Genomic DNA, 45,598 nt, shown 5'->3' on the forward strand with positions numbered 1-45,598 from the left:
ACACATTGAATACATGACCCAGTATTCAGATGTCGATGGCCAAAAGGCTTACCCGGCAGGTTGATTACTGCATTCTTGAGGCTGACTATCTCGATGCCGATGGGATCGTCTTTGACGACTGTCGCCAGCAAGTGGCAGTAAAACGGTACTTTCTGGCGAACAGTCAGCGGCAGTACGTGGTTTGCCACCACGCCAGCATGCCATCCTACCCGCTGGTGAAGCTAGGCACGGCCAGCCACCTTCGACAAAAGTTTATCCTTACCGAAAACCAGATTAATGGAGCGCGCGTATGAAAACGTCTAAGGAACAGGATGATTATATTTACCTGGCGGTAAACTACTGGATCGTTACCGTCTTGTGCGGCCTTTTCCTGGGGCTGTTTTTACTCGCCATGCTAAATAACTGGGGCGGAGCTTACCGATTATCCTACGGTAGCCTGTTGGTTACCGCAGCTTTTTACGCCATCGAACTCTCTGGCAAAAAAAGAAACGCCAAATTGAGCGTCAAGAATATACGCCAATAGCGGCTATTTGTTGCGGCTAATTTTTAACAAGGTTAAAGCCGTAATGTGTGTCTGGTAAATCATTTAATTGAAAATGGGGCAGGGTAACGGTGAATAATCCGGGTGGTTCAAATTTTACTGATTATTGCCGGTAAGTTGTTCCACAATGAAACACAAAAGGCGCTGGCAATGTTTCATTTTGAACGTCAGACGCACGAGTTGCCGCCAGCCAAAATTATCGAATAATCACGGTTAAATCAAACGTCAATTATAGTAATACCGCGCATTGTCCCGGACTGGCTCAGGACTATGGTGGGTATTAATACCTGGAGACAGCAAATGGCACGAATGAGAGCAATTGAAGCAGCAGTCGAGATTTTGAAAAAAGAAGGCATCAGTGTTGCCTTTGGGGTGCCGGGTGCCGCCATTAACCCCCTGTATGCCGCATTAAAAAAACTGGGCGGGATCGAACACATCCTGGCGCGCCATGTTGAAGGGGCGTCCCATATGGCGGAAGGCTATACGCGGGCCGCGCAGGACAACATCGGCGTGTGCATCGGGACTTCCGGGCCGGCAGGAACCGATATGATCACCGGGCTGTATGCCGCCTGGGCCGATTCGATCCCTATTTTGTGCCTGACCGGTCAGGCGCCGGTTGCCAAACTGCATAAGGAAGACTTCCAATCGGTGGATATTGAGTCCATCGCCAAGCCGGTCACCAAAATGGCCGTGACCATTCTGGAAGCGGGCCAGCTACCCGGAACCTTCCAGAAAGCGTTCTTCGAAATGCGTTCGGGTCGCCCTGGACCGGTATTGATCGATCTGCCGTTTGACGTGCAGATGGCGGAAATCGAGTTTGATATTGAACTCTACCAGCCGATGGTGCCACACCGCCCGCAAGCTACTCGTGCTCAGGCAGTACGTGCGTTGGAAATGTTGAATGCGGCCGAAAAGCCGGTGCTGATTGCCGGTGGTGGCATCATCAACGCCGAAGCCTCCGACCTGCTGGTACAGCTAGCCGAAATTACCGGCGTACCGGTTATTCAGACCTTACGTGGCTGGGGCGCGATTGCCGATGATCATCCGCTGATGGCTGGCCGCATGGGCTGTCAGGCTAACCACCGTTACGGGAATGCCAACTTCCTGGAGTCGGATTTCGTCTTCGGTATCGGTAACCGTTGGGCCAACCGCAACACCGGTGCGCTGGAGACTTACACCAAGGGTCGCAAGTTTATCCACGTCGATATCGAGCCGACGCAAATTGGCCGCGTGTTCAGCCCGGATCTGGGGATTGTTTCCGACGCCAAAGTCGCGTTGGCGTGCTTTGTTGCCGTGGCCAAAGAAATGCAGGCGGCGGGCATGCTGAAAGACCGCAGCGACTGGGCGCGAAGCTGCCTGGCACGTAAGCAGAGCATGCTGCGCCGCGATGACTTCGATTGCACCCCGATCAAACCGCAACGCATCTATCACGAGATGAATAAAGCCTTTGGTAAGGATACCCGTTATATCTCTACCATCGGTCTGGCGCAGATTGCCGCCAACCAGTTCCTGCACGTCTACAAACCACGGCATTGGATCAACGCCTGTCAGGCTGGGCCATTGGGCTGGACGCTGCCTGCCGCATTAGGGGTGGTGAAAGCCGACCCTAAAACTCAGGTAGTGGCGATCTCTGGTGACTACGACTTCCAGTTCCTGGTGGAAGAGTTGGCGGTAGGTGCGCAGTTTAACCTGCCGTATATCCACGTCCTGATCAACAACGCCTATCTCGGCCTGATCCGTCAGGCGCAGCGCGCCTTCGATATCGATTACTGCGTGCAACTGGCGTTCGAGAATATCAATGCGCCAGAAGTGAACGGCTACGGCGTTGACCACGTGAAAGTGGTTGAGGGGCTGGGTTGTAAGGCACTGCGTGTGTTTGACCCAGAGATGATCGGGCCAGCGTTGGAAGAAGCCAAGCAGTTGCGCGATCGTTACCGCGTGCCGGTGGTGGTGGAAGTGATCACCGAGCGGGTCACCAACATCGCCATGGGGCCGGATATCGATAAGGTCACCGAATTTGAAGACATCATCGACCTGTAAGCGTGGCCAACCGGAGGAAAAAAGATCATGCCAAAATTTGCTGCCAACCTGACCATGATGTTTACCGAATACCCATTTATGGAACGCTTTGCGGCGGCCAGAAAAGCGGGTTTTGATGGGGTCGAATATCTGTTCCCTTATGACTTCGCGGCGCAGGACATTGCCCAGGAGTTAGCCAAACACCAGCTCACTCAGGTGCTATTCAACCTGCCTGCGGGCGACTGGGCGCAGGGCGAGCGCGGAATTGCCTGCCTGCCCGATCGTGTAGACGAGTTCCGTAGCGGCGTGGAGAACGCCATCGTTTATGCCAAGGCGCTGGGATGCCGCAAGGTGAACTGTCTGGCGGGTAAGAAGCCAGCACAGCTGACCGACGAACAGGCTACCACCACGCTGATCAACAACCTGACGTTTGCTGCCAATCGCCTGGCGGAACACGGCATTGAACTGGTGATTGAAGCGATCAATACCCGTGATATCCCAGGTTTCTTTGTTAACAACAGCAAACAGGCGGCGGAACTGGTCAAGCAGGTCGGTAGAACCAATCTGCGTTATCAGTACGACATCTATCATATGCAGATCATGGAAGGGGACCTGGCTAAAACCATGGAGCGGCACTTCCCGAGCATTGGCCACCTGCAATTGGCGGATAACCCAGGCCGTCATGAACCCGGTACTGGGGAGATCAACTACCCGTTCCTGTTCCAGCATATTGATGCACTGGGCTATGACGGTTGGATCGGCTGTGAATATGTGCCAGCCAATGGCACCGAAGCCGGTCTGGGCTGGCTGAAGAACCTCTGAACATGACCACCCGCGCCATGGGTGCATAAATAAGGAATCATCATGAAGAATATTGGTTTTATCGGAACGGGCATCATGGGCAAGCCTATGGCCAAAAACCTGCAAGAAGCCGGTTATACGCTGTATTTCGCTGAGCATTTTGAAAAAGCACCGGCGGAGTTGTTGGGTGCCAAGGGCATCGCCTGCCCAACGCCTGCGGCAGTAGCCCTTGCCTGTGAAGTGATTTTTATCATGGTGCCGGATACGCCGCAGGTCGAAGACGTACTGTTCAACGACGACTACGGGGTAGAGAAAGGGCTGAGTGCAGGCAAGACCGTGGTGGATATGAGCTCCATTTCACCAATGGCCACCAAGCGCTTTGCCACCCGGGTGGAGAAAACCGGTGCGCAATATATGGATGCTCCGGTATCCGGTGGTGAAGTGGGTGCCAAAGCGGGCACGCTTTCCATCATGGTAGGCGGGGCTGAAGAGGTCTTTGAGCGTATTAATCCGCTGTTCCAGATCCTGGGTAAGAATATCACCCTGGTAGGCGGACATGGCGATGGCCAGACCTGCAAAGTCGCCAATCAGATCATCGTCGCGCTGAATATTGAAGCGGTTTCCGAAGCCCTGCTGTTTGCTGCCAAAGCCGGGGCCGATCCGGCCCGCGTTCGTCAGGCGCTGATGGGCGGTTTTGCTTCCTCAAAAATTCTTGAGGTTCACGGTGAACGCATGGTTAAGGGCACCTTCGATCCAGGGTTCCGCATTGCGCTGCACCAGAAGGACCTGAACCTGGCGTTGGAAGGGGCACGCGAGCTGCAACTGAATCTGCCTAATACCGCAATGGCTCAGCAACTGTTCAGCACTTGCGCCGCGTTGGGGGGCAGCCAGTGGGATCACTCTGCGATGATCCGCGCGCTGGAACATATGAGCAATTTCTGCATCCGTGATTAAGATTGGCTAACCGCACTCCAGGGGCAACGCCAAATGTCTCCTGGAGTGTCATTCATTACCAATTAACTGTTTTTTTTACCAGATATAACCAGCAAAATCCTAAAACCTGACTAGGGTATTGAACTGTTAATGTTTTTGGTTTGTAGCCATTCATAACCTGTAATTATGAAGAAACCACTTTCATACGAAATATCAATATTCACAATGTGCAGTCATGTAGTATCAAACCACAAGCCGATAAAAAAAAGAAAAGGAATTTAATATAAGGCGCTCTTATTAATAAGCCAGGCGAGGGGTAGTATGGATATTCAGCTAGAACTTAAGAAACGATGGGACTTTTTCCAAAAGCATCATTGGGTTGCTCCGGAATTTTTGTCCTCACCAGTCCTTAAATCCTGGGAACGTTGCTGCAAGCAATCCAGCCCTTATAAATGGATGAAACCGCACATTGTTTCCGGCTTTACCTTGAATTCACTGTTGCATCGCCACCGTACCACCATTCTGGTGGCCGGTATTGTGATCGAAGACACCTATGCGTTGGGGGAACCCGAAGAGATGTTGTTGGCGGTAACCGACGACAACGGCTGCATGCTATCGCTGGTAGGCCACCCGAATCTGATCAATGAACTCAACCAGTTGGGGTTGAAAAAGGGCTGCTTCTGGAACGAGGGGATTATTGGCACCAATGCGGTCAGCCTGTGCCTGGATCAGAACTCACCGGTAGAGATCCTGACAGCAGAACATTACAACAAACACTTACACCCTTATGCCTGTGCTGCGGCGCCATTCTTCGATTTGAGCGGTAAAAAGTGTGGGGCGATCCTGCTCCTCAAGCGTGCAGAACTGCACAGCAAACAAAGCCTGATGATCGCCAATGCCTGTGCCCGTGAGGTGGAGCTGCGGTTGCACATTACCAGTGAACAACTGAGCACCAACAATGTGCTGTGCCAGCGCAATGCGGTACTGGAATGCATGGACGACGGTCTGCTGGCCTGGGATGAAAATATGATCATCACCATGATCAATCCCCAGGCGGCCAACGCCTTCAACCTGCCGGTCAACGACATCATCGGCAAGAATATTCACCAGGTTATCCGCTTCTCGCCGGTCATCATGGCGGGGATCGAACAACGGGTGAAGCTGGTGCGCAAACCCATCACGGTAGAGGTGCTGGGGGAGTTTATCGAAGCCCTGGTTACGCTGCGTCCGTTAAGCGATAACAGCTTCCTGCTGCTCTCCCATCCACTGGACAAGATCCGCGAGTTGGCCCAGCGGCAGATTGGCCGTAGCGCCAATATTACCTTCGAGAACCTGCCCGCCGTGTCGAAAAAGATGCGGCATGTGATCACGGTGGCGAAGCGGGCAGTGAAATCCCGAGTCCCAATCCTGCTGTACGGTGAAGAAGGCGTCGGTAAGCTGGGGTTGGCCATGGCAATACAGAACGAAAGCGAATTTAAAACCGGGCCGTTTATTACCCTTAACTGCGGCATGCTGCACCCCGACAATATGGATAAAGAAGTGTTGGGTTACGATGAAGATAAAGGCCAATCGTCAAAATTCGAACTGGCACACGGCGGCACGCTTTATCTGGAGAATATCGAGTATTTGCCTCCTACCTTGCAAAGCGCCTTGCTGAAAATGCTGAAAACGGGTTTGGTGATGCGTAGCGATAGCCAGCGGCTTATTCCGGTAAACTTCCAGTTTATCGCCAGTGCGCAATCCGATCTGGGGCTTTACGTGTCGCAGAACCGTTTTAGCCGGCAACTCTATTATGAAATTTCCATTCATGAGATTGATATACCGCCGTTAAGAAGTCGTAAGGAGGATATACGCCATATTATCCAGTCGCTAATTAGTGAGCATGGCAAGGCCAATAAAACCTTTATTTCCATTGACGACAAGGCAATGGAGGCGTTGATGAATTATAGCTGGAAGGGTAATAATTCTGAACTCAAGAATAAAATCGAAAAAATCCTGCTGCATCGCAAGGGGCATGTTATTTACTTCGATGAGTTAGCTGACGAAATAAAGAACAACCTGCATCACAGTGCCGGGGGCACGTTGCCGCCTCTGCTATCGTTGGACGAAGTAGAAAGACAAACGATTGAACAGGCCTGGGAGTTGTACGGCGGAAAAATGAATGAAATGGCCAAAGCGTTGAAAATAGGGCGCACCACCCTGTGGCGCAAGATTAATAAATACGGGTTGCAGGCAGCGGTTTCCTGACCAACCTCTGTTTTCCCCTAATGGGCGCGGCATGCTGCGCCCGATTCGCTTGGTAATAGCGTTCCAAAATGAAGCAATTCTTTTACGCAGTGATTCAATATGAAACGTTCTTGGCCTTTAAAACACTAAAGTGTCTATCGCCTCACAGAGTCATATGAATTAACTCCGAGCAATATGCCAACTTGTGTAAGTTATCAACTTTCCGCCTCCCGCAACGGTGAAGTATTGCCGTAACCCATGCCTGGCCAATTAGTATGGGGTAAGAAAGCGATTACCGTATATTTATTTAGAGAGGGCTTATGGAAAATAAAACTTTCGCCCCTGAGAGTAAGGGTAAGATTGATAAGGCCGTATTCTGGCCGGCCACGATCCTGACGTTATTGATGATAGTCGTCTTTATCTCTGCGCCAGAGTCCAGTGGCCGGATATTGGAGAAAATACATGCCGTTACCACCGGTCAGTTAGGGTGGTTTTTCTTACTGTGCACCTTTGGTGTGGTGCTGTTCTGCATTTTCCTGGCCGGTTCCCGTTACGGTAATCTGGTGCTGGGGGAAAAGGGACAGCCTCCGGCCTTCTCCACCTGGGTTTGGCTGGGGATGATCTTTACGTCTGGCACCGGAGGTAGCGTGCTATACTTGGGCGCCGTTGAGTGGATCTACATTATCCAGTCGCCGCCGTTTGGCTTGGTTCCAGGTTCGGTGGACGCCGCCCGCTGGGCGTCTGCGTATGGCATGTTCCATTGGGGGCCTTCCGCCTGGGCCTGGTACATTGCCAGCGCGGTGCCTATCGGTTATTTCCTGCACGTGCGTAAACATACCTCTCTTAAAATCAGTGAGTTCACCCGTCCGCTGTTAGGCAAGCGTGCCGATGGTCTGGCCGGGCATCTGGTCAACTTCCTGTTTATGTTCGGCCTGTTAGGGGGCGTAATGACCTCGCTGGCCTTGGGCACGCCGCTGATTTCAAACGCCATCGTTTATGTCATGGGCTGGGAAAGTAATAATGCCTATATCGATACCTTCGTTATTTTCCTGTGGACCTTTATTCCGTTGGTTGCCCTTATTTTTGGTTTGAAACGCGGGGTGGCGGTATTAAGTGACTGGAACGTCAAGGCCGATGTGATCATGCTGGCCTGTATTGCCGTCTGCGGGCCGCTAGCCTTTATTCTTAACCAGTCCGTCGATGGCCTGGGCTTAATGTTGCAGAACTTTATCTATATGAGTCTGCAAACCGATGCGATCAGAAACGGTGGCTTCCCCCAAAGCTGGACGATTTTCTATTTCTCCTGGTGGGTGGTTTATTCACTGCCGTTCGGTCTGTTTATCGCCAAAATATCCAAGGGACGTACCATTCGTGAATTGGTGCTTGGGGGACTGGTCTCCGGCTCGCTGGGTTGCATGATGTTTTATATGGTGCTGTCGAGCTTTGGTATCGAATTACAGATGAAAGGTGCCGTTGATCTGATTGCCATCATGGCTGAAAAGGGACGTGGGGCAGTGGTGTATACCATGCTCGAACAGCTCCCGTTGAGTACGGTATTTATCTTTGCCTTCGGTTTGATCACCTTGATTTCTTATATCACCGGCCACTGTGCGGTGGGCTATTCCCTGGCGGCGACTACGCAGAAAACGCTGGCGCCGGATGAGTCCCCGGCCCACTGGAATATTGCGTTCTGGTTAATCTTGGCGGGCGTGGTTTCGCTCTCGCTCTATTTTATTAATCCCGAAAGTCTCAAGCCGCTGCAAACGGTCTCGATTTTGACCGCGTTCCCGCTGTGCTTTGTTATCTATATTGTCGCGCACAGCTTTATCAAGCAAATCAACCAGGATTTCCCACGCGGTTTCCCTGTGCCAAGCGATAACGGCAAAGTCTATTTGGACTATATTCCGCCCGCTATCGCCACCCAGGAAGACCTTTCTGATACCGAGGCCATTGGCACTCGGCCAGAAACTGTTGTTTGACCTGCGAAATTTTGACCTTGCCCTGTCAGGGTCAAGTTTATTACTTCCAGAGAGATTGAAATGATGAAGACACTGATTGAACCTACCAAAGAAATCCCGATCATTGCCGAAACCGAAGTGCTGGTGGTCGGGGGCGGTCCTTCCGGGCTAACGGCAGCCATTGCTTCGGCCCGTGCCGGGGCGAAAACCCTGATCGTAGAGCGTTACGGCTGTTTAGGTGGAGTGCTGACCCAGGTTGGGGTGGAAAGTTTTGCCTGGTATCGTCATGCGGGCACCGTGGATTGCGAAGGCATTGGCCGTGAATATGAGGTGCGTGCTCAGGAATTGGGCTTTACCCGGCCAGAGCCACAGTCAATCAGCCAGGTCATCGATTCCGAAGGCTTCAAGGTGGTGGCGGATAAAATGATTGTCGAGGCCGGGGTCACGCCGCTTTACCATTCTTGGGTGGTTGACGTGATCAAGGAGGGCAACACCTTGACCGGCGTGATCGTGGAATCGAAATCGGGGCGCGGGGCGATCCTGGCCCAACGTATTGTCGACTGTACCGGTGATGCCGACGTCGCGGCGCTGGCGGGCGCGCCTTACCATCAGCGTGCCAAGGATCAGTTGATGGGTGTGACGGTGATGTTCCACTGTGCGGGCGTGGACGTGCCGAAATTCCAGAAGTTCGTCAAAGAAGAGCTGAAGCCAACCTATGCCGACTGGGGTAAGAACTGGACGATCCAGACCGCCGGTAAAGAAGACGATATGTTCAGCCCGTATATGGAAGAGATTTTCACCCGGGCTCAGGCCGAAGGGGTGATCCCGGGTGATGCTTCTGCGATTGCAGGAACCTGGTCCAGCTTTACCGATGCAGGCGAAGCGCTACAGTTGAATATGGTGTATGCCTTTGGCTATGACTGCACCAACGTCTGGGATTTGACCCAGGCCGAAATTGCTGGCCGCCAGCAGGCGCTGTGGGCGATCGATGCGTTGCGCCATTACGTGCCGGGCTTTGAAAATGCCAAGCTGCGCAACTTCGGCATGACCTTGGGCACGCGTGAATCACGCCTGATTGACGGTGTGGTGCATGTGTCGGATGAGCATGTGCTGCAACAGGGGCGTTGTGAAGACAGCATCGGCATTTTCCCGGAGTTTATCGATGGTAGCGGTTATCTGATCCTGCCGACCACCGGGCATTATTTCCAAATCCCTTATGGCTGTCTGTTGCCGAAGGTGGTCGACAATCTGCTGGTGGCCGGGCGCTGCATTTCGGCCGGGGTGATCGCCCATACTTCCATGCGCAATATGATGTGCTGCTCGGTAACCGGGCAGGGCGCAGGCACGGCAGCAGCGGAATCCGTCAAGCAGGGCGTCAAGGTGCGCGATATCGATATCAAGGCGTTGCAGGCAACGCTGGTTAAGCAGGGGGCTCGTATCCACTAACGTTAGCTCTTGCTGCAAGCAGTGACCAACCCCCGCAGACTTCCAGGCCTGCGGGGGTTTTGCTTTGTGGAGGTTGTCGCTGTTGTTCATTGTGCTACAGGTGGGGAGCATGCAGAACGCCGACACGCCGTAAACCCGTCCTTGGGGGCTCGCAATCGCGCATCCCTGCGCTCAACGGTCGGCTAACCTGCATGCTCCCCACCTGCCTCAAGCTTGGGAGGTAGCGGTAGTAGGTGTTGTTCTTCAGGCTTGCTCGGTATCAAACTTCAGCTCAGGGCTGGCTCCCTCTCCCCGAATCCGTGTTCAAGGGGTTACTGGACTGTACCGCGGGAGAGGGTTGGGGGGAGGGGAGCGTAATGCCAGGACGGAAGCACAAATAGAAACGCATCCAGCAGGAGTGGTCCATGCTGGATGCGCGAGGTTTACTGCTTATCGATTACTGAGTCAGCAAAATTCCACGCTCTTCGGCCAGTTCCTGTGCTTCTTCATCATCAATTTTCTTGATTTTAAAGCCGGTGAAACCATAGATGGCGGCAAACACCATCGACGCGTAGAAGAAGATGCAATAAGGCATATAGCTAAAGGTTGGCACACCCAACGTGGTCGCCATATACAACCCGGCGGCTGACCATGGGATGATCGGCGCACTCATGGTGCCAAAGTCTTCCAGCGTACGGGCCAGTACCAACGGGTGCATTCTGAGTTGCAGGAACTTTTTGCCCATCAGTTCGGAAACGATGATCTTGTTCAGGCCATCGGAGCCGGTCAGGATGTTGATCACTATGCAGACAAACCGCTGGACATGATGGCGCTAAAGCCGTTGGTGATCTTGCCGGTGATGCCTCTGAGCGCCACGTCCATCATACCGGTACCGGTCAGGATCCCCGCAAAGCCCATGGCGCAGATAATGAAGGCGATAAATCCGCCCTGATTATTCAGCCCGCCCTGTTCCAGCAGCTCTTTGACCGATGACAGCACCTGAGTAGGATCGGCACCAATCATGTGCATCTTGAAGCCACCCATGGTGGATTTGACGCCTTCAATCAGCGGGAAGCCTTGATACAGCCAACCGACCAACACCGCTACCAATGCGCTGCTCAGCAGAGCCGGCACGGTCGGCAAGCGCAGGAAGGTGAAGGCCAGGATGATCAACATCGGCAGCAGTGGCAGAATGCCAAACTTGAACAGGCTGTGCAGTTGCACCAGCAGTTGCAGGCTGTCGGCAGAGATAGCGCCTTGGCTTGGCTGGCTGAAGCCCAGGAACAGGAAGAATACGATGCTGATCAGCGTTGCCGGAATGGTGGTCCACAGCAGGTATTTGATCAGGTCGTACAGTTTGGTTTGCGTTACCGCCGAGGTCAGGTTGGTGGTGTCAGATAACGGTGAGAGTTTGTCACCGAAATAGGCACCGGTAACGATGGCCGCCGCCAGCATCGGCAGGTTGGCCCCCAGGCCGGTACCGATACCGATCAGCGCCACGCCGATCGAGGCCACGGACCCCCATGAAGCACCGGAAACGTAAGACAGAATGGCGTTCAGGATAAAGGCAATGGCAAACAGATAAGACGGATCGAGCAACTGCATGCCGTAATACACCATCATCGGCAGGGTGCCCGCATAGCTCCAGGTGGCGATCATAAAGCCAACAAAAATAACGATCAGCACCGGCGGCATGACCGCCGCAATTTTATCGACGATAAATTGTTGGATGCTATCCCAGTTATATCCCAATCGTATTACGGCGATGGCCCCGGTAAAGGCAGCGGATAATAACAGGCAGACACTGGCGGGCCAACTGAGCACGCCAATCCCCACGGATAAAACAAAAACCATAAAGAGTATAGGCAGTAGAGATTCAGTAAACGTAGGCTGTTTATATCGACGTTCTTCTTTCATTTTTATATGTCCTATAATGAAACTGCTATCTTCATTCCATGGTGTTGGTTAGAAAACTTTCACCCCATTCCCCTCAAGACTGGCTTGTACTTTTTGAATATTTACAGCGGAAACCAATGCGTTATCTTTAATCGCCACGGCAGCCGCAACGCCAGCGCCTTCGCCGATGACAATGCAGCAGCCCATATTGCGGATGGTGGCATAGGCAAACTTATCGGCATCGATGGCATGGCCACACACCAACAGGTTTTCGACTTCCTGCGGCACCATGGCACCGTAAGGGATTTGGAAATAGTGAGGCTGCAACGGTAATTTCAGTTGGCCATTACCGTCGATAAACTCAGGGAAAATACCAATACTGTCTGCATGACGGCCTTGATGGCAGATATCATCTTCGGTCAGGCGGGTGCGGCCAATGATATGGCGCGATTCGCGGGTACCCACGGTCATGCCAAAGTTCTTGAGCGTGGCATTCTCAAAGCCGGGCTGGAATTGGCGCAGCGTTTCGATGGCATAAACTGCCTGCTTGCGGCCATCGATCTCTGCACGGGTCAAATCGAAAACGTCGGTGCAATCCACCTTGGGAATGCTGACCACGTTCATATAGTTGGCATCACCGAATTCCGTCACGGTGCTCCAACTGCCGCCCAACGTCACTTCTTTCGGTACTAAACCGGCCTTTTTGCCCTTGGCAAACACTTTACCCAGATAAGGGCTGAACATTTCCTTACAGGAGTCGTGCACTTCGTAGGACCAGTTCTTGTTCTCTTCATCGGCACCCCAGTCGCCGTATTTCGGCTTGGTGAGCTCGATGTCCGCCAGGAAGCGGGCCTTATTGACGTTGGAACAGCTAAACACCGTGGTGACGCTCATCACGCTGTCTTTATCCGGTTGAATAAACGGTGCCCCGGCCAATGACGCGATATCCGCATCGCCGGTACAGTCGATCACCACCTTGGCAAAAATCACCTGGCGGCCCGATTTACTCTCGGTGATGATGCCCTTTAAATGGTTGCCTTCTTTGATTACGCCCACCGCGGTGATATGCAAGATGCGTTTCACCCCGGCATCTTCCAGCATCTGGTCGGCGACGATTTTAAACTGCTCGGCGTTAATCGCCTGGCTAATGGATTGTGGCTCCGGGTTAGTCGCGCCCATCGCTTTGGCCGTCTCTTCAATTTCTTTAGCCAGCCCGCCGGACTCCACGGTATTTTCATGACGCCACCAGGCAATAGACTCCACGCCTGCGGTGGTCATCATGCCGCCGAAGCAGCCGAATCTTTCCATTAATACGGTATCGGCCCCTTCGCGGGCTGTGCTTAATGCCGCAGCAATGCCAGACGGGCCACCACCGACCACTAAAACTTCCGTTTCAATCAGTACCGGCAGCTGTTTTGCGGGTTCAGTGTAAAATTTCATAGTCATGCACTCCATAGAATATAAATTGTTATTGAATGATCGAATGAAATAGTTAAGTTTTAATATCTGTAAAGCTGTTGGCTTTAATAAATAACCGTGTCTTTTATGATAAACAGTGAAGCTAATGCCCTGGTGTGGCTAGTGTGATAATGTATTAATCTATTTTTTGGCGCAGGGCATTCCCTTTGGCTTATGTCTTCGCCAAATAAAACACCCCGCTACAGAACGCTATAAATAATCAGTGAAGCTTTATATCTCCTTAATTGCGTGGCTGGTGCGCACTTGGGCTTTTAATGCCGGTAACATTGAGGCACTGGCGCTTAATTTGTTGAGGCCCAAATGCAACAACAGTTCCGTTGCGGCCGTATCGCCCGCCATTTCTCCGCACATGCTGACGGGGATCCCGGCGGCGAGTGCGGCCTGGCAGGTGAGCGCTATCGCCTTGAGCACGGCAGGCTCGAGATAGTTAACCAGTGCGGCCACCGCGCTATTGCCACGATCGACTGCCATCACGTACTGGGTTAAATCGTTGGTGCCGATCGAGAAGAAATCGACTTCCTGAGCCAGCACTTCCGCGTTAAGCACTGCCGCGGGGACTTCCACCATAATGCCCAGTGCCAGCTTCGGCTCCAGCGGTAGTGACAGCGCCTGGCGAGCCTGTTCTACCAGGGCTTTCACCGCCTGGAACTCTTCTACGGTGGCGATCATCGGGATCATCAACTGAATGTTGGGCTGCTCGGCGTGCGCTCGTAATACGGCCCGTAGCTGGGTCAGTAACAATTCAGGGTGAGCCAGGCAGAGTCTGACGCCACGCAATCCCAGGAACGGGTTTTCTTCCTGTGCCATCGGGAAGGCGGCCAGCGGTTTGTCGCCTCCGACATCCAGGCTGCGGATGGTCAGCGGCTTGTCGCCAAATGCCGCTGCGATATCGCGGTAAATCTGATACTGCAACGCTTCATCAGGCAGCGTATCGTGCGCCTGGAACAGGAATTCGGTGCGGAACAACCCAACCCCTTCAGCGCCTGCGGCCAGCGCAGCAGCGACATCTTCTGGCCCACCAATATTCGCCAGGATCTGCACCGGCTGGCCATCCAGGGTGATCGCTGGCTGATTGGCTGCCAACCGTTGAGTCTGGCGTTGCTCCAGCCATTCAAGGCGGCGGGCTTCAAGATCCAGCGCGGTTGAGACATCAGGAGCCAACCACAGCAGGCCGTTGAAACCATCCAGGACAACCTCTTGGCCGTTCTGCACCTGTTCCAGACAGCCCTGGGCCTTCACTATCGCCGGGATGCCCATGGCACGCGCCAGAATGGCACTGTGGGAGGTTTTGGCACCTTCACTCAGGCATAGGGCCACTACGTTGTCTTTATCCAGATTGGCCACGTCCGAAGGCATCAGATCTCTGGCCAACAGGATGCTTGGCCCTGACAGCTGCAACCGTTGTGGGCCACTGCCGGTCAACTGACACATCACCTGACGGGCGATGTCCCAAACGTCCGCTTCCCTTTCTCGCATATATTCGCTACCTGCCTGGGCATACTCTTGCGCCAACTGCTGCATGGTGTTTAACCAGGCCGCAGGTGCGATTTGTCCCTGTGCGATCGCATCTTCCACGCGGGTGAGCAGTTCAGGATCGGCCAGCATCAGGCTGTGGGCCTGGAAGATATCGCCTTGTGGTCCTTTGGCCTGTTGTTGCAGGTGTTGCTGTACTCGGGCGCATGCCTGAGCTAGCTGCTGAGATTCGCTTGCACGGTCAACGTAAGGCCGCTCAGGGATCGCTGGCATGACTGCTGTGAAGATAACTGCGGGGCCGCGGGCGATCCCGCCATTGACGGCAATCCCCGTGATGGCACCGGCTACAGCAGGTTCTGGCTGCTCTTCTGGTACTTGCTCGGTGATGATTTCAGCCAGCAGGTGGGCCTCCCCGAAATGATCCTGCGCCAGCGCAGTAAAGGCGGCTACGGCATCGGTAGCCTGTGGCCCGCTGGTGATAAAGTCAATCAGGTCGCCCAGCTTGACGGCCAGCTTCGCAATGCTGTTCAGGCTGCGGGCGTTCACGCGTTGTCCATTGCGCTCCAGCCACACTTCAGCATCCAGACCGGCCAGGGCGCCCACAATAGCGGCGGCTGGTCTGGTGTGTAAGCCATGGGGGTTAGCGACTCGCCATTCGCAGCGCAGTTGTTCACCCGTTGGGGTGGCCACTGCCATTGGTGTGCCAGGAGCGGCTACGCCCAGGTGATCCTGTTTGGCTTCGAGCGCGGCTTCGGCTTCCTGCAACACCTGTTGGGCAGACAGCCCGGCAGCGGCAGCCACCACCGCCGCCATCGTGCCTTCAACCAACGGTGCGGCCGACATGAATACGCGGCTACGCATCTCATCGTCCAGCAGCTCAAGCGCCATTTCGGTGCTGAGCAGGGCGCTGCCCAGGTCCATCAGCACCACGACACCATCATCATGGTAGACCGACTCGATCGCCGTCATGATAGCGATAGCGTCGGTGCCGATAGGATTTTCCGGGTCATCGACGCCTGCGGCCACGGCCAGGGCTGCCTTGCCCTGAGTCATTTGGGTCGCCAGTTCTGCCACACCGTCGGCCAGTTGCCGGCTATGGGATACGATCACGATTCCAACCATCGGGCTACTTCCTTTTAATCGCTTGTTCCAGCGCCTTGAGCATCAACATGGTCGAGGTGGCACCAGGGTCCTGATGACCAATACTGCGCTCGCCCAGATAGCTGGCCCGGCCTTTTTTCGCCTGCATCATGATGGTGCTGACGACGCACTCATCGGCGGTGGTGCTGATTAATGCCAGCACTTGCTCAGGTTCCATGCCGTTGGCCAAGGCTTGCTTGGCTTTTTCCAGCACCGGGATCCAGACATCGCACATCGTCTTGTCGCCCAGGTTGGCTTTGCCGCGCACGACTACGCCTTCAACCCCGACGCTCATCGCGTCGAGCAGATCTTTCAGGTTTAATGCGGTACGGGAGCCCACCGCCGCAGCGGCACGGATAAAGAATGTGCCGTACAGCGGGCCGCTGGCACCGCCAACGCTAGACAGCAAGGTCATGCCGGTATTTTTGAAAATGGTGCCGATATCGTGACGTTCGATACCCGGCAGCAATTCTGCTACGTGCTTGAAGCCCCGGTTCATGTTTAAACCGTGATCGGCATCGCCAATATCGCGATCCAGTTCGGTCAGAAAGTCCATCTGTTCTGCATAGGTGGCGGCACATTGCGCCAGCCATGCCAGGATGTCGGTTTTTTCAATCAGCATCGTTCTCTCCTCAACAGCCCCAACGTAACGCCGGCGTATTGACTGGCGCGTCCCATAACATCAGCATTTCCTGATCGGCTTTAAGCAGCGTGATCGAAACGCCTTCCATATTCAGCGCCGTGCAATAGTTGCCGACCAAACGGCGGGCGATACGGAATCCCGCCTGCTCACAGTTTTGTGCGACCCGGCGATAAACGCCGTACAGCTCGGATTCCGGCGTCGCACCAAGACCATTCACTAATACAATGTAGTCTTGCTGCGCTTCAAACGGCGTATTGGTGACTTCAACGTCATTCCACTGACCGGTCGCCCGATCCCAATGATGGTGATAGCGGGTATAAGGGGTGTTATCGGCCAATTGGGCGAACATGTTGTCGACCAGTTGGTCGGCATTGGTGAACTTGCACAGTTCGATACCTGGTTCACCATGAATGCCGACGCCGAATTCAACCTCATTCTCCGCCAGCACGAAGGACGGTTTGCCTGCCGCAGGGACCACACAAGCGGCAAGAGCGGCACCAAACGATCGGGTCGCGTTATTGATGCGGCGGGCCAGCGCCTCGCACTCGGACAGGTTGTAACCCTTGTCGGCCGCAGCGCCGACGATCTTTTCGACCAGCACCGTACCGGCAACGCCACGGCGGCCTGCGGTGTACAGACTGTCTTTAACGGCCACGTCATCATCGATCAGTACCGCGCCTACCTCGATGCCATCGAAATGCAGCAATTCCACGGCGGTTTCGAAGTTCAGTACGTCGCCGGTGTAGTTCTTGATAAAGAACAGCACGCCTTCGTTGCTGTTGAGCCTTTGGCCGCATTCGTACATCTGGTCGGGGGTGGGGGAGGTGAAGATCTCGCCGGGGCAGGCACCGGTTAACATGCCACGGCCAATAAAGCCTGCATGCAGCGGTTCATGGCCACTGCCACCGCCGGAAATAAGTGCCACCTGGCCCGAGGACTGTTCGTGCCACATGTAACGTGGCTGATAGCTGATCTTCAGCTCGGGATGGGCCATGGCCAACCCCTCCATTTGCTCTTTGACCAGATCCTCAATTTCATTAATCATTTTTTTCATTAGGCTGCCTTGAATAGATCGCAGGGAGTGAGTTTGATTACAGCGATAATATTTTTGGCAGCGAATAGGTGCAATCGACGGTAGTAACGGCCCGAAATGAAACGGTGTCGCAATGCTCAGGTTTCATAATGGAACTTTTTAAGCTTTGCGCGGCTCAGGATGTGATCTTCCCCATAATATGGCAAAAATAGCGGCCTGAAGTTGAAGGTTCTGTCGCTTAAATCAAGCTTCAAACATTGGGTATTGGCACCGAGGTGGTGAATAACGCCCTCAGGTTTATGCTGTTTCCACGCCAAAATCGTTTCTTTTGATGGCATGGCGGAAACCTAACTTCGTAATTATGGACGGTACCCATGGATAAAATCATTATTAGTCCCAGCAAATATGTTCAGGGCGAGAATTTGCTCGGTAATATTGCTCACTATGTTAAACCGATGGGCGGCCAACCGCTGGTGATAGCCGATGAGTTTGTCACCCGTTTGGTTGGCGAGACGGTAAAACACAGCTTTAAACAACATGACTTGCCGCTGGCGATGACGACATTCCACGGCGAGTGCTCGCGTCCGGAGATTGAGCGCATTATTGACCTCTGCGTTGAGCAACATATCGATGTTATCATCGGTATTGGCGGCGGCAAAACGATGGATACCGCCAAGGCAGTCGGTTTTTATCGCCAAATTCCTGTGGTAGTGGCCCCGACCATCGCCTCTACCGATGCGCCAACCAGCGCACTGTCGGTGATCTACACCCCAGAAGGTGAGTTCAGCGAATACCTGATGTTCCCGAAAAACCCCGATATGGTGATGATGGACACCAAGGTGATTGCCGGTGCTCCGGTGCGTCTGCTGGTTTCCGGCATGGGCGATGCGCTTTCCACCTATTTTGAAGCGCGGGCCAACATGGTCTCGGGCAAAAAAACCATGGCAGGAGGCGCGCCGACACGTGCTGCTCAGGCATTGGCCAAACTCTGCTATGAGACGCTGCTGGAAGATGGTCTGAAAGCCAAGGTCGCGGCAGAAAACGGCTGCTGTTCCAAAGCGGTGGAAAATATTATTGAGGCGAATACCTACCTCAGCGGCATCGGTTTTGAAAGCAGCGGCCTGGCGGGGGCGCATGCCATCCACAACGGCTTGACCAAGCTGGAAGAGTGCCATCACCTGTATCACGGGGGAAAAGTGGCGTTCGGTACGCTGGTGCAGTTGGTGCTGGAAAATGCTGCGATGAGCGAAATCAACACCGTGTTGAGCTTCTGCCGTTCTGTCGGTTTGCCGACCAACCTGCATATGATGGGGGTCAAGGAACTGAACATGGCCAAGCTACAGGAAGTGGCGGAAGCGGCCTGTGCGGAAGGGGAAACCATCCACAATTTGCCGTTCCCGGTCCAGGCCAAGGATGTATTGGCGGCTATCGTGACCGCGCACCACTTGGGGTCGTAAGGTAATCCACATTACCTGCCTACGACGCAGAACTAGCTCCCTCTCCTTTTTGGGGAGAGGGTTGGGGTGAGGGGGAACTGCAATCACCGGACATACGTTAGATGAGCACTCACGCTATGTTCCATGATGAAATGAATTGGTGCGTTAAAGGTTCAAAATGGAACATATTTTTATCCTCTTTGAACGATTTGTGATTGGCTGAAAATTAATGCAGTTTGGTGGACAAAGAGGATAACGGTTTTTAGTTAAGCATCATGTTTCCAACGTTTTTAATTAGCGCTTGATGGTGGTGCACCACTAAGGAAGATAATATCAACTCAATTATTGGATAACGAAAAATTCCTGCTTTGGGAATAAAGAAACGTTAATCACTATCAGCGCTAGCCATCAAGAGACATTTTTGTGGCCGTCTACCTGTTTATATTTCTGAGAATATCAGGGGAATTACTATGCAAAGTAACTGGAAGAAGTGGGTCACATTGATCCTGTGCGGCATTGCCGGGAGTGCGATCTATAAATTGCCCTACCTGCGTGAAACCTATTATGAGGCCATGCAGCAGGCAACGGGCGCTACCAACGCCCAACTGGGTTTTCTTATGACTGCTTACGGGCTGGTCAACTTCCTGCTGTATCTGCCAGGGGGTTGGGCTGCCGACCGTTTTTCTGCGCGTAAGCTGATGACCTTCTCACTGATTTCCACCGGGATTTCGGGTTTCTACTACGCCACCTTCCCAAGCTACACCATCATCGTGTTACTGCATGCGCTGTGGGCTATCACCACCGTCTTCACCTTCTGGGCAGTGTGTGTGCGTATCATCCGTACCCTGGGGGAGAGCGCAGAGCAAGGGCGGCTGTATGGTTACTGGTTCCTGGGCAAAGGGTTGACCTCGATCGTGCTGGGCTTCCTGTCGGTGCCGCTGTTCGCCAAGTTTGGTGCTGGTGTTGAAGGTCTGCGCGCCACGATTATCTTCTACTCGGTGGTCACCATCCTGACCGGCGTGCTGGCCTGGTTCGTGTTTGAAGACGAAGCCAAATCGGGTGATAAGTCCAACTTCCGTCTCGCCGACATGGCCTTTGTGCTGAAAATGCCCACCATGTGGCTCGCCGGGACGGTGACCTTCTGTATGTGGTCGATCTATATCGGCTTCGGTATGGTCACTCCTTATCTGACCCAGGTGTTTAACATGGGCGGGGCCGAGGTCGCCTTGGCCAGCGTGATCCGTGCCTATGTACTGTTCGCGTTAGGGGGCTTGATTGGTGGGCAACTGGCCGACCGTTGCAAGTCACGTACCCGCTTTATGATTTATGCCTTTATGGGAATGATTGTCTTCACCCTGGTGTATGTGTTCTTGCCGGGCGACGCGAAGTTTATCGGTATGGCTTTAGCCAACATGATCGCGCTCGGGGTATTTATTTACTCTGCCAACGCCGTGTTCTTCTCGATTATCGATGAAGTCAATATTCCTACCAAGGTGACGGGTACCGCCGCTGGCTTTATTTCGCTGCTGACTTATTTCCCGGAAATTTATTGCTACACCATGGTGGGCAATATGGTCGACAACAAGCCGGGCGTGGCCGGTTATCAAGACGTATTCATGTTTATGCTGGGCTGTGCCGTGGTGGGTCTGGTTGCCGCATTGGTCTTGCAGCGGATGAATAGAGCGACCCATGCCGAAAAACAGGCTCTCAACAAGGCAGCCGAAAACGCCTCTTAATTACGGGAGAATGTGCAATGGAAAAGGAACGGATTATTCAGGAATTTGTGCCAGGCAAACAGGTGACGCTGGCGCACTTCATTGCACATCCGGGTGATGAACTGGCGAAAAAATAGGCGTTCCTGGCGCAGAGGCCATCGGCATTATGACCCTGACGCCGGGAGAAACCTCAATGATAGCGGGCGATCTGGCGACCAAGGCCGCCAATGTGCATATCGGCTTTCTGGATCGTTTTACCGGCGCGTTGGTGATTTATGGCTCGGTGGGGGCGGTAGAAGAAGCGTTGAAACAAACGGTGAACGGCTTGAGCCAACTGTTGAATTACGCCACTTGCCCAATAACCCGGAGTTGACCGATGCGGCGCGCTATTTTTGTCGGTGCAATAGGGGCCGGTAAAACCACGCTGTTTAATACCTTGCAGGGGGATTATTCCCTGGCGAGAAAAACACAGGCGGTTGAATTTAATGATTTTGGTGATGTAGACACGCCGGGTGAATATTTCAGCCACCCGCGTTTATACCATGCGCTGATTGGTAGCCTGGTGGATTGCGAATTATTGATTTATGTCCATGCGGCTAACGATCTGCAATGCCGGATACCGAGTGGATTATTGGCTATTTATCCGCACCTGCAACGCACCGCGGTGATCACCAAGGCCGATTTGCCGGATGCCGCAGTAGATGAGGTTACCGCCATGCTGCTGGCCGATGGCTTCAAGCCGCCAATATTTGTAGTTAACAGCCTGGATGCCGACAGCTTGGACGAATTTAAGGCTTTTCTGGCGGCTCAGGGCGGCCAGTAAGAGGGAAATTCATGAAGAAACTGATCACCGCCAATGACATACGTGACGCATCGGCGCAGGGGCAACAACAGATTTTGGTGGTACTGCGCGACTGCATTATCACTCCAGAGGCGCATTCGGTGGCGGAGCAGTTAGGTATCCGTATCGGCGAACAGCAGCCAGCGGTAGCGGAGGTGGCTACTAGCGAACGCCAGAAAATCCGTGAGCACATTCTGGCGCATTTGCCCGAGGGCAGTATGACCGAAACGTTGATCGCCCAATTGATTGACAAGATTGAGCAAGAGCGGCAGGCCAAGAGCCCGGCACCAGCCAGCGACAGCGCTCCGGCGAGCTTCCGTTCGATCACCGGTAAAGGCGGGATCAAGGTGGTTGATGGGGCTTCGGTGAATTTTGGCCGCTTTGCCGGAGCCGGAGATCATCAGGTTGGCTTGAGCGATCTGATCACGGCGCGCGATGGCAGCAGTATGGCGGCAGGGTTTATGCGCTGGGAGAAGGGGTTCTTCCCCTGGACGCTGAACTACGACGAAATCGACATGGTGATCGAAGGGGAGCTGCACATCCGTCATCAAGGGGAGACGCTGATCGGCAAAGCCGGAGATGTGGTCTTCATTCCTAAAGGTTCCAGCATTGAGTTCGGCACCCCCAGCCACGTGCGTTTTCTGTATGTCGCCTGGCCTGCCAACTGGCAGGAGTGCTGAGCACATGTTGATTGAACGTTGTCAGCAGTTGGCTCGTCAGCAGCCTCGGCGGGTGGTTTTCCCCGATGCGCTCGACGTGCGGGTATTGGAGGCGGCGAGCTTTCTGCTGCACCACGGCTTGGCTCAGCCGATCCTGATCGCCAATCCGTTTGCTCTGCGGCATTTTGCCCACAGCCAGCGCATGACGATCGACGGCCTAACGGTGATCGACCCACAAAACGCTAGCGGTTGGTGCGCGGAGTTTGAGCAACGCTTGCAGCAGCGCCTTGGCGATAAGGCACCCGATAACGGTGCGGAAAAATTGCGTCAGCCGCTGTGGTTTGCAGCAGCAATGTTGGCCGCGGGTAAGGCCGATCTGTGCATCGCCGGCAATCTCTCCTCCACCGCCGCCGTATTGCGGGCGGGTTTGAAGGTGATCGGCCTGCAACCAGGGGTGAAAACGTTGTCTTCGCTGTTCCTGATGTTGCCACCCAATCAGGGGGAAGTATTAGGGTTTGCCGATTGCAGCGTAGTGCCGCAACCCACGGCGGCACAGTTGGCTGATATCGCACTCAGCAGTGCCGCGACTTATCAGGCAATCACCGGGGAAACGGCGCGGGTGGCGATGCTGTCATTTTCGACCTGGGGCAGTGCCAAACACCCCAATGTCGCTTGCGTACAACAGGCGACGGAACTGGTGCGTTCCCGGGCTGCGGATCTTTGTGTGGAGGGCGAATTGCAATTTGATGCTGCGTTCTCACCCGATGTCGCCAGCCAGAAAGCGCCGGGGAGCGTGCTGGCTGGGCGGGCCAACGTCATGGTCTTCCCTTCGCTCGAAGCGGGCAATATTGGCTACAAGATCGCCCAGCGATTAGGCGGTTATCGAGCCTTGGGGCCGCTGATCCAGGGGCTGAATGCGCAGATGCACGATCTGTCCCGTGGCTGTAGCGCACAAGACATTATCGAACTGGCGTTGGTCGCACAAACTCAGTGCCAGGCGGCAGAACAGCCGCAATTGGCAACGACCGAATAACCAAGTTATCAAACCGGTCCCAAACAGGGATCTCACAACGAGGAATACATCATGGAAGCATTGGGAATGATCGAAACCAAAGGGCTGGTTGCGCTGATTGAAGCATCGGATGCCATGGTTAAAGCGGCACGCGTCAAGCTGGTGGGGGTGAAGCAGATCGGCGGTGGGTTGGTTACGGCGATGGTGCGTGGTGACGTGGCTGCCTGTAAGGCCGCTACCGATGCGGGTGCCGCTGCCGCGCAGCGCCTTGGCGAGCTGGTGTCGGTGCATGTGATCCCGCGTCCACACGGCGATCTGGAAGATATTTTCCCTATCAAAATGTCCAGCGATAACCCAATCGACTAAGCCGAGCGCGTGGCATCGTGCCACGCCTGATTAGCCAGATTTGGGCAAGGCTATCTCAACGCGCAAGGAGGTGACTATGAAGCTGGCCGTGGTGATTGGGCAGGTCGTATGCACCGTGCGGCATGCTGGCCTGGAACATGACAAGTTGCTGCTGGTGGAAACCATTAACCGCCAGGGCGAACCGAGCGGGGAATGTGCCGTGGCGACCGACAACATCGGTGCCGGTAACGGCGAGTGGGTGCTGGTGGTCAGCGGGAGTTCGGCACGCTGTGTTAATCGCAGCGGTGCTTCACCGGTCGATCTGAGCGTTATCGGCATTGTGGATGAGGCCGTTATGGGCAGCCAGGTCATTTTTCACAAGTAATGCAGTGACGGGGGCAAAGGGTGAATATTGACCAGAAAGAAATTGAGCAGGTGGTGAAAGCGGTGCTGGCGGGTATGGGAGCCATGCCGCCGGTCGCTCAGCCGCCGCAAAGCAATGGCAGCGGCGTGTTTGCTTCATTGGACGACGCGGTTGGCGCTGCCATGCAGGCCCAGAAGTCGTTACACAGCGTTGCAATGCGGCAACTGGCTATCGCGGCTATTCGCCAGGCTGGCGAACAGCATGCACAACTGCTGGCCGAGATGGCGGTGGAAGAAACCAGCATGGGCCGCGTGGCAGACAAATACGCCAAGAACGTGGCTCAAGCTCGGGGCACGCCCGGCGTGGAGTGTTTGCAACCGCAGGTACTGACCGGCGATCGCGGCCTGACCCTGATTGAGAATGCGGCCTGGGGCGTAGTGGCTTCAGTGACGCCATCCACCAACCCGGCGGCCACGGTGATCAATAACGCCATCAGCATGATTGCGGCGGGCAACAGCGTGGTGTTTGCCCCGCATCCGGCGGCTAAAAAAGTGTCGCAAAAAACCGTCAGTCTGCTGAACGAGGCGATTGTTGCCGCCGGAGGTCCCGCCGATCTCTTGGTTACGGTGGTTAACCCGGATATCGAGACGGCCCAGCGCCTGTTCAAATACCCTGGCATCGGCCTGCTGGTAGTTACCGGTGGGGAAGCGGTAGTGGAGGCCGCGCGCAAACACACCAACAAACGACTGATCGCCGCAGGAGCCGGTAATCCCCCGGTGGTGGTTGATGAGAGTGCCGACATTGCACGCGCGGCATGTGCCATCGTGCAGGGTGCATCCTTTGACAACAACCTGATCTGTGCCGATGAAAAAGTCCTGATCGTGGTGGAGAGCGTTGCCGATGCGTTGCTGAGCGAAATGCAGCGTCATCACGCCGTGCTGCTGACGGCAGAACAGACGCGGCAACTGATGCCGATGCTGCTGAAAAATATTGATGATAACGGCAAAGGCCAGGTCAGCCGTGATTGGGTGGGCCGCGACGCGGCAAAAATTGCCGCCACCATCGGGTTGAATGTCAGTAGCGATACGCGGCTACTGTTGGCCGAAACGGACGCCCGGCACCCGTTTGCAGTAACCGAAATGATGATGCCGGTACTCCCTGTGGTGCGCGTAGCCAATGTGGATCAAGCGATTGATCTGGCGGTGAAGCTGGAAGGCGGCTGCCACCATACGGCGGCGATGCACTCACGCAATATCGAGCATCTCGATCGCATGGCCAACGCTATCAATACCAGCATTTTTGTTAAAAATGGCCCCTGCATCGCGGGGTTGGGATTCGGGGGCGAAGGCTGGACGTCCATGACCATCACCACGCCAACCGGGGAAGGGGTGACATCGGCACGAACCTTTGTTCGCTTACGCCGCTGCGTGATGGTGGATGCGTTACGCATTGTCTAACCGGGAGGTGGCTATGTCAGTTGAGAACACCCCGGCCGAACAGGTGCAGGCAGCGATCTATCATGCCCTGGATATGGTGAGTGCCCGTCAGGTCAGAGAGTTTGCGGTCCCTCCGGCCACGTTGATGGGGCCAGGCGCGGTGGCCCGCTGTGGGCAGGCGTTGGCGGAACGCGGTATCCAGCGGGTGTTCGTCATGGTGGATGCCAATCTGCATCTTGCCGGTATTACGCGGGGGTTACTGCGGAGCCTGCAACAGCAGGGTATCACCTGCGAGATTTGGCCTTGCCCGGTGGGGGAACCTGTCGATACGGATGTGTTGGCCGCCGTGCAGCAATTACAGCAGTTGAACTGTGACAGCATTCTGGCCTTTGGTGGCGGCTCGATTTTGGATGCGGCCAAGACAGTTGCCGTGCTGGCCGCCAACCCAACGCTGGCTTTAGCGGATTTGCGGTTAGGTGTCCGTCTGGCCCCTCGTGTACCGCTGATCGCCATACCGACCACGGCAGGGACCGGCTCGGAAGCGACTAACGTTGCCGTGATTATCTCGGCCGCCTCGCAGCATAAACAGGTGCTGGTACATGGGATGCTGATCCCCGATCTGGCGATTATCGATGCCAGCCTGACGCTGGGGGTGCCGCCGTCAATCACCGCCGCGACGGGTATCGATGCGCTGACCCATGCGATTGAAGCCTACGTTGCCAGTAACGCCACTCCGCTGACTCGCAGCCTGGCAACGCGGGCGATTAGCCTGATTGCAGAGGCTTTACCGCAGGCGGTGGGCCAGGGGCAGGCTATGGCCGCCCGGGAGGCGCTGATGCTGGCGTCTTATATGGCGGGTATGGCATTTTCCAATGCCGGATTGGGCATCTGCCATGCCTGTGCACATCAGATTGGGGCCGCCTATGGCATCCCGCACGGCTTGGCAAATGCCATCATGCTACCGGCAGTAATGAAGTTTAATCGCCTGGTTTGCAAGAGCGGCTATGCCGAAATTGGATTGGCCTTAACCGGCAAGGTGGGAAGCGCTGATGATGCGATTTTGGCGGTGGAGCAGTTGATTGCCGATGTTGAGTTGGACGCTGGTTTGCAGCAGAGAGGTGGCAAGGAGTCGGATTTTGCCGGGTTCGCCAAGGCTGCCATGCAGGATGCCTGCATTCGCACCAACCCACGAACTGTGACCGAAGAGCAGATTGTGAGGTTGTATCGGGATGCTCGGTGATCGGCCCCTCACCCTAACCCTCTCCCAAGGGGAGAGGGGACCGATCGCGTTAGCTGTAATTTCGGTTAAATTCTGAGGCTGAGGATGTGCTGGTGAATATTATTCCCGGAGGATCACTGGCTAACCAAGAGCACGGGCTAGCTCCCTCTCCTTGGGGAGAGGGTTGGGGTGAGGGCGATTTTTCGCTCTCTTCGAAGGATCACCGGCTAACCAAGAGCACGGACTGGCTCCCTCTCCTTGGGGAGAGGGTTGGGGTGAGGGAGACGGGTTTGATGAAATGGAGGCTCGGTTGTGAAAATCCGTGAACTGCTTAGCGTAGGCATCGATGTGGGCACCACCACCACCCAGGTGATCTTCTCGCGCCTGTCGTTGGTCAACCGTGCCGCCGCTTCTCAGGTGCCGCGCTATGAGTTCATCAAGCGAGAGATCGTCTGGCAAAGCCCGGTGCTATTTACGCCAATCGAGTTCTCCGGCCAACTGCGCGAGGACGAACTGCTAACGTTGGTTCTAGCGCAGTATCAGGCCGCAGGCATAACGCCGGAAAGCGTAGATTCTGGAGCCATTATCATCACCGGCGAAACGGCCAAGGCCCGCAATGCTCGCCCGGCGGTGGTGGCGTTATCCCAGAGGTTGGGGGATTTTGTGGTGGCGACCGCCGGGCCGCATCTGGAATCGGTGATCGCCGGTTTCGGTTCGGGTGCTCAGGCGCTTTCGGCAAGCAAACTGGCGCGGGTGCTGAATATCGATATCGGTGGCGGAACGGCCAATTACGCACTGTTTGATGCCGGGCACACGCAGGCCTCAGCCTGCCTCAATGTAGGGGGCCGCCTGCTGGAAACGGATACTCATGGTCAGGTTTTACGAGCACACCCGCCAGGCCAATGGATCGCCGATGCGCTGTTTGGCAGCCATACCGATGTACAGCATCTGACGCTTGGCCAACTGCGGCAGATTGCCGATCGCATGGCGCAGCTGTTGTGGGAGATCATCGTTGGTCAGCCTTCCGAGTTAGCCAAACGCTTACTGATGACTGAGTGCTTGCCCGCGGGCGGTGATTGGTTCGCGATAACCCTGTCCGGCGGCGTAGGTGAGTGCTTTCGTTATGCCGAGGAGGGTAACCCGTTCCGCTTTGGCGACATCGGGCCGCTGTTGGCGCAAGCGATCCGCCGTCACGCGGGATTTGCCGCACTGCCGATGCAAATTCCCAATCAAACGGTGCGCGCCACGGTGATCGGGGCCGGGGCGCATACGCTGTCGCTCTCCGGCAGCACCATCTGGCTGGATGATGTGGCGTTGCCCCTGCGCAATGTCCCGGTGGTGCAACCGCAGGAAAATGATGCGCTGCCGTTGGTGGCACGTTGGCAACAGGCATTGCTGCTGCTGGATCTCGACGCAGAACAAGATCTTTACGCACTGGCCTTACCGGCTGCGTGGCCGGTCAATGCGGCTTCGGTACGGCTGAGCATTACGGCCTTGCAGAGTTTTATGCAGCTTTATCCCAACGCGCACCCGATGTTGGTGATCGCCAGCCAGGATATTGGTAAGGCGTTAGGCATGTTATTGCGGCCACTCATGGCACAGCGTCGGCTGGCGGTGATCGATGAAGTGATCACCCACACCGGCGATTACATTGATATCGGCACGCCGCTGTTCAACGGCGCCGTGGTGCCGATCACGGTCAAATCACTGGCTTTTCCTTCCTGAGGGAACGTAACTATGAAGCTGAAAACTCAGCTATTTGGCAAGACGTATCAGTTCAAGGATGTCAAACAGGTGCTGGCGAAGGCCAACGAACTGCGCTCGGGAGATTTGCTGGCCGGGGTGGCGGCAGAGAGCGCACAAGAGCGTGTGGCAGCCAAACAGGTGTTAGCGGAGATGAGCGTGGCGGATATCCGCATGAATCCGGTGATCCCTTATGAGCAGGACTGCGTCACCCGCATCATCCAGGATGATATCAACGAGAGCGCCTATGCCCAATTCAAGCACTGGAGTATTGGCGAACTGCGGGAATATATTCTGCGCGATGAGACCAGCATCGATGATATCGCCTGGCTGCGCAAGGGCATCAGTTCTGAGGTAGTCGCAGCGGTGGCCAAGATCTGCTCCAATGCCGATTTGATCTATGGCGGCAGGAAAATCCCGGTGATCAAAAAAGCTAATACCACCATTGGCCTGCCGGGAACGTTCAGCGCTCGCCTGCAACCCAACGATACCCGTGACGGTGTGCAGAGCATTGAAGCACAAATCTACGAAGGCCTGTCGTATGGCGTGGGCGACGCCGTGATCGGGGTCAATCCGGTGACGGATGATGTGGATAACCTGAGCCGGGTGCTGGACACCATTTACGGCGTGATCGACAAGTTTGCCATTCCGGCTCAGGGCTGCGTGCTGGCCCACGTCACCACACAAATTGAGGCGATCCGGCGCGGTGCTCCGGGCGGCCTGATCTTCCAGAGCATCTGCGGCAGCGAAAAAGGATTGAAAGAGTTCGGTGTCGAGTTGGCGATGCTTGATGAAGCTCGAGCCGTTGGAGCGGAGTACAACCGGATTGCTGGCGACAACTGCCTCTATTTTGAAACCGGACAGGGCGCGGCCTTGTCTGCCGGGGCTCACTTTGGGGCTGACCAGGTGACGATGGAAGCGCGTAACTACGGGCTGGCCCGCCATTACGACCCGTTTATGGTCAACACCGTGGTGGGTTTTATCGGCCCGGAGTATCTGTATAACGACCGCCAGATTATTCGCGCAGGCCTGGAAGATCACTTCATGGGCAAATTGAGCGGCATCTCGATGGGCTGCGACTGCTGCTATACCAACCACGCCGATGCCGACCAGAACCAGAATGAAAACCTGATGATTCTGCTGGCGACGGCGGGGTGTAACTTCATTATTGGCATGGCGATGGGGGATGACATCATGCTCAATTATCAGACCACCGCGTTCCATGATACTGCCACCGTGCGCCAACTGCTCAATCTGCGGCCTGCGCCGGAGTTCGAACGCTGGTTGGAGCAACGGGGGATTATGGCCAATGGCCGCTTGACCGCCCGTGCTGGCGATCCGTCAATGTTCTTCTGAGGTAAGCCAACATGGATCAACAACAGCTAGAAGAGATTGTCCGTAACGTCATGCTGCAAATGGCCACGCCTGCAGAGGTGGTGGCAGTGCCGGAGCAGGTCGTGAATACCGAAGGTTGTGCATTGGATCTCGGCTCTGCCGAGGCCAAACGATGGATTGGTGTGCAGGAACCGCAACACCCGGAAGTGTTAGAGGAACTGCGTAATAACACGGCGGCCCGCGTCTGCATTGGCCGCAGTGGGCCACGGCCGCGCACCTTGGCGCTGTTACGCTTTTTGGCCGACCACTCCCGGGCCAAAGATACGGTATTGAAAGAAGTGCCGCAGGCGTGGGTGCAACAGCAGGGACTGCTGGAGGTACAGTCCGAAATCAGCGACAAGAATTTGTATCTGACGCGCCCGGATTTGGGACGCCGCCTGAGCACCAGCGCGATTGAGATCCTGAAAACGCAGTGCAAGGCCAACCCGGACGTGCAGGTGGTCATCTCCGACGGACTATCGACCGATGCGATCACCGCCAACTATGAAGAGATCTTGCCAACCTTGTTACAAGGACTGGAACTGACGGGCATGAGCGTTGGTACGCCGTTCTTTGTGCGCTATGGCCGGGTCAAGATTGAGGATCAGATCGGTGAATTACTGAATGCCAAAGTGGTGGTGCTGCTGGTCGGTGAACGGCCGGGGTTGGGGCAATCGGAAAGCCTGTCGTGCTATGCGGTGTATTCGCCCAAGGTAGCCACGACGGTGGAAGCGGATCGCACCTGCATTTCCAATATTCACCGTGGGGGAACGCCACCGGTAGAGGCGGCGGCGGTGATTGTCGATCTGGTCAAGCGCATGCTGCAACAGCAGGCTTCTGGTATCCATCTGAACCGTTAACAGGGGGCTCCGATGCCTGCATTAGACTTGATCAAACCCAGCGTCAAAGCCATGCGCGTGATTGCTTCGCTGCATGAGGATTTTCGCCGTGAGCTGCAACTGTCGGCCTCGATCGGCAGCCTGGGATTGCTGACCTGCGACTCTGACGATGTGGCTTACATTGCCGCCGACGAAGCCACCAAACAGGCCCAGGTTACCGTGGTCTATGGGCGCTCACTGTATGCGGGAGCCGCGCATAGCCCTTCGCCCAGCTCTGGTGAAGTGTTGATTATGCTCGGTGGCCCTAATCCGGCGGAGGTGCGGGCCGGGTTGGACGCTATGGTCAACACCATTGAGCGTGGGCCAGCTTTTCAATGGGCCAACGACGCGCAGGACACGGCTTTTTTGGCCTACCTGGTCTCGCGCACCGGTTCGTATCTTTCGGAGGCTGCCGGAGTCGCATTGGGGGAACCGTTGGCTTATCTGGTTGCTCCGCCGCTGGAAGCCACCTATGGCATTGATGCGGCGCTGAAAGCCTCTGGGGTCAGGCTGATGTCTTATGTTCCTCCTCCTTCGGAAACCAACTACTCCTCCGCTTTTATGGCGGGGAGTCAGGCAGCTTGTCAGGTGGCTTGCCAGGCATTCAGCGCGGCGGTGTTGGATATTTCGTGCTGTCCGATTCAATGCGCCTAACGGGAATAAATAATGATCAACGCATTGGGGTTACTTGAAGTTTCCGGGCTGGTCGCTGGAATTGATGCAGTGGACGCGATGCTGAAGTCGGCATCGGTGAGACTGCTGGATCATAAGGTGCTGGACCCAGGGCAGGTCACGCTGGTGATTGAGGGGGATTTGGCCGCTTGCCGCGCAGCATTGGATGCCGGTGCGGCCGCTGCCAAGCGCAGCGGGGCAGTAATCAGTTGCCAGACAATAGGCCGCCCAGATAAGGATACGGAATGGCTGGTAATGCATCTGCAGGGGGCGATTCGATCGCTTCCTTTGCCACCAGAGCCATCCCCGCCGCCTCCGACGGAATTACTACGCAAACGCGGCAGCCGTAATCGGCGTAAAAAACCGACTTCCGGCCCCTCTGCAACGCAGTGAGTTTTCGGAAATCGTACCACCAGACAGCATGCTATAATTCGTCGATATTCTGCACGGAACCTCTATTTAAGGATAAATGACGATGATCTTTTTCCCTCGATTTAATACCACCTTGGTAGCTGCATCGGTGCTGTTGGCCTGTTCCGGCCTGGCGCAGGCGCAAAACGTTACGCTGAATGACGTGACGGTGTTTATTCGCGGTGCCGAACTCTTCAACAGCAGCAAAGTGACGTTACCGGCGGGGGAAAGCGAAATTGTCTTTACCAATATTGCCAGCGGCCTGAATGAACAGAGCCTGATGCTGGATGCCGATAACGGCGTGGTGGTGCAATCCTTCAGCATCAAACGCGATTTTCTTACCGAAAATCTATCGCCTGAAGTCGAGCAATTGACCAAACAGATCGACGATGAAACCCGTGAGCAAAGCAAACTTAACGTGCAGCGGGAAGTGATCCAGGCGCAGTTGGCGGTGCTGGAAAGTAACCGGGCGCTGGGTTCGGAGAAAGAGGGCGCTTCCGTTGAGCAGGTTAATCAGATGCTTGAGCTGGTAAGCCGCCGCATGAGCGAGGTGCTGCTGGCGGATATTGATATCAAAGAGAAGATCGCCGCGATTGACAAGAATATTGAAAAGCTGAAAAGCCAACTGGCAGAAGCGCAGGAAAAAACCGGCCAGGCGGTGAATCAGGTGGTGGTGAAGTTTTACACGCCGAAAGCGGTGACCAGCAACGTCAAGCTGTCTTATGTGATCCCGGATGCCGGTTGGGTGCCGACTTATGATGTGCGGGTGAACTCCATTACCCAGCCGGTCAAGCTGAGCTATAAGGCCAATGTGTTTCAGAATAGCGGCATCAACTGGGATAAGGTCAACCTGACGCTTTCCAGCGGAAACCCAAGTGAAGGGGCGCAGGCGCCGCAGCTGCAACCTTGGTATCTCGATTTTTATCAGGATTACTCCAGTTCCAAGATGGCGATGTCCATGTCAAAACCGGCCCCAGCACCAGCCCCCGTGGCCGAGATGGCCTATGGTGCATTAGCCGATGAGTCGGCAGCGCCGCGGGCCAGAAAATCGCTCTCTGACTATGTGGTCACCGACGCAGGCGGCGTGAATACCCGCTTTAGCATTTCGCTGCCTTATAACATTGCCTCCGACGGTAAAGGGCATTCGGTCACCATTAAAGACGTGGAGGTTCAGGGCGATTATCGCTATGTGGTGGTGCCTAAAATCGAACCGGATGCCTTCTTGCAGGTGCAGTTAAAGGACTGGGAAAAGCTTAATTTGTTGCCGGGTAAATCCAGCATTTTCTTCGAGGGTTCGTTTGTCGGCCAGGGGTATATCAATATCGCCGAGGCCAAAGAGACGCTGGATCTGTCGTTGGGCCGGGATAAGAAGATTATCGTTAACCGTGAAAATGAAAAACAGCTGACCTCGAAGGCGGAGTTCTTTGGCAACTCGGTCAGTCAACAGTATTCGTTTGCCACTAGCATAAAAAACACCCGTAACGAGCCGATTAAGCTGGTGGTAATGGAGCAGATGCCGCTGAGCCGTGATTCGGCAATCACTATCGACGGGTTGAAATACGACGGTGCCAGCTACGATAAAGACACCGGTAACGTGCAGTGGGCGGTGGATCTGCCAGCCAATCAGACCCAGAAGTTCACGCTGTCCTATACGGTGAAGTATCCCAAGGATAAGCGCGTGACCAATTTATAATTATTTCCCTCACCCTAACCCTCTCCCTCTCCCACAGGGAGAGGGGACCGATCGAGCCTGTTTGAAATTGCAGTGATCACCTTGGATGAGGAGGCTACAAATCAGAACGGGCCTATCAGGTTCGTTGATTTACAACCACTTTCCGAAGCAGCACGGACTTATTAAGGGCGCCGATCTGCTCCCTCGCCCTGTGGGAGAGGGTTGGGGTGAGGGGAGTTGCCGTCATCGGCAAATAGCTGCCATAGCGCCTCAACGGAGGGGGCCATTTTACTCGCTGGCCGGTAGATCCGGATTTCTATCGGTAGGCACAGGTCGCCAGGATTGTCGGCTGCGACCACGATCTTGCCGCTCTCAACGTCGGCTTTGGCCAATGACTGCGGTAACCAGGCAACGCCATCCCCAGCCGCCACCATAGCCAGTAACGTGGCGGCCAAGTCCGAAGTGAAAACCACTGCCATCCCCCGTTTGGCGCGGTTGATCGCCGCGCTGTTGGCGATAATTCGTCCCAGTCCCGAGTCATTGCTGAACGTCAGATACGGGAATTTTTTTCCCTGCCCAATTTCCCATAAGGGGACCGATGAGCCGGGTAATGCCTTGCTGTAAGGTAATAGCCGATCTTCTCCCAGGCGGAGACTCACAAATTTTTCCGGCGCGAGAGCCATCTGCATCTGCGGGTGGTAATGGCAGAGTAAAAATTGCGCTTCACCCCGGGCCAGCAAATTCTCACAGGCTGTTAACGTGTCGGAAAGCAGCCTGAAAGAACCCGATCTGGCCATCTTTTCATTGCGCCGCAACAGCGCCGGAAAGAAGGAGAACGACAAGGCATGGGTGGCTGCAAACACGACGTCTGGCTGCTGCTGTCCGGTGGCATTCAGGGTTTCGCTCCTTAACGCATATAGCGTTCTGAGCAATTCTGGAGCCTGCCGGCAAAAAACTTCACCGGCCTTGGTAAGAGCCACCCTTCGCCGATTGCGTTCGAAAAGTGGCGTGCCCACCCATTCCTCAAGCGACTGAATGCGGCGGCTAAATGCCGGTTGGGTGACATAGCGCGCCACGGCGGCTTGGGAGAAGTTGAGGGTAGCGGCCAGCGCCACGCAATCCTCCAGCCAGGTTAGTTCCAGGTGATGCCGATTCTGCATTACAGCCATCCTTATTACGCATTGGATAGTGGGATTTTACGCGCTTACTATCGAGGGTAACAAGCCGCATGCCAAATGCCTAAAAGGCATCAATACCACTCAGCTCAACGCTGTTAAATAACGATTGCTGGAGAGAACAATGCGTATCACCGACGTTGTGGAAATCACCAAGCCGATTGCTTCGCCGATCAGAAATGCCTATATCGATTTCAGCAAGATGACCACCAGTCTGGTAGCTGTGGTGACCGATGTCGTGGTCGATGGCCGCCGGGTGGTGGGTTATGGCTTTAACTCCAACGGGCGCTATGGGCAAGGGGGGCTGATCCGTGAGCGTTTCCGCGATCGCATCTTGCAGGCGGAGCCGGAGAGTTTGCTCAATCAACGGGGTGACAACCTCGATCCACACCGGGTCTGGCAGGCGATGATGGTCAATGAAAAGCCTGGCGGTCATGGTGAGCGTTCGGTAGCCGTGGGGACGTTAGATATGGCCATCTGGGATGCCACCGCCAAGATTGCCGGTAAGCCGTTGTTCCGGCTGTTGGCGGACATGAAAGGCACGGTGGCTAATCCACGGGTGTTTGTCTATGCAGCCGGTGGTTATTACTATCCAGGCAAAGATCTCACTGCGTTGCGTCAGGAGATGCGTAGCTATCTGGATCGTGGCTACAACGTGGTGAAAATGAAAATTGGTGGTGCGCCGCTGGAGGAAGATCGCCGTCGTATTGAGGCCGTATTGCAAGAGATTGGCAACGAGGCGCGACTAGCCGTGGATGCCAATGGTCGCTTTGATCTGGAAACCGGGATTGCCTACGCCAAGATGCTGCGGGAGTATCCGCTGTTCTGGTATGAAGAGGTGGGCGATCCGCTGGATTATGCCTTACAGGCCGCGCTGACGGAGTTTTATCCGGGGCCAATGGCGACCGGGGAGAACCTGTTTTCCCACCAGGATGCCCGCAATCTGCTGCGTTACGGCGGCATGCGACCCGATCGGGACTACCTGCAATTTGACTGCGCGCTTTCCTACGGGCTGGTGGAATATCTGCGTACGCTGGAGGTGCTTGAGCAGTTCGGTTGGTCTGCCTCGCGCTGTATTCCTCACGGTGGTCACCAGATGTCACTGAATATTGCTGCTGGCCTGGGATTGGGGGGAAATGAAAGCTACCCGGATCTGTTCCAGCCTTATGGTGGCTTCCCGGACTCGGTAAAGGTGGAAGACGGCCACATTGTCATGCCTGAACTACCGGGGATTGGTTTTGAAGGCAAATCGGATTTGATCCAGGTAATGCGTGCATTAGCGGAGTGATTGCGGTTTTCAAAGTTACCAACATGGCACATGAGGTAGGGGCGCCCGCATGCTGCGCCCGTCTAACGGTGATAGATTGGGATTACGCGGGTTTAAGACCCGGTTCAACCAGGCTGTAAACCTGCTGGTCGAGCGTGGGGGCCTGCGCCAGTTGCTGGACGTGCGCGGCAACGTCTGCGCGCATCACAAAGCCATGAACTTCCTGCCCCTGGAAACGCTGTGCGTTGCCGGTGGCATCACCGTTCAGCAACCCGCCTGGGCGCAGGATTGCGTGATCCAGCGTACTGGTCTGCAACCAGCTTTCCGCCAGCGATTTTTCACGTACTGCCTGACCAAATCCCGCTTTGGCGCGAGGCGATAAGAATGGCCAACCATCGCCACAGCCTAGTGAGGTGACGAGGATCATACGTGAAATCCCGCATTTTTCCGCGGTATCAATTACCGTCCGGTGAGCCAGATAATCCTGTGAGCCGCCCATGGATGAAACAATCGTCGCATCGCTACCGGCGGCTTCGCAGGCATCCGAAACCACGTCAGCATCACAAGCATCGCCGAGATAAACCTGCACACCTCTCTCCTGCAGGCGAGCGGCGGCATCGGGGTTGCGTACCACCGCAACTACTGGACGCTGTTCCGCTAGCGCAAGCTCCAGAGTCAGCGCACCCACTCCCTTGCCCCCAGCACCAAAAATCAGCCACGGCTTCATGCTGTTTCCCCTTTGAGGGCGGCGGCCAGCGTGCGGAAAGCATCAAGCTGTTCTGCCAGCAACTGACGATGTTCATCACGGCCGAGGAAAATTTTGAACATGGCGCTGCCGGCCTGATTGCAGAACAGGATCGAGGCGGTATCCATTCCCATGAACTTGCGTTCCACCAGGGCGATGTGCGTGCAGTTTTCCGCTTTGATATGGCCGGTCATCCCCTGTTTGCCGCGCAGGTTGAAGTAACCGTGGCGATGGAAGCCGGAAGGCAGCTCGCCGGAAAACTCTAAAATGACATCGGCGGTATGCACCAACGTGGTCACTTTGCCCCAGGTACAGACGGCATCCCAAACGGTGTCAAACTTATCGCCAGCCACTAGGGTGTGGTCAGGCAGATGTTTAATCACTTCCAGCAGCGTGGTTTGATACTGCGTGGCGATGGCTTCCAGCGTGCCATCCGGCTCGGTGGTGAGAAAATCCGCTAAAGAGACATGGCTCATCATTTACTCCTGTTAGGGTGTTGCTACCGCAATCGGCGGCAGGTCCAGTTGTTGCAGCAGTTCATCAAGAGACTGCAAAATATTGCTTGCCCAGAAGCGCCCTTCATTGGTCAGGCGCAGGCAGGTTGAGGCGTCGCGGGTCAGGCCCGCCTGATGCCACTGTGCGAGCAGCGGTTTCAGCCGTTGCGCATGGGGAGTCAGTTCGTCCAGCGGTACGCGGGCATTTTCTACACCAGCCTGTAGCGGATGACGCCACTGGCTGCGGCCACCTGAGGTGCGCATCATCATCATCAACGGTTTGTTGCCCGCTGCGATCGCGTCATGCCAGGCGGTGAGATTGCGCTCGATCATCCAGGAATACCCGTTGACCGACCCTCCCGCACCGGAACCGAAGGCCAGGCAGTCCGCACCTTGCTTGATCAGCAGATTGTACAAATTGCGCTCTCGCGTGGTGTGCGCCCAGTGGCTGTTGCTGATGCAGCGCCAGCCGGCCAAATCCATAAAGTCGCAGCCCTGCAAATAGAGATCGCGCCGTTCGGCAGGTGAGGGCACCGTGGTGCGGCCAGCTTCAACCGCCTTCCCGAGCGGCGTATTCGGCAACAGATTGAGGGCGTAGAGATCGACGCCGTCCAAGCCGATATCGCGGGCAATGGCCAGATCTTCACCCCAAAGTTTGGCATCCTGGCCGGGTAAGCCGAACAGTAAATCGCAGACCACGGCGGCGCGGTCACGGCGTACCAAGCCCTCCATAAACGCGATGGCGCTTGCACCATCGGAGGTGCGGGCCATTTTTTTGCGAATTTTGCTGTTAAACGACTGAATGCCGATTGAAAAGCGGTTGGCTCCGGCATCCAGACAGGCGTCAATCCGTTCATCATCAAAGTTCAGCACCCGTCCTTCGATGGTGATTTCGCAGTCCGGGGCCAGTGGCAGGCGTTCGCGCAACGCGGTGATGATGCGAGCCAGATCCCGCGCGGAAAGCGCCGAAGGTGTCCCGCCGCCAAAATAGACGGCATGGATCGGCGCAGACTGATGCAGCGGGCTGTCAGCCTCCATGTCGATTTCGCGCAGCAGCGCATCGGTATAGCGCGTGCAGTGATCTTCTTCGAAACGGTTCTGATAAAAACCGCAGAAGGTGCAGTGGGTAGCGCAAAACGGAATATGCAAATACACCAGACGCTTGCGGGGGGGCGTGGCCTGGTCAATCACGTTTTGCCAGGTTTGCGCCAGCAGCGATTTCTCCACCGGGATCGCACCGCGCAACGGCATCATGGCACGATGATCTTTAAACGGCTGATTGCCTGCCAGCGCAAAATGCGGAGTTAAATCCAGCTCAGGGTTATGTTTCAACTTCAAGTTCCTCAATGGACCAGAACTGATAGAGGCAGGGACGGGTAGCAATGCAATCACCCAGACCCTATTTATAGTTTAACTGAAAATGATTACCATTTGCATTTATATACTTGCAATTGTCCCAAGAGTCTATCCAGCCAAGGGGGAATGAAATGTAACGTTGACCTGTATCAACTTTTTTCGCGCTCAACGCTGATTTTTTATCGTCGATGCGAACAACCGTTGCTAAAGCCGTCGTTTATATATACTATCGCCGCGTTTTCCCCATTCATTCACTCGACAAAGGAGGTACATCATGAATTATCAAGCACTGTTTACCCTTTGCGGGTCGTATCCTCAGGCATAATTTCCTGCTCTCCAGGTATTGCTAGGGCTACCGCCCGCCAAATCCAAAAAATAACATGATTTAATAATCAGGATTGGTTATGAGCAATACTATTGCGCCGCGCGTTTCACTGATCGCGTCGGAACACACCTGGATTGAAGGCAATGCAATCCAACAATTAGAAATTACCGCCAGGCTGCCAGATATGGTGCGCGTGGTTGGGATGCCAGATTTGCATCCTGGCCGTGGCTATCCGGTCGGTGCCGCTTTCTTTTCTCAGCATCGCTTTTACCCGGCGTTAATCGGCAATGATATCGGTTGCGGCATGTCGCTGTGGCAAACCGAGTTACTGGCGATGAAACAGTCGCTGGATAAGCTGGAAAAAAACCTGGGCAATATTGACGGCCCGTTAGAGCCAGAGGAGTTAGGGGATATTCCCCCGGCGCTGGAGGCATACTCGCGTGCATTGGGCACCATCGGTGGTGGTAACCATTTTGCCGAACTGTTACGCATTGACGAAATATATCAGCCGCAGCCCGGTCTCGATAAAAAACGTCTGATGCTGTTGGTGCACAGTGGTTCGCGTGGTTTGGGCCAGTTAATACTGGAACAACATGTGCGCACCCATGGTCATCATGGCCTGCTGGAAAATAGCGCGGCGGCCAATGATTATTTACAACAGCACCAACAGGCGCTGGATTTTGCCGGTTATAACCGGCAATTAATCGCTCAACGGATATTGCAACGCTTACGGACCGCTGGCGATTGCCTGCTGGATATCCACCATAATCTGTTGGCGGCAGCCACAATCGACGGTGTGCCTGGCTGGCTGCATCGTAAAGGGGCCACGCCGTCGGATGAAGGGCTGGTAGTGATCCCGGGGTCACGTGGCGATTACAGCTACATCGTCCAGCCGCTACCTGCCGCCAGCAGTTTGTATTCGCTGGCGCACGGTGCCGGACGTAAGTGGATGCGATCCGAGTGTAAAGACCGCTTATCGGCGCGTTTCAGCACCGAGCAGTTGGCTAGAACCCGCTTTGGCAGCCGGGTAATTTGCCGCGACCGCCAGCTGATTTATCAGGAAGCCCCGGAAGCCTACAAGCCGATTGATAGCGTAGTCGGAGCTTTGCAGCAGGCAGGATTGGTCACGCTGGTGGCGCGAATGCAACCGGTGCTGACCTACAAAACCAGCGGGGGGCAGGGATGATCTTGTTACAGATTTCTGCCGCCCAGGGGCCGGATGAGTGTTGTCTGGCGGTGAGCCTGGCGCTGCGTCAGCTGCATAAAGAGGCTCAGGCAATGCGGGTGGAACTGCATGAGGTTGAGCGGGAAGATGGCCGTCTGTCCGGTACCTTGCGCTCGGTGCTGCTGACGCTTAACGGGGATGCGGCGGAGTCATTGGCCGCCAACTGGTGCGGGACATTGCAATGGATTTGCGAAAGCCCGTGGCGTACCGGACGTTGCAGAAAGAATTGGTTCATTGGTGTAGCGAGTTTCTCTCCGGCAGCGGTGCCAAAAGAGAGCGAGATCCGCTTTGAGACGCTGAAGTCCTCCGGGCCGGGTGGGCAGCACGTCAATAAAACGGAATCGGCTATTCGTGCCACCCATATTGCCAGCGGAATTAGCGTCAAGGTGCAAACCGAGCGCAGCCAACATGCCAATAAACGTTTGGCGTATTTGCTGATCGCTCACCGATTGCAGCAGCTTGAGCAGCAGCAGTTGGACCAGCAGCGTGCTGAACGGCGGATGTTTCATCATCAAATAGTGCGTGGCTCGCCAGTGCGCGTATTTAAAGGCGAGGGCTTTACGCCAGTCGCTTAACCAGACTATCGGCCTGATGGGGCAGGCCGATAACACCATTAATAAGAAGAAAAGTTATGGAAACGCAGAAATATGGTCGGACGTACCATTATCCGTTCTCGCCGGGGACCACCAGTGACGATCGGATCAATAAACACTATTGGCAAGATATACAGCTCATTGATTCTCTTATTCACACTGAAAAACTCGATGGTGAGAATAACTGTCTGAACCAATACGGCGTATTCGCGCGATCCCATGCGGCACCGACGGTGTCTGCCTGGACACGCCAGATCCGCCAGCGTTGGCAGTTGATTAAAAATGACCTGGGCGATATCGAACTGTTTGGTGAGAATCTGTATGCCACGCACTCAATTGAATATCGTGGTTTGGCGCAGGATTTTTACTTATTCGCGGTGCGCTGCCGGGATATGTGGCTGAGTTGGGAAGAGGTGAAGTTCTACGCGGCATTATTTGATTTTGCCTGCGTACCCGAAGTGGTACAGAACGTGCCGCGTCAGACGGAAAAAGAGTATCGCTTGGCGATCCTTGAGCAAGTCGCTGGAGCGGGAAGTTTTGCGCCGTACGATGTGCATACTGGTCAGCCTTGTACCATGGAAGGGATCGTCAGCCGCAATGCGGCTGAATTCCCGGTGGCGCAATTTGCCCACCACGTTTTTAAATATGTGCGCAAAAACCATGTGAAAACCGACCGCCATTGGACGGTGAACTGGCAACGAGCCCGTATGGTGCATGAGTATCAGCAGGAGCAGGATCATGTGGCGATTAAGTGAAGATAAACAGTGGCGCAGGCTGGTAGAGAGATTCCGCTGGGTGGCCGACATGCATCAGGTGCCGCAAGATCCTCGTCACCATGCAGAAGGCGATGTGGCAATTCATACCCAGCGGGTGCTGGCTGCACTCACCGAATCGGTGGGGTATCTGGCGCTGCCAGAACAACAGCAGGAAATCGTCTGGGCCGCGGCGTTGCTGCACGATGTGGAAAAGCGCAGCACCACGCGGGTTGCGGACGATGGTTCGGTGACGTCACCCAACCATGCCAAGCGTGGGGAACTGACTACACGCGCGATTTTATATCGGGATATCGTGACGCCGTTTCAACTGCGTGAGCAGATCGCGGCCTTGGTGCGCTTTCATGGTTTGCCGTTATGGATCATGGGGCGTCCATCGCCGGAGCGGGCGTTGTTACTAGCAGCCTTACGGTTGGATACGCGGTTGCTGGCGATATTGGCAAGGGCGGACGTGATGGGTCGGGAGTGCGAAGACCAAAACGGTTTGCTGGAGAGTATCGAGCTGTTTGAACTGTTTTGTCAGGATCAGCAATGTTGGGGGCAGGTGCGTCCTTTTGCCAACGATAACCATCGTTACCACTATCTGACGCATCCGCAGGCCAGCGTGGATTTTGTTCCCTACGAGCAATTTCAAAGTCAGGTGATCCTGCTTAGTGGCTTGCCGGGGATGGGCAAAGATCGCTATATCGCCGAGCATGCCGCTGGGATGGAGGTCATCAGTCTGGACAATATTCGCCGCCAGCATCGGCTGTCGCCGGCCGACAAAAATGCGACCGGCTGGGTCGTGCAGCAGGCGAAGTTGCAGGCTAAAATGCTGCTGCGGCGCGGCGAACCCTTTGTCTGGAATGCGACCAATATTACCCGGCAGTTACGCGGCCAATTGGTTGAGCTGTTTACCGCTTATGGCGCAAGGGTGAAGGTAGTTTACCTGGAAGTGCCTTACGCCCAGTGGCAACGGCAAAATGCCGAGCGGGAACATAGCGTACCGGCTGAGGCGATGGCACGCATGCTGAGTAAGTTGGAGATCCCGCAGGCGGACGAGGCGCATGAAGTGGAACTGCGGGTGCAGGACTTCAGCTAGCCTCTGCCATCATCCCCTCACCCCAACCCTCTCCCAAAGGGCGAGGGAGCTGCAATTGTGATGGGGTCAAATTTAGCAATTACCGTAGCAAGAGGCGAACGAATAAGCCAAGTTGTGGCACGCTCGGTCCCCTCTCCCTGTGGGAGAGGACTAGGGTGAGGGGTTATATCGCTGATTATTAACGACTTTAGGTCATTGTCAGGTTAATTGGCGATCACCGTGACCAACAGCGGTGATTCAAACATCGCCTTAGGCGAAATAACCGATTCATCCCACGGGATCTGCGTGCCGTAACGCTCACGCAGTTTCTTCTGCACCGCGGGAGCGCCAAAGTTAAATTCACGTACTTTTTGCAGCTTGCCGATTTGTATCCCTAGTGCGCGTTGGTAAATCTTCCACACTAACTCCGAGCAATATAGCTTCTCATCTGACCAGGAAAACTGCATGTCGTAGGACTTCCCGGCAAAGCTTTTGGCCTGCTGGCGCATTTTTAATTGCGCGGACGGCGTCATCATTTGCTCGGCGTTCTTCAGCCGTTTGACGACAAAATGCTTTTTCTCTCCCCGATCGATCCAGGCGGTCAACGGCGTATATTTCACTGTCGATATCGCTTCGAATACGTAAGGTTTGCCATCACGCAGCACAATGATGCCCATATGGCTGTAACGCGAGCCGGTGGCCTGCTGTATCGCCAGGCTCTGTGCCGAGCGGGAAGTGTGGAAAATGATGTCACCATCTTGCACCGCAGGTAGCTCGCGAGCTTGGCTGACCAGCACGGTCATCAGGCCGATGGTGAGAAAGAGAATCGCCCACAGGCGTTTGGTAAAAATCACGTTCAATCCCTCGAAGTTAGAATCTAGCCACTTTATCGGGGCTGTGTGAAGTGAGGATGAAGTGGTAGAGCGCGGCGGATGGGAAGTCGCATCGGCTGCGCGCATGCTGAAATAAAAATAATGATATATATCAATACAATAATAACAATTACATCATTGTGGTTAAAGGGTGCTTAAAGCAGGCCGATAGCTGTTCTATTGATGTTGTCACCAAAATAGGACTAAGCCGGATGTTAGGGATCTACCGTATATCGATGAGGATGAAGCTTTTCATTGCTCTGTTTCCACTGCTACTGGCTTTATGCTGGTTTGCCGGTTCGGGTATGAAAACCCGTATCAATACCGAACGTCAGATGGATGTCATCGTTCAGCTAACGGCAATTACGCATGGCGCAGGGGATGTGGTGCATGAGCTGCAAAAGGAACGTGGCATGAGCGCAGGTTACTTGGGCTCTGGCGGTGGGCAGTTTCGCGCTGAACTAGCGGATCAACGTAAACTGACAGATGCGGCTATGACGAAATTTAGTCAACTGTTAGCTAAAACGGATCGCAGCGCATTGAAAGGGATTGATACATCGGCAATTCAGTTATTTAACGACCAAACCGAGTTACTGAACGAGGTGCGTAATAACGTCAGCCATTTAAAGACCGCGGCGCCGTCGGCTATTGGTTTCTATACCAAGACCATCGCCCAAGTGCTGGATTTTGTCGGTGGTATTGGGCATTTGACAACATCGGGCAAGATCGGCCAAGAATTGTCAGCTTATTACAGCCTGCTTAACCTGAAAGAACAGTCGGGTATAGAGCGCGCATTACTCTCCGGCGTTTTCTCTAGCGATCGTTTTGGTGATGGGCAATTCCGCCAACTGAGCGATGTGGTGGGAAAACAAGAAGCCTGGCTTTCTGCGACCCGTCGTTTCAGCACTGCGGAGCAGGCGGCGGCGCTTGATGGTGCATTACGCTCTACGTCGGCTGCTGATGCTCTTAAGCTTCGTGAGATTGCGTTCGCTAAAGCCGCAACCGGTGGATTTAAGGTTAATCCTACCGATTGGTTCAAGGCTCAGACTCTGCGCATTGAAGTGCTGCGTCAAATAGAGAATCAAACCGCGGACACGTTACAAAAGCATGCTGCAGAGTTGTCACAAACGGCGCGTGGCGAATGGATGGCTTTCCTATGCATCAGCCTTCTTTCCCTGGCTGTGGCCTTGGCGATAGCCTTCATTGTTGCGCGGAGTATCCATCTGCAACTGCAAGGAACGCTGAAAACGATTGGTGAAATGGAGGGGGATTTAACTCAACGCCTTAGCGTGCCGGGTAGTGATGAGTTGTCAGCATTGAATCATGCCTATAACCAATCCATTGAAAATATTCAGCATATCGTTAAAGAGATTAAATCCGGCTCGGAGGTGCTTCACCATACTAGCGGTGATATTGCCGCTGGCAATCAGGATTTAGCGCAGCGTACTGATGAACAGGCGGCATCTATCGTTGAAACTGCGGCAAGTATGGAACAAATATCCACGGCGATCTCCCAGACTGCAGATAACGCCCGCGAAGCTGAACAACTCACGCAGGCGATGGAGCGCGATGTCATGCAGGCGAATCTCGTGGCAAATGAAGCCAGCCAGAGCATGGCTGAGATCCGTAACTCCAGTGAGCAGATTGCACGTATCGTGGCCTCTATTGACGATATCTCTTTTCAGACCAATTTATTGGCGCTCAATGCTGCGGTAGAAGCCGCTAGAGCTGGCGAGTCTGGAAGGGGATTTGCGGTGGTAGCGAGTGAGGTGCGTAATTTATCTCAACGTTGTGCTAAAGAGGCGAGTCAGATCCGTGAGCTGATTAATCAAAATATGGAAAAAATCGCGGAAGGTGTCGCCCGGGTTTCGGCTTCGGGGATCGCGCTAAAAGCGGCAGCCGATAATTCAGGACTGATGAAACAATATGTTAGCGATATCGCTCAGGCCGCCAACGAACAATCACTGGGCGTGGGGCAGGTACATCTGGCTTTGAATCAACTTGAACAAGTCACACAGCAAAATGCGGCTTTGGTTTCCCAAGCGGCCAGTGCCAGCCAGGTACTGGATAACCAAGCGGCAGTGATGACCAAATTAGTGAATCGATTTATCGTATAATCTTCTCGTTGCAAGGGTGGTGGGAGTCATCCCGCCTCCGACTCGATCTTTTGCTCCTTAGCGTATTTTCATTATTCTTGAAACGTCTCCACTTTCCTGCATGTCGTTTACTCCATATTCCCTGATGTCTTTTTGTGTAAGCGGTCTGTCGTTTTGTGCTGCCTAGGCGCATACTATTGCCCTCCCAAAGGCGGTGGGTAAGGCTTTGGCGTTATCTGATAATAAAAAAGGGGTCAAGTATTCAATGTGTTG

General features: G+C 54.8%; 40 protein-coding genes and 2 pseudogenes. 29 read left to right on the forward strand and 13 right to left on the reverse strand.

Going from position 1 to position 45,598, the window contains the following annotated elements; genetic code table 11:
• Positions 1–191: hypothetical protein (locus U869_RS32480; protein ID WP_232785316.1), on the reverse strand; the 191-nt coding region annotated here is incomplete at its 3' end.
• A gap of 98 nt (positions 192–289) precedes the next feature.
• Between U869_RS32480 and U869_RS0102180 the strand changes: the two genes are divergently transcribed.
• The 7 genes from U869_RS0102180 (at position 290) to U869_RS0102215 (ending at position 9,924) form a co-directional block, all read left to right on the forward strand.
• A complete protein-coding gene (locus tag U869_RS0102180) occupies positions 290–523 on the forward strand; it encodes a hypothetical protein (protein WP_025123218.1) in 234 nt (77 codons plus the stop codon).
• A 318-nt stretch (positions 524–841) separates the two neighbouring features.
• Positions 842–2,581, forward strand: coding sequence for a glyoxylate carboligase (gcl, locus tag U869_RS0102190; RefSeq protein WP_025123217.1), 1,740 nt, complete (start codon positions 842–844; stop codon positions 2,579–2,581).
• Positions 2,582–2,608: 27 nt separating this feature from the next.
• Positions 2,609–3,382: a hydroxypyruvate isomerase gene (hyi, locus tag U869_RS0102195; RefSeq protein WP_025123216.1), complete on the forward strand. Its 774-nt coding sequence runs from the start codon at positions 2,609–2,611 to the stop codon at positions 3,380–3,382.
• A 42-nt stretch (positions 3,383–3,424) separates the two neighbouring features.
• Complete coding sequence (gene glxR, locus U869_RS0102200; RefSeq protein WP_025123215.1) at positions 3,425–4,315, forward strand: 2-hydroxy-3-oxopropionate reductase; 891 nt, start codon at positions 3,425–3,427, stop codon at positions 4,313–4,315.
• Positions 4,316–4,615: 300 nt separating this feature from the next.
• Positions 4,616–6,541, forward strand: a complete 1,926-nt coding sequence (dhaR, locus tag U869_RS0102205) for a dihydroxyacetone kinase operon transcriptional regulator DhaR (RefSeq protein WP_025123214.1) — start codon at positions 4,616–4,618, stop codon at positions 6,539–6,541.
• Positions 6,542–6,840: 299 nt separating this feature from the next.
• Positions 6,841–8,499, forward strand: coding sequence for a BCCT family transporter (locus tag U869_RS0102210; protein WP_025123213.1), 1,659 nt, complete (start codon positions 6,841–6,843; stop codon positions 8,497–8,499).
• Positions 8,500–8,562: 63 nt separating this feature from the next.
• Entirely contained in the window at positions 8,563–9,924 is a 1,362-nt protein-coding gene (locus U869_RS0102215; protein WP_198530712.1) for an FAD-dependent oxidoreductase, read from the forward strand.
• 436 nt (positions 9,925–10,360) lie between these two features.
• On the opposite strand, the gene U869_RS32745 is transcribed toward U869_RS0102215, so the two are convergent.
• From U869_RS32745 to U869_RS0102245, 7 genes are all read right to left on the reverse strand, one after another.
• Positions 10,361–10,705, reverse strand: a complete 345-nt coding sequence (locus U869_RS32745; protein ID WP_255328043.1) for a Na+/H+ antiporter NhaC family protein — start codon at positions 10,703–10,705, stop codon at positions 10,361–10,363.
• On the reverse strand, positions 10,705–11,727 hold the full coding sequence (locus tag U869_RS29140) for a Na+/H+ antiporter NhaC family protein (protein WP_369795092.1): 1,023 nt from the start codon (positions 11,725–11,727) through the stop codon (positions 10,705–10,707). The genes U869_RS32745 and U869_RS29140 overlap by 1 nt, the downstream gene beginning before the upstream one ends.
• Positions 11,728–11,868: 141 nt before the next feature.
• Entirely contained in the window at positions 11,869–13,239 is a 1,371-nt protein-coding gene (locus U869_RS0102225; RefSeq protein WP_025123211.1) for an FAD-dependent oxidoreductase, read from the reverse strand.
• Between the two features lie 249 nt (positions 13,240–13,488).
• The gene (ptsP, locus tag U869_RS0102230) at positions 13,489–15,873 is read right to left on the reverse strand and encodes a phosphoenolpyruvate--protein phosphotransferase (protein ID WP_025123210.1); all 2,385 of its coding nucleotides are present in this window, start codon (positions 15,871–15,873) and stop codon (positions 13,489–13,491) included.
• Between the two features lie 4 nt (positions 15,874–15,877).
• Entirely contained in the window at positions 15,878–16,513 is a 636-nt protein-coding gene (gene dhaL, locus U869_RS0102235; RefSeq protein ID WP_025123209.1) for a dihydroxyacetone kinase subunit DhaL, read from the reverse strand.
• A 10-nt stretch (positions 16,514–16,523) separates the two neighbouring features.
• Complete coding sequence (gene dhaK, locus U869_RS0102240; RefSeq protein WP_025123208.1) at positions 16,524–17,588, reverse strand: dihydroxyacetone kinase subunit DhaK; 1,065 nt, start codon at positions 17,586–17,588, stop codon at positions 16,524–16,526.
• Positions 17,589–17,704: 116 nt separating this feature from the next.
• A complete protein-coding gene (locus U869_RS0102245) occupies positions 17,705–17,905 on the reverse strand; it encodes a hypothetical protein (protein ID WP_025123207.1) in 201 nt (66 codons plus the stop codon).
• 36 nt (positions 17,906–17,941) lie between these two features.
• On the opposite strand from U869_RS0102245, the gene U869_RS0102250 reads away from it, so the two are divergent.
• The 16 genes and pseudogenes from U869_RS0102250 to U869_RS0102325 all read left to right on the forward strand — a co-directional run bounded on the left by U869_RS0102250 (position 17,942) and on the right by U869_RS0102325 (position 33,365).
• Positions 17,942–19,024 (forward strand): glycerol dehydrogenase, encoded by a 1,083-nt coding sequence (locus tag U869_RS0102250; RefSeq protein ID WP_025123206.1) that lies wholly within the window; start codon positions 17,942–17,944, stop codon positions 19,022–19,024.
• A 449-nt stretch (positions 19,025–19,473) separates the two neighbouring features.
• Positions 19,474–20,739: an MFS transporter gene (locus U869_RS0102255; RefSeq protein ID WP_025123205.1), complete on the forward strand. Its 1,266-nt coding sequence runs from the start codon at positions 19,474–19,476 to the stop codon at positions 20,737–20,739.
• A gap of 17 nt (positions 20,740–20,756) precedes the next feature.
• A pseudogene (eutS, locus tag U869_RS29145) lies at positions 20,757–21,091 on the forward strand (ethanolamine utilization microcompartment protein EutS).
• A gap of 3 nt (positions 21,092–21,094) precedes the next feature.
• On the forward strand, positions 21,095–21,541 hold the full coding sequence (gene eutP, locus U869_RS0102265; protein ID WP_025123204.1) for a EutP/PduV family microcompartment system protein: 447 nt from the start codon (positions 21,095–21,097) through the stop codon (positions 21,539–21,541).
• Between the two features lie 11 nt (positions 21,542–21,552).
• Positions 21,553–22,239 (forward strand): ethanolamine utilization acetate kinase EutQ, encoded by a 687-nt coding sequence (gene eutQ / locus U869_RS0102270; protein ID WP_025123203.1) that lies wholly within the window; start codon positions 21,553–21,555, stop codon positions 22,237–22,239.
• 4 nt (positions 22,240–22,243) lie between these two features.
• On the forward strand, positions 22,244–23,251 hold the full coding sequence (locus tag U869_RS0102275) for a phosphate acetyltransferase (protein ID WP_025123202.1): 1,008 nt from the start codon (positions 22,244–22,246) through the stop codon (positions 23,249–23,251).
• Positions 23,252–23,302: 51 nt separating this feature from the next.
• Positions 23,303–23,596, forward strand: coding sequence for an ethanolamine utilization microcompartment protein EutM (gene eutM, locus U869_RS0102280; RefSeq protein WP_025123201.1), 294 nt, complete (start codon positions 23,303–23,305; stop codon positions 23,594–23,596).
• A 76-nt stretch (positions 23,597–23,672) separates the two neighbouring features.
• A complete protein-coding gene (eutN, locus tag U869_RS0102285) occupies positions 23,673–23,960 on the forward strand; it encodes an ethanolamine utilization microcompartment protein EutN (protein ID WP_025123200.1) in 288 nt (95 codons plus the stop codon).
• A 26-nt stretch (positions 23,961–23,986) separates the two neighbouring features.
• Complete coding sequence (locus U869_RS0102290; RefSeq protein WP_025123199.1) at positions 23,987–25,396, forward strand: aldehyde dehydrogenase family protein; 1,410 nt, start codon at positions 23,987–23,989, stop codon at positions 25,394–25,396.
• Between the two features lie 13 nt (positions 25,397–25,409).
• Positions 25,410–26,615, forward strand: coding sequence for an iron-containing alcohol dehydrogenase (locus U869_RS0102295; protein WP_025123198.1), 1,206 nt, complete (start codon positions 25,410–25,412; stop codon positions 26,613–26,615).
• Between the two features lie 291 nt (positions 26,616–26,906).
• Positions 26,907–28,319 (forward strand): ethanolamine ammonia-lyase reactivating factor EutA, encoded by a 1,413-nt coding sequence (gene eutA, locus U869_RS0102300; protein WP_025123197.1) that lies wholly within the window; start codon positions 26,907–26,909, stop codon positions 28,317–28,319.
• Between the two features lie 12 nt (positions 28,320–28,331).
• Positions 28,332–29,693: an ethanolamine ammonia-lyase subunit EutB gene (locus U869_RS0102305; protein ID WP_025123196.1), complete on the forward strand. Its 1,362-nt coding sequence runs from the start codon at positions 28,332–28,334 to the stop codon at positions 29,691–29,693.
• 50 nt (positions 29,694–29,743) lie between these two features.
• Positions 29,744–30,571 carry an ethanolamine ammonia-lyase subunit EutC gene (gene eutC / locus U869_RS0102310; protein ID WP_369795093.1) on the forward strand — a complete coding sequence of 276 codons (828 nt, stop codon included), beginning with the start codon at positions 29,744–29,746 and terminating at the stop codon, positions 30,569–30,571.
• A gap of 12 nt (positions 30,572–30,583) precedes the next feature.
• A complete protein-coding gene (gene eutL / locus U869_RS0102315) occupies positions 30,584–31,243 on the forward strand; it encodes an ethanolamine utilization microcompartment protein EutL (protein WP_025123194.1) in 660 nt (219 codons plus the stop codon).
• A 12-nt stretch (positions 31,244–31,255) separates the two neighbouring features.
• A pseudogene (locus U869_RS29150) lies at positions 31,256–31,585 on the forward strand (BMC domain-containing protein); the annotation flags it as partial.
• Positions 31,586–31,730: 145 nt separating this feature from the next.
• Complete coding sequence (locus U869_RS0102325; RefSeq protein WP_081795879.1) at positions 31,731–33,365, forward strand: DUF4139 domain-containing protein; 1,635 nt, start codon at positions 31,731–31,733, stop codon at positions 33,363–33,365.
• 161 nt (positions 33,366–33,526) lie between these two features.
• Here the strand turns inward: U869_RS0102325 and U869_RS0102330 are convergent, their stop codons facing one another.
• Entirely contained in the window at positions 33,527–34,504 is a 978-nt protein-coding gene (locus U869_RS0102330) for a LysR substrate-binding domain-containing protein (protein ID WP_025123191.1), read from the reverse strand.
• A gap of 139 nt (positions 34,505–34,643) precedes the next feature.
• On the opposite strand from U869_RS0102330, the gene U869_RS0102335 reads away from it, so the two are divergent.
• Positions 34,644–35,807 carry a mandelate racemase/muconate lactonizing enzyme family protein gene (locus U869_RS0102335; RefSeq protein ID WP_025123190.1) on the forward strand — a complete coding sequence of 388 codons (1,164 nt, stop codon included), beginning with the start codon at positions 34,644–34,646 and terminating at the stop codon, positions 35,805–35,807.
• Between the two features lie 82 nt (positions 35,808–35,889).
• Here the strand turns inward: U869_RS0102335 and chuY are convergent, their stop codons facing one another.
• From chuY to hutW, 3 genes are read right to left on the reverse strand one after another with little or no spacing between them, the layout of a single operon-like run.
• Entirely contained in the window at positions 35,890–36,513 is a 624-nt protein-coding gene (gene chuY / locus U869_RS0102340) for an anaerobilin reductase (RefSeq protein ID WP_025123189.1), read from the reverse strand.
• The gene (gene hutX, locus U869_RS0102345; RefSeq protein WP_025123188.1) at positions 36,510–37,007 is read right to left on the reverse strand and encodes a heme utilization cystosolic carrier protein HutX; all 498 of its coding nucleotides are present in this window, start codon (positions 37,005–37,007) and stop codon (positions 36,510–36,512) included. The genes chuY and hutX overlap by 4 nt, the downstream gene beginning before the upstream one ends.
• Positions 37,008–37,019: 12 nt before the next feature.
• Positions 37,020–38,357 carry a heme anaerobic degradation radical SAM methyltransferase ChuW/HutW gene (gene hutW, locus U869_RS0102350; RefSeq protein WP_029988292.1) on the reverse strand — a complete coding sequence of 446 codons (1,338 nt, stop codon included), beginning with the start codon at positions 38,355–38,357 and terminating at the stop codon, positions 37,020–37,022.
• A gap of 428 nt (positions 38,358–38,785) precedes the next feature.
• On the opposite strand from hutW, the gene U869_RS0102355 reads away from it, so the two are divergent.
• Genes U869_RS0102355 through U869_RS0102370 form a run of 4 tightly spaced genes read left to right on the forward strand, consistent with a single transcriptional unit; the run spans position 38,786 to position 42,378 of the window.
• The gene (locus U869_RS0102355) at positions 38,786–39,892 is read left to right on the forward strand and encodes an RNA ligase RtcB family protein (RefSeq protein ID WP_025123187.1); all 1,107 of its coding nucleotides are present in this window, start codon (positions 38,786–38,788) and stop codon (positions 39,890–39,892) included.
• Entirely contained in the window at positions 39,889–40,506 is a 618-nt protein-coding gene (gene prfH / locus U869_RS0102360; protein ID WP_025123186.1) for a peptide chain release factor H, read from the forward strand. Before U869_RS0102355 ends, prfH begins: the two co-directional genes overlap by 4 nt.
• Before the next feature lie 56 nt (positions 40,507–40,562).
• Entirely contained in the window at positions 40,563–41,279 is a 717-nt protein-coding gene (locus U869_RS0102365; protein WP_025123185.1) for an RNA ligase family protein, read from the forward strand.
• The gene (locus tag U869_RS0102370) at positions 41,260–42,378 is read left to right on the forward strand and encodes an AAA family ATPase (RefSeq protein ID WP_025123184.1); all 1,119 of its coding nucleotides are present in this window, start codon (positions 41,260–41,262) and stop codon (positions 42,376–42,378) included. Before U869_RS0102365 ends, U869_RS0102370 begins: the two co-directional genes overlap by 20 nt.
• A gap of 203 nt (positions 42,379–42,581) precedes the next feature.
• On the opposite strand, the gene U869_RS0102375 is transcribed toward U869_RS0102370, so the two are convergent.
• Positions 42,582–43,160 carry a YiiX family permuted papain-like enzyme gene (locus U869_RS0102375; RefSeq protein ID WP_051588706.1) on the reverse strand — a complete coding sequence of 193 codons (579 nt, stop codon included), beginning with the start codon at positions 43,158–43,160 and terminating at the stop codon, positions 42,582–42,584.
• A 281-nt stretch (positions 43,161–43,441) separates the two neighbouring features.
• On the opposite strand from U869_RS0102375, the gene U869_RS0102380 reads away from it, so the two are divergent.
• Complete coding sequence (locus U869_RS0102380; protein ID WP_025123182.1) at positions 43,442–45,346, forward strand: methyl-accepting chemotaxis protein; 1,905 nt, start codon at positions 43,442–43,444, stop codon at positions 45,344–45,346.
• Positions 45,347–45,598 lie beyond the last annotated feature (252 nt).

Origin of the sequence: Serratia sp. H1w (genome assembly GCF_000633355.1) — a bacterium.
In the GTDB taxonomy this organism is placed as follows: Bacteria; Pseudomonadota; Gammaproteobacteria; order Enterobacterales; family Enterobacteriaceae; genus Chania.

Bases quoted from the DNA above. Each gene is read 5' to 3' on its own strand.
- U869_RS0102180 (WP_025123218.1), top strand. From the start codon at position 290: ATGAAAACGTCTAAGGAACAGGATGATTATATTTACCTGGCGGTAAAC.
- gcl (WP_025123217.1), top strand. From the start codon at position 842: ATGGCACGAATGAGAGCAATTGAAGCAGCAGTCGAGATTTTGAAAAAA.
- hyi (WP_025123216.1), top strand. From the start codon at position 2,609: ATGCCAAAATTTGCTGCCAACCTGACCATGATGTTTACCGAATACCCA.
- glxR (WP_025123215.1), top strand. From the start codon at position 3,425: ATGAAGAATATTGGTTTTATCGGAACGGGCATCATGGGCAAGCCTATG.
- dhaR (WP_025123214.1), top strand. From the start codon at position 4,616: ATGGATATTCAGCTAGAACTTAAGAAACGATGGGACTTTTTCCAAAAG.
- U869_RS0102210 (WP_025123213.1), top strand. From the start codon at position 6,841: ATGGAAAATAAAACTTTCGCCCCTGAGAGTAAGGGTAAGATTGATAAG.
- U869_RS0102215 (WP_198530712.1), top strand. From the start codon at position 8,563: ATGAAGACACTGATTGAACCTACCAAAGAAATCCCGATCATTGCCGAA.
- U869_RS0102225 (WP_025123211.1), bottom strand. From the start codon at position 13,239: ATGAAATTTTACACTGAACCCGCAAAACAGCTGCCGGTACTGATTGAA.
- ptsP (WP_025123210.1), bottom strand. From the start codon at position 15,873: ATGGTTGGAATCGTGATCGTATCCCATAGCCGGCAACTGGCCGACGGT.
- dhaL (WP_025123209.1), bottom strand. From the start codon at position 16,513: ATGCTGATTGAAAAAACCGACATCCTGGCATGGCTGGCGCAATGTGCC.
- dhaK (WP_025123208.1), bottom strand. From the start codon at position 17,588: ATGAAAAAAATGATTAATGAAATTGAGGATCTGGTCAAAGAGCAAATG.
- U869_RS0102245 (WP_025123207.1), bottom strand. From the start codon at position 17,905: ATGCCATCAAAAGAAACGATTTTGGCGTGGAAACAGCATAAACCTGAG.
- U869_RS0102250 (WP_025123206.1), top strand. From the start codon at position 17,942: ATGGATAAAATCATTATTAGTCCCAGCAAATATGTTCAGGGCGAGAAT.
- U869_RS0102255 (WP_025123205.1), top strand. From the start codon at position 19,474: ATGCAAAGTAACTGGAAGAAGTGGGTCACATTGATCCTGTGCGGCATT.
- eutP (WP_025123204.1), top strand. From the start codon at position 21,095: ATGCGGCGCGCTATTTTTGTCGGTGCAATAGGGGCCGGTAAAACCACG.
- eutQ (WP_025123203.1), top strand. From the start codon at position 21,553: ATGAAGAAACTGATCACCGCCAATGACATACGTGACGCATCGGCGCAG.
- U869_RS0102275 (WP_025123202.1), top strand. From the start codon at position 22,244: ATGTTGATTGAACGTTGTCAGCAGTTGGCTCGTCAGCAGCCTCGGCGG.
- eutM (WP_025123201.1), top strand. From the start codon at position 23,303: ATGGAAGCATTGGGAATGATCGAAACCAAAGGGCTGGTTGCGCTGATT.
- eutN (WP_025123200.1), top strand. From the start codon at position 23,673: ATGAAGCTGGCCGTGGTGATTGGGCAGGTCGTATGCACCGTGCGGCAT.
- U869_RS0102295 (WP_025123198.1), top strand. From the start codon at position 25,410: ATGTCAGTTGAGAACACCCCGGCCGAACAGGTGCAGGCAGCGATCTAT.
- U869_RS0102305 (WP_025123196.1), top strand. From the start codon at position 28,332: ATGAAGCTGAAAACTCAGCTATTTGGCAAGACGTATCAGTTCAAGGAT.
- eutC (WP_369795093.1), top strand. From the start codon at position 29,744: ATGCTGCAAATGGCCACGCCTGCAGAGGTGGTGGCAGTGCCGGAGCAG.
- eutL (WP_025123194.1), top strand. From the start codon at position 30,584: ATGCCTGCATTAGACTTGATCAAACCCAGCGTCAAAGCCATGCGCGTG.
- U869_RS0102325 (WP_081795879.1), top strand. From the start codon at position 31,731: ATGACGATGATCTTTTTCCCTCGATTTAATACCACCTTGGTAGCTGCA.
- U869_RS0102330 (WP_025123191.1), bottom strand. From the start codon at position 34,504: ATGCAGAATCGGCATCACCTGGAACTAACCTGGCTGGAGGATTGCGTG.
- U869_RS0102335 (WP_025123190.1), top strand. From the start codon at position 34,644: ATGCGTATCACCGACGTTGTGGAAATCACCAAGCCGATTGCTTCGCCG.
- chuY (WP_025123189.1), bottom strand. From the start codon at position 36,513: ATGAAGCCGTGGCTGATTTTTGGTGCTGGGGGCAAGGGAGTGGGTGCG.
- hutX (WP_025123188.1), bottom strand. From the start codon at position 37,007: ATGAGCCATGTCTCTTTAGCGGATTTTCTCACCACCGAGCCGGATGGC.
- U869_RS0102355 (WP_025123187.1), top strand. From the start codon at position 38,786: ATGAGCAATACTATTGCGCCGCGCGTTTCACTGATCGCGTCGGAACAC.
- prfH (WP_025123186.1), top strand. From the start codon at position 39,889: ATGATCTTGTTACAGATTTCTGCCGCCCAGGGGCCGGATGAGTGTTGT.
- U869_RS0102365 (WP_025123185.1), top strand. From the start codon at position 40,563: ATGGAAACGCAGAAATATGGTCGGACGTACCATTATCCGTTCTCGCCG.
- U869_RS0102375 (WP_051588706.1), bottom strand. From the start codon at position 43,160: ATGACCGTGCTGGTCAGCCAAGCTCGCGAGCTACCTGCGGTGCAAGAT.
- U869_RS0102380 (WP_025123182.1), top strand. From the start codon at position 43,442: ATGTTAGGGATCTACCGTATATCGATGAGGATGAAGCTTTTCATTGCT.